43 protein-coding genes and 1 tRNA gene are annotated in these 49097 nt (G+C 52.6%); 38 read left to right on the top strand and 6 right to left on the bottom strand.

Annotated features, from left to right (window positions below; all coding sequences use genetic code 11):
* The first annotated feature begins 311 nt into the window (after positions 1-311).
* The 4 genes from D5269_RS09350 to D5269_RS09335 all read left to right on the top strand — a co-directional run bounded on the left by D5269_RS09350 (position 312) and on the right by D5269_RS09335 (position 8772).
* Positions 312-893 carry a LemA family protein gene (locus D5269_RS09350; protein ID WP_016315527.1) on the top strand — a complete coding sequence of 194 codons (582 nt, stop codon included), beginning with the start codon at positions 312-314 and terminating at the stop codon, positions 891-893.
* A gap of 214 nt (positions 894-1107) precedes the next feature.
* Positions 1108-1893, top strand: coding sequence for a TPM domain-containing protein (locus D5269_RS09345; RefSeq protein ID WP_120485115.1), 786 nt, complete (start codon positions 1108-1110; stop codon positions 1891-1893).
* Between the two features lie 324 nt (positions 1894-2217).
* A complete protein-coding gene (locus D5269_RS09340; RefSeq protein ID WP_120485114.1) occupies positions 2218-7356 on the top strand; it encodes a M60 family metallopeptidase in 5139 nt (1712 codons plus the stop codon).
* 6 nt (positions 7357-7362) lie between these two features.
* Positions 7363-8772 carry a hypothetical protein gene (locus D5269_RS09335; RefSeq protein ID WP_158604924.1) on the top strand — a complete coding sequence of 470 codons (1410 nt, stop codon included), beginning with the start codon at positions 7363-7365 and terminating at the stop codon, positions 8770-8772.
* Between the two features lie 160 nt (positions 8773-8932).
* Here D5269_RS09335 and D5269_RS09330 read toward each other — a convergent pair.
* Positions 8933-9021 (bottom strand) — tRNA-Ser (locus D5269_RS09330).
* Between the two features lie 168 nt (positions 9022-9189).
* Here D5269_RS09330 and D5269_RS09325 point away from each other — a divergent pair.
* From D5269_RS09325 to D5269_RS09310, 4 genes are all read left to right on the top strand, one after another.
* On the top strand, positions 9190-9333 hold the full coding sequence (locus D5269_RS09325) for a hypothetical protein (protein WP_166545164.1): 144 nt from the start codon (positions 9190-9192) through the stop codon (positions 9331-9333).
* A gap of 13 nt (positions 9334-9346) precedes the next feature.
* Positions 9347-10336, top strand: a complete 990-nt coding sequence (locus D5269_RS09320; protein WP_120485113.1) for a diaminopimelate dehydrogenase — start codon at positions 9347-9349, stop codon at positions 10334-10336.
* Positions 10337-10484: 148 nt separating this feature from the next.
* The gene (locus tag D5269_RS09315; RefSeq protein ID WP_120485112.1) at positions 10485-11486 is read left to right on the top strand and encodes a pyruvate kinase; all 1002 of its coding nucleotides are present in this window, start codon (positions 10485-10487) and stop codon (positions 11484-11486) included.
* Positions 11483-11968 (top strand): hypothetical protein, encoded by a 486-nt coding sequence (locus tag D5269_RS09310; RefSeq protein ID WP_120485111.1) that lies wholly within the window; start codon positions 11483-11485, stop codon positions 11966-11968. Before D5269_RS09315 ends, D5269_RS09310 begins: the two co-directional genes overlap by 4 nt.
* A gap of 57 nt (positions 11969-12025) precedes the next feature.
* On the opposite strand, the gene D5269_RS09305 is transcribed toward D5269_RS09310, so the two are convergent.
* From D5269_RS09305 to D5269_RS09295, 3 genes are all read right to left on the bottom strand, one after another.
* Positions 12026-13177 carry a ribose-phosphate pyrophosphokinase gene (locus tag D5269_RS09305; protein WP_243126750.1) on the bottom strand — a complete coding sequence of 384 codons (1152 nt, stop codon included), beginning with the start codon at positions 13175-13177 and terminating at the stop codon, positions 12026-12028.
* Positions 13178-13424: 247 nt separating this feature from the next.
* On the bottom strand, positions 13425-13658 hold the full coding sequence (locus D5269_RS09300) for a hypothetical protein (protein ID WP_120485110.1): 234 nt from the start codon (positions 13656-13658) through the stop codon (positions 13425-13427).
* A gap of 114 nt (positions 13659-13772) precedes the next feature.
* Positions 13773-14261, bottom strand: a complete 489-nt coding sequence (locus tag D5269_RS09295; protein ID WP_120485109.1) for an amidase domain-containing protein — start codon at positions 14259-14261, stop codon at positions 13773-13775.
* A 184-nt stretch (positions 14262-14445) separates the two neighbouring features.
* Here D5269_RS09295 and cbiD point away from each other — a divergent pair, with 184 nt between their 5' ends.
* From cbiD to D5269_RS09180, 23 genes are all read left to right on the top strand, one after another.
* Complete coding sequence (gene cbiD, locus D5269_RS09290) at positions 14446-15681, top strand: cobalt-precorrin-5B (C(1))-methyltransferase CbiD (RefSeq protein ID WP_120485116.1); 1236 nt, start codon at positions 14446-14448, stop codon at positions 15679-15681.
* Positions 15593-16294: a precorrin-2 C(20)-methyltransferase gene (gene cobI / locus D5269_RS09285; RefSeq protein ID WP_120485108.1), complete on the top strand. Its 702-nt coding sequence runs from the start codon at positions 15593-15595 to the stop codon at positions 16292-16294. The genes cbiD and cobI overlap by 89 nt, the downstream gene beginning before the upstream one ends.
* 16 nt (positions 16295-16310) lie before the next feature.
* Positions 16311-17087 carry a precorrin-4 C(11)-methyltransferase gene (cobM, locus tag D5269_RS09280; protein WP_120485107.1) on the top strand — a complete coding sequence of 259 codons (777 nt, stop codon included), beginning with the start codon at positions 16311-16313 and terminating at the stop codon, positions 17085-17087.
* On the top strand, positions 17084-18103 hold the full coding sequence (locus D5269_RS09275; protein WP_120485106.1) for a cobalamin biosynthesis protein: 1020 nt from the start codon (positions 17084-17086) through the stop codon (positions 18101-18103). Before cobM ends, D5269_RS09275 begins: the two co-directional genes overlap by 4 nt.
* Positions 18104-18117: 14 nt before the next feature.
* Positions 18118-18849, top strand: coding sequence for a precorrin-3B C(17)-methyltransferase (cobJ, locus tag D5269_RS09270; RefSeq protein WP_120485105.1), 732 nt, complete (start codon positions 18118-18120; stop codon positions 18847-18849).
* Entirely contained in the window at positions 18842-19624 is a 783-nt protein-coding gene (cobK, locus tag D5269_RS09265; protein WP_120485104.1) for a precorrin-6A reductase, read from the top strand. The genes cobJ and cobK overlap by 8 nt, the downstream gene beginning before the upstream one ends.
* Positions 19625-19646: 22 nt before the next feature.
* Positions 19647-20867 carry a bifunctional cobalt-precorrin-7 (C(5))-methyltransferase/cobalt-precorrin-6B (C(15))-methyltransferase gene (locus D5269_RS09260; protein ID WP_016317776.1) on the top strand — a complete coding sequence of 407 codons (1221 nt, stop codon included), beginning with the start codon at positions 19647-19649 and terminating at the stop codon, positions 20865-20867.
* The gene (locus D5269_RS09255) at positions 20855-22234 is read left to right on the top strand and encodes a cobyrinate a,c-diamide synthase (protein WP_016317777.1); all 1380 of its coding nucleotides are present in this window, start codon (positions 20855-20857) and stop codon (positions 22232-22234) included. Before D5269_RS09260 ends, D5269_RS09255 begins: the two co-directional genes overlap by 13 nt.
* A complete protein-coding gene (cobT, locus tag D5269_RS09250) occupies positions 22231-23292 on the top strand; it encodes a nicotinate-nucleotide--dimethylbenzimidazole phosphoribosyltransferase (protein WP_016317778.1) in 1062 nt (353 codons plus the stop codon). The genes D5269_RS09255 and cobT overlap by 4 nt, the downstream gene beginning before the upstream one ends.
* Positions 23252-23821, top strand: coding sequence for a bifunctional adenosylcobinamide kinase/adenosylcobinamide-phosphate guanylyltransferase (locus D5269_RS09245; protein ID WP_347707293.1), 570 nt, complete (start codon positions 23252-23254; stop codon positions 23819-23821). The genes cobT and D5269_RS09245 overlap by 41 nt, the downstream gene beginning before the upstream one ends.
* On the top strand, positions 23818-24594 hold the full coding sequence (locus tag D5269_RS09240; protein WP_120485103.1) for an adenosylcobinamide-GDP ribazoletransferase: 777 nt from the start codon (positions 23818-23820) through the stop codon (positions 24592-24594). The genes D5269_RS09245 and D5269_RS09240 overlap by 4 nt, the downstream gene beginning before the upstream one ends.
* Positions 24585-24971, top strand: coding sequence for a bifunctional adenosylcobinamide kinase/adenosylcobinamide-phosphate guanylyltransferase (locus D5269_RS09235; RefSeq protein WP_120485102.1), 387 nt, complete (start codon positions 24585-24587; stop codon positions 24969-24971). Before D5269_RS09240 ends, D5269_RS09235 begins: the two co-directional genes overlap by 10 nt.
* 3 nt (positions 24972-24974) lie before the next feature.
* Positions 24975-25568 carry a histidine phosphatase family protein gene (locus D5269_RS09230; protein WP_016317781.1) on the top strand — a complete coding sequence of 198 codons (594 nt, stop codon included), beginning with the start codon at positions 24975-24977 and terminating at the stop codon, positions 25566-25568.
* On the top strand, positions 25555-26562 hold the full coding sequence (cbiB, locus tag D5269_RS09225) for an adenosylcobinamide-phosphate synthase CbiB (protein ID WP_120485101.1): 1008 nt from the start codon (positions 25555-25557) through the stop codon (positions 26560-26562). The genes D5269_RS09230 and cbiB overlap by 14 nt, the downstream gene beginning before the upstream one ends.
* Positions 26559-27614, top strand: a complete 1056-nt coding sequence (locus D5269_RS09220; protein WP_120485100.1) for a threonine-phosphate decarboxylase — start codon at positions 26559-26561, stop codon at positions 27612-27614. The genes cbiB and D5269_RS09220 overlap by 4 nt, the downstream gene beginning before the upstream one ends.
* Positions 27611-29116, top strand: a complete 1506-nt coding sequence (locus tag D5269_RS09215; RefSeq protein ID WP_120485099.1) for a cobyric acid synthase — start codon at positions 27611-27613, stop codon at positions 29114-29116. Before D5269_RS09220 ends, D5269_RS09215 begins: the two co-directional genes overlap by 4 nt.
* Positions 29113-29643, top strand: a complete 531-nt coding sequence (locus D5269_RS09210) for a cob(I)yrinic acid a,c-diamide adenosyltransferase (protein WP_120485098.1) — start codon at positions 29113-29115, stop codon at positions 29641-29643. The genes D5269_RS09215 and D5269_RS09210 overlap by 4 nt, the downstream gene beginning before the upstream one ends.
* A 10-nt stretch (positions 29644-29653) precedes the next feature.
* Positions 29654-30301 (top strand): precorrin-8X methylmutase, encoded by a 648-nt coding sequence (locus D5269_RS09205; protein WP_120485097.1) that lies wholly within the window; start codon positions 29654-29656, stop codon positions 30299-30301.
* 275 nt (positions 30302-30576) lie between these two features.
* Entirely contained in the window at positions 30577-31257 is a 681-nt protein-coding gene (locus D5269_RS09200) for a ParA family protein (RefSeq protein WP_120485096.1), read from the top strand.
* Between the two features lie 40 nt (positions 31258-31297).
* Positions 31298-31504, top strand: coding sequence for a 4Fe-4S dicluster domain-containing protein (locus tag D5269_RS09195; RefSeq protein WP_016317788.1), 207 nt, complete (start codon positions 31298-31300; stop codon positions 31502-31504).
* A 19-nt stretch (positions 31505-31523) separates the two neighbouring features.
* The gene (locus D5269_RS09190) at positions 31524-32594 is read left to right on the top strand and encodes a 3-methyl-2-oxobutanoate dehydrogenase subunit VorB (protein ID WP_022788308.1); all 1071 of its coding nucleotides are present in this window, start codon (positions 31524-31526) and stop codon (positions 32592-32594) included.
* Entirely contained in the window at positions 32594-33349 is a 756-nt protein-coding gene (locus D5269_RS09185; RefSeq protein ID WP_016317790.1) for a thiamine pyrophosphate-dependent enzyme, read from the top strand. Before D5269_RS09190 ends, D5269_RS09185 begins: the two co-directional genes overlap by 1 nt.
* A complete protein-coding gene (locus D5269_RS09180; protein ID WP_120485095.1) occupies positions 33349-33876 on the top strand; it encodes a 2-oxoacid:acceptor oxidoreductase family protein in 528 nt (175 codons plus the stop codon). The genes D5269_RS09185 and D5269_RS09180 overlap by 1 nt, the downstream gene beginning before the upstream one ends.
* Positions 33877-33938: 62 nt before the next feature.
* Here the strand turns inward: D5269_RS09180 and D5269_RS09175 are convergent, their stop codons facing one another.
* Positions 33939-34343, bottom strand: a complete 405-nt coding sequence (locus D5269_RS09175; protein WP_016317792.1) for a bacteriohemerythrin — start codon at positions 34341-34343, stop codon at positions 33939-33941.
* 138 nt (positions 34344-34481) lie between these two features.
* On the opposite strand from D5269_RS09175, the gene D5269_RS09170 reads away from it, so the two are divergent.
* The 7 genes from D5269_RS09170 (at position 34482) to D5269_RS09140 (ending at position 48464) form a co-directional block, all read left to right on the top strand.
* Positions 34482-37820, top strand: coding sequence for a PD-(D/E)XK nuclease family protein (locus D5269_RS09170; RefSeq protein ID WP_158604923.1), 3339 nt, complete (start codon positions 34482-34484; stop codon positions 37818-37820).
* Positions 37813-41346, top strand: a complete 3534-nt coding sequence (gene addA, locus D5269_RS09165) for a helicase-exonuclease AddAB subunit AddA (RefSeq protein ID WP_120485093.1) — start codon at positions 37813-37815, stop codon at positions 41344-41346. Before D5269_RS09170 ends, addA begins: the two co-directional genes overlap by 8 nt.
* A gap of 213 nt (positions 41347-41559) precedes the next feature.
* Positions 41560-43569, top strand: a complete 2010-nt coding sequence (uvrB, locus tag D5269_RS09160; RefSeq protein WP_120485092.1) for an excinuclease ABC subunit UvrB — start codon at positions 41560-41562, stop codon at positions 43567-43569.
* A 15-nt stretch (positions 43570-43584) separates the two neighbouring features.
* Positions 43585-44112, top strand: a complete 528-nt coding sequence (locus D5269_RS09155) for a GNAT family N-acetyltransferase (RefSeq protein WP_016317796.1) — start codon at positions 43585-43587, stop codon at positions 44110-44112.
* Positions 44099-46921 (top strand): excinuclease ABC subunit UvrA, encoded by a 2823-nt coding sequence (uvrA, locus tag D5269_RS09150; RefSeq protein ID WP_016317797.1) that lies wholly within the window; start codon positions 44099-44101, stop codon positions 46919-46921. The genes D5269_RS09155 and uvrA overlap by 14 nt, the downstream gene beginning before the upstream one ends.
* 95 nt (positions 46922-47016) lie before the next feature.
* Complete coding sequence (rd, locus tag D5269_RS09145) at positions 47017-47175, top strand: rubredoxin (RefSeq protein WP_016317798.1); 159 nt, start codon at positions 47017-47019, stop codon at positions 47173-47175.
* A 77-nt stretch (positions 47176-47252) separates the two neighbouring features.
* Complete coding sequence (locus D5269_RS09140; protein WP_120485091.1) at positions 47253-48464, top strand: FprA family A-type flavoprotein; 1212 nt, start codon at positions 47253-47255, stop codon at positions 48462-48464.
* A 26-nt stretch (positions 48465-48490) separates the two neighbouring features.
* On the opposite strand, the gene D5269_RS09135 is transcribed toward D5269_RS09140, so the two are convergent.
* Complete coding sequence (locus D5269_RS09135; RefSeq protein ID WP_166545163.1) at positions 48491-48955, bottom strand: GNAT family N-acetyltransferase; 465 nt, start codon at positions 48953-48955, stop codon at positions 48491-48493.
* Between the last annotated feature and the right edge of the window lie 142 nt (positions 48956-49097).

The following is a 49097-nucleotide window of genomic DNA, read 5'->3' as shown; positions in this document are numbered from 1 at the left end:
TTTGCTGGTTTCCGCTGTTTCGGAAAGCACTCTGCGATTTGTTCGTATTGTTCTTTCTTCAGTTCCATTCCTTTATTATAGCATATCTTTATTTGTGTGAACAGACCCTAGGTAACACAAGATTTTAAGATACTTTCGTATAATCATATCATAAAAAGAAAAGTTTGTCGCACCATTTTCAAAAAAACTTCCATGAAATTTTTAAAAATAAACCGCAGATAATTTGTGAATTATAACGGGGAAGCTTGTATTGAAATTCGGAAACTGGTAGAATGAGAGCCGGACAGAATCTTAAAAAAGGAGGTTTCTCTATGAAGAAAATGTCAACCGGAAAAATGATCTTGATTGTGGTTGCAGTTTTGGCGGTTGTAGTTGGAATGTCGCTGTTTGGCGCCTATAATGGTTTGGCCACCCTTCGCGAAACAGTGGATACCCAACAGTCCACAATCCAGACCCAGCTCCAGAGGCGGTCGGACCTGATCCCAAATCTGACCAGTACGGTCAAGAGTCTGACAACGCATGAACAGTCTGTGATTGACAGCGTGACCGAAGCGCGTGCACAACTTGCTGGGGCCAGGGGGATGGAGGAGCTTGCTGCGGCGAATGACAACCTCACCAGTGCACTTTCCCGCCTGATGGTCGTGGTTGAGAACTATCCAGACATCCAATCTACACCGGCGTATACTTCACTGATGGATGAGTTGGCAGGAACTGAAAACCGGATTGCAGCAGCGCGGATAGACTATAATGAAGCTGTGCAGAGATATAACCAAAAAGTGATAACATTTCCTAATAAGCTAATTGCAGGGTTATTTGGATTTGAAAAGGCAGAATACTTTACAGCGCCTGAGTCTGCGCAGAATGTCCCGGATGTGGGATCATTGCTCGGATGATAGCCAATACACTTCATTTTGAAATGACAGGCAAAGTCCGCCAGGATACAAAGTGCGTCTGATGGCTATAGCAAATGAAAATAGGCTGCTGATAGCAGTATTCTGCGGCAAGGCGTTGTAGATTTAAGTAGACTTGAAAAGAGCTAGGAATAGCTCTTTTCAATGGCTTCCATGATTACCCGGTTTTTGGAAGTAGAGGGGGCAAAAGAGGATTGTGAAAAAAGCAAAGACAATAGTTGCAGGGCTGATAGCGGCAGCATTTTTTCTGTTCTGTGCCGCCGCTTACCCCGAGCCAACCGAGCAGTTCTATGCAAACGATTATGCAGAGGTGCTCTCCAATGAGACAGAATCCTATATCGTCAGCCAGTCCTCCTCTCTGGCGGAGCGGACTGGTGCACAAATTGTGGTGCTGACTGTCAAAACACTTGATGGTGAGCCGGCTGCACAGTATGCCCTCCACGCCGGACGTCAGTGGGGGATTGGAGATAAGGAGAAAAACAACGGGGTTTTGCTGCTGCTCTGCCCAGACGAAGGACAAATCTATACTGCGGTTGGCCGCGGTTTGGAAGGGGTGCTGAACGATGCGAAGGTCGGGCGGCTGATCGACCGATACGCGCTCGAAGATTACCGGAATAAAGCCTTTGATGCAGGAACATTGCGGCTCTATCAGGCGTTGCTTTCAGAGGTTATGAAGGAGTACGGATTGGAGGATCTTCCAGAAATGGAGCAAGGTTCTTCTGGTCTCAGCGCTGAGGATACATTCGACCTGGTTATGCTGATTGTTGTGCTTGTGCTTATCCTCGTCTTTTTGGTCAATGGCAATGGACCACACAACAGATACCGCAGATGGCCACCGTTTACAGGCGGGGGCGGTTTTGGGAGCGGTGGCTTTGGCGGGTTCGGTGGAGGCGGATTCCACAGCGGCGGAGGCTTCTCCGGCGGAGGATTTTCCGGCGGGGGAGGGAGCTTCGGCGGAGGCGGCGCGGGCAGAAGATTCTAAAAGGAAACCAGCTTCGCGTCCAAAACGATCTGTCGTCCCGGCCTTTCCACTTGGCGGCGGGCAGCAAAAAATGATTTGATGCAGACAAAAGGACAGACGGGATGTTCCCGTCTGTTTTTATATGTAATGGAAAATACCTTTACAGAATCCTTTTTTAAAAATGGAAAATTCAAGAATGGAAAGTTCTTTTGCTTTGCACTTTAGACAGAACAAAAGGTTGTTTTTTGTTAAAAGATTACAAAAAATGTCTGGAATAGGGTCGAACTTTGTGTTATACTGTTTCTTGGCTTAGATTGCCGATCCCACGATAGAGGAGTAGAAACCATGAAACGAATGCTTACAGGGTTTTTGTCAGCGGCATTGGTTCTGTCTGGTTTTCCGCTGCCGGCCTATGCACAGGAGCCGCTTGAAGTCATCAATGTGATGTCATCTCCAGCGCAGAATGCAGGGCGGTTGAGCGTTGTGCTGCAGATGGGTTACCGAGAAGCTGCCGAAACACTCGCAAAACGCAACCTTGCACTGACATTGACAGGGGATAACAATGAGTCCTGCCGGCTTGAACTGAGCAAAATTGGCAGCGAGCAGAAGTTTTCATTTGGCGGAAAAGAAGCCAAAGTAAAGCTGACCTTACATAATCCACAGAATGTTCCGCTTGCTGGAAATGACAAGGTCGGATTTTATCTTCTGGAGTTTTTCGATCTGCCCCGAAATCTCAAATATCGGGTGAGTTTTGAGGGGGACGGATACAGCAGCTTCACCTCTCAGGAACTTTCGATCAACGAATACGTGCCGAAACTTTGTGTCAGTGCAGAGAGCGGCGGATTTGCACTGGGGGATGTCACTGGTGACCAAAAGATTGACCAGACGGATTTCAGCAAGATATCTGCTGCACTTGGAAAGTCTTCTGGGGACGCTGATCTGAACTTTGACGGAAAGGTAGATATTACAGATATTGCATTGGTTCACCATAACATGGGGGCCAAGCGCCCCGCAGAGGTTTACGAGGGTGCGATGGTCACAGCCGGGATTTTGGATACAGATGCCATCGCACAGGAGCTTTCGAAGAGCGGTGTCCAGCTTGAGGGCAGTCTGGAGGACCTGTTTGAGGATAACGGGCAGGCAGTAAAGCTAGTTAATACCAAAGGCGGGCCGCTCCAGATTCCCATTACCTTTGAGACGCCAAAAGTGATGGGGCAGATTGAGATTGTGTCCCCGTCGATCAATGGAGCGCCCGAAAAGGGAAATGCGCAAATCGAATACGAGGACGGTACCACCGAGCAGATCACATTTGATAACACATCTCCTGCAGGGACTCACGCTATTGAACGCAGCCCTGGGGATAGTACGGTCGTTATCAAGCTGAACAAGCGGGTGCCGGTAAAGAAAATCACGATCACAATTGAGAAGGTGATTGGGGAGAACGGCAAGGTCAGTTATACGGTCATTGAGAAGATCGAATTTTTGAGGGATATCATACCGGATAATATTGATCTTGGTGCGTCGATTCCCAAAAATGTTTACGCAGAACCAGGCGCCAAACAGGCATCGCTCACCTGGCGCGCGGTGGACAATGTGGATGGTTATATTGTAAAATACGGGCTTTCCGCAAATGCACTGAACAAGCAGCTCCGTGTCGGCACGAATGAAGCGGTCATTACCGGGCTGGAAAACCTCAAAACCTATTACTTTACGGTGTCGGCGTATAGCGGAGAATGGACGGGCGACCCCTCTGCAACAGTAACCTGTGTTCCGCAGCCAAATAAGGCGCCGCTGCCCCCAGATAACCTTTCGCTGACGCCGGAAGACAGCGCAATCGTTGTGAACTGGAAAAATGCAGAGGATGCGGAGTTCTACAACGTTTACTACAAGGCATCCTCTGAAAGTGAGTTTAAACTGGCAAAAGAGAAGCAGGCCGGTACTTCGTTCCGGGTCAGCGGTCTGACGAATGACGTATCCTATGATTTCTATGTCACAGCAGGCAATAAAATCGGATTCAGCAAGCCTTCCTTGACTGCGACTGGAAAACCGGAAAAAGAAACGTTAAAAATTCCTGAGCTGCCTACCCTCAACCGGATCCCCAATTCGGCGATCATTCGTGCGGAGTTGGAAAACAAGAACAATGTTTCCAGCGAATACGATGGAAAATTTGACATCAAGTGGGTCTACGACGGAGACTTTGAAACCCATTGGACTGCACGTGCTTGGTGGGAGAGCAGCAGAATCACCTTTGAGTTTGACGAAGAGAAGAGCATGGACTACTTGATCTATGTTCCCCGTCTGAACAAAGGGTTCCCAGAGTCGCTCCAGCGGTATTCGATCGCAGCATGGGACAAGGATGGGAATATGACCTGGCTGACCGCTGATGAGGGCAAGCTGGGCAACCGTCCCGAAGGAAATGTGGGAAGCGCGCCGATTGTCAGGAACAATCCAAAAGAGACCGGATATGCAATCCTGCCGTTTAAGCGCAACGACCATATCAAGAAGATTTCAGTGCTGGTGCGTCAGGGCGACGGTACACCGCAGCCTTCCTCGCTTGCTGAGATCGCGTTCTATACCTATGATGATATTGATGACAGCATCCGCAGCCTGTTTACCGACAATACCTACACAGCGGTGGCATCTGGGGCAACACAGGCCAAAATTGATGAACTGCGTGCCCGGCTTGAGAGTGGGGACGGCTATTACGTCAATAAGGAGATCCTGTTGGATGAGCTTTCGCTGGCGGAATCGCTGCTGAAGGGCGACAAGTCCGGGATTGGCGCGGTGATGGATCAGGTACAGTCACGCGACAGCTCGAGAGACCCGAAAAAGATCAATACCTTCCAGCCGCTCGGTGTGACCGCAGAGGCCGGAAAACAGATTGTAGTCTATGCGCAGATTCCGGAAGGCGAGACGGTCAATTTGATCCCGACTCAGCATTTCGCAGAGGCCGCCAGATGGAGTGGAAGCGCAATCAAGCTGGAGAACGGGCGCAACATCATCACAATCCCGCGTCTGAACGATGTTTCTCCGCAGAAGGGTGGATCACTCTATCTGCAATACAGCGGGTCGAAGGCCAGCGAGATCAAAATGCAGGTGCGCGGCGGGAACAAAATCCCGGTTCTTGAACTTTCCGATTGGCATGAGATCGGGGAGAGCGAAGTAAAAGCGCGGATTTCCGCTTATGTGAGCGAGCTGGAAAGCTATTACACCTCGAAGTTGAGCGGAATGAACAATAATACTCTGCAAACCCATATCCTAAATGCGACCGAGATCGCTTTCCCACATGTGCTGCTTTCGTTGCCAGCCAGCCAGGTACGGGCCGGGCTTGGGTCGAACGGTGTCAATGCCCTCTATAATGATGGCCTGGCGTGGGAAGAGCTGATGAAGCTGATGTACAGGACCCACGGAATCGACGAAGCGGACCTTGAAAAATCTGCCTCGAGACACAATATCCGGTATATGCGGATGTTCGGCAACGCCTTCATGTATGCAAGCGGAAGTCATATCGGCATCGGATACGGTTCCTGCTCTGGGATGATCGGCGGCAGGCCGACCACAGTCACCGGGGCGAACAATGCCAACGGACTGTTTGGATGGGGTATCCAGCACGAGATTGGACATGTGATGGATACCCTCGGAAAAGCCGAGATCACCAACAATATCTATTCTCTCTTCGCCCAGACCTACGATGGCAGGAACAACGCGCTGAATTCCCGTCTGGAAAACTCGAACAAGTACGAGGCAATCTTCCAGAAGGTCACTTCCGGACAGAAGGGGATGGCGAACGACGTGTTTGTCAGCCTTGGTATGTACTGGCAGCTGCATCTGGCGTATGACGGTCCGGATGACAACTTCTACAACGAGCTGAACAAGATCGGCGGCGGGGACGCGAACTTTATGGCCGCAGCCAGCCAGGTCTCGGGCAAAGACCTCAGTGAATTCTTCCGGAGCTGGGGCCTGGAGCCGAGCGGTCAGGGCGGTGGCGCCGAGGAGCGCAAGATTCAGTATCTGACCGATGAATCCCGCAGAGAACGCATTGCCGGGACATCCAGGCAGTCCGGATCGGTTGGGATCAGCGCATCGTACAATGCTGCAACCAAAAAAGCGACCGTCAGCGTCACTCCTGCATCGGGGGCCAAGATGCTTGGCTATGAGATCAGCCGTACACTGAACGGCAAGACCGAACCGGTAGCGTTCCTCTCGGCAAAATCCGGAAAAACTACATGGGATGATTCACTCGGTTCGGTAAACAACAAGGCGGTTACCTATTCAGTCAAGGCGGTTGATATCCTCGGTTATGTTATTGCGGAGGATTCCGCACCAGAGCTCAAGGTTGAGCATAACAATCTGATTGAGAAAGGGAAGTATACCACAAGTTTGGCGGACGGTCTTTTGACTGTTGATTTCGGGAGTAGCCCACAGTCGACCGCTGGCATCGTATTCAATGAATTCCCAGCAGCAGGGCAGACGGCAGCCGTTTCGGGCGAAAGTTCCTCGTCTGACATAACAGAGACCTCAAGCAGCCCGTCAGAAAACACTTCTTCCGATCCCACACAGAGTACAGATGAATCCTCGAGCAGTGCATCGGAAAATGCTTCTTCCGCTTCTTCACAGAGTGAATCCGAAGTATCGGGAAGTTCGACGGAAAATACTTCTTCTGCCCCAGCATCGGGTATGGATGAACCGTCGAATAGTCAGCCCAATGCTCCGGTAAAGGACAGCGGCCCTGGATTCCCGGTAATTACAGAAGAAGAAACCCCGGTAAAAGCAGCGGAAAGTGGGACTGTCAAAGTTGTGGTGACCGATGCAGCCGGCAAGAAGACAACAGTGCTGGAAATCAGCTATGAGGAAATCCGCAAGGATCCTGCGAAACTGCGGTTCTTCACCCGGAAAGAAGCGGATGGAAGCATCTGCCCGTTTGATGCAAAGACAATTGAAGTCAGCGGCCTGCCAGCAGGCATCTCTGCTGAGAAGATTGACTTTGCAGCGTATCCCGGAGACAATATCGAATTTGGTATCAATGGGATCGGGATTCTAGGCAGGAGCTATGGTGAGATTGCATCAGGCAAACTCATCGTAACCGGCAGCTTCCGCGGCAACCCGGTGTTCAATACCATCCGGGTTTATGGCAAGAGCCAGAATGTTGATTATACAGGAGAGGAGCAGAAAGACACCGAGACCGACAAGATTCCGCTCGAAGGTGAGATTTATCTCTTTGCCGCAATGCCCAAAGAAGGGGATATGGCGGAGATCGACAACGGCCTCTGGATCTTTGTTCCCAAACAGCAGAGCGATACAACAGGCTCTGTTCAGGAAGATGGTTCTGCGGCATGTGCCGGCAGCATACTCCCAACTCAGATCATGGCGGAGCTCCATCGGAAGGATGTCCCAGAGGGGGGGGACGGCCGTATCACAAGCGATACCCGCTGGATTCCTTCTCCCACATACGAGTCGATGCCCACGATCATACTGGAGGATTAAACACAGATGAAACAGCTAGGAAAGTTTATGGGCGTACTGCTTGCGGCAGTGACAGCGATTTCCTGTTGTGCGATGGCGGCATTTGCCGCTGTCGCACAACAGCCCCGAATCGTTCTGAAGGAAAGCGGCGTACGCAACCAGTATATCCTGCGGCTGGAGGAGTTCAGCAGCAGGTTTGAATCGGTGCAGTTTGATATCTGCATCGACCGCCAGGTGAATGCGCCGGAGGTAACCTGGAGGGACAATTCCTCGGCGCATTTCCAGAGAATCGACACAAGCCAGAAAGACGGAAAAACAATCCTGACGGTTTATATTGACCGGCTCAGGCCGATTGCCAACAGCAACAGCATAGAGCTTGCGGAGCTGACATTTGACCAGTCAATCCCGAGCTCCCGGATTTCAGTCGGGAACGAGATGATCGCACTGGATGGGGATCAGGAAAAAACGGTCTTTCAGAATCCGACGTTGAAGGTCACTGGATCGACTGCGGGGAGCAGCAGTTCTAGCAGCAGCTCGGGTGGCAATCGAGGCGGCGGAGGCGGCTCCGATTCTGATTCGGATGATTCTTCTTCCGATAGCAGCAAAACCCTTGACTGGAATGACGTTTCCAGCCGTGTCACAGAAAGTGACGGACAGAAAGTGCTGACCATCCGCGTCCGGGAGGGACAGGTGATCGGGCATGAGATCTTCCGTCAGGCCGCACAGAAGGGAATTCAGCTAGTACTTGATTACGGAGATTACATCTGGACTTTCCATATCACCAAGGGAATTTCGATTCCCACCAACCGGATGTATTATGATTTTTCGATTGAGAAGATACGGTATAAGAACCTTTCCGCAGCGGTGGAAAACACCGATCTGGTGCAGTTTGAGATTGCTTATAGCGGACAGCTTCCTTGTGAAGCGACGCTCTCTTACCGAGTAGGCAGTCACTATGTTGGGGAGACAGCGCATCTTTCCTACTATAATGAAAATGAAGCGACCCTCGACTATCTGGAGAGTGCAAAAGTGGCGTCGAACGGCATGATAGATTACACGTTTACCCATGCGTCCAAATATGTGATTGCTTCCAAAGATGTTTGGGAACCGCCGGCACAGCAGCAACAGCAGGGCGGAACCACAGCTCCATCTGGATCGACCGGTTCTGCTGGAGGAAGCTCTAATGTCACAGTTCCGCCTGAGGATGAGGTTGAAGAACCGGATGAATCCGATGAGCCTGACGAGGAAGTCCCCTCCGAAAGTGAGCCGGACGATCTTGAGCCGGAACAGCCGGTGGATGCAGAGGTCGAGGAGCCCAGCAGAGGCGGTACAAACTGGATTCTGCCGGTGGTGATCCTGCTGCTGATCGCAGGAGCTGTCGGTGTGGCAGTGGTAATCATCCTCCGAGTGCGTGCCAACAGGGAAGATGATTATTAAAAAGGTTGTAAAAGCGCTGACCAATAGGCCAACTGCATGAGTCCTGATGATGTTATGAGCGGGGTATGTTTTATACCCCGCTCAACATATATTTTTGGGAGAATTGTTTCAGCCAGTGAATAAAATAAAAGCCTGCCTACAAAATCTGTAGACAGGCTCATGGCGGAGCGGGTGGGATTCGAACCCACGGTACCCGAAGGTACAACTGATTTCGAGTCAGTCCCGTTATGACCACTTCGATACCGCTCCATATAAAATTTGTCCTTTAGAAAATCATAAATAAAAATGATAACCTCATGACAGTAAAAAATTATAGCATATAAGCCGCAGGAAGTCAATGGGATTGTGTAATTTTTCACTATAAAATTTCCAGTGTGCATCTGCGGATTTTCAGGGTGTTGTGCAGGAAACAGATTTATGGTACAATGTTACTATACCAGAGTTATGGTCAGGACGATGCGCAGACAGGGCCTGCTCCTGTCCCAACGGATTAAGCTGATCTGGCGGTCATATCCGTATGACAAATGGTTGCAGGGCCTGTTGTTTCAATCATTTCAGTAAGGGGGAAATTCGGATGGATCAGAAGATAAGGGTAGGTATTGTAGGTTACGGAAATCTGGGGCGCGGAGTTGAACTTGCGCTTGGTCAGCAGCCAGATATGGAACTTGCTGCGGTTTTCACCAGACGCAATCCGGACAAACTGCAGATACAGTCGAAGGGTGTACCAGTGAAAAATGTAAGTGAAGCAGCCGCGATGAAGGGCGAGATTGATGTAATGATCCTATGTGGTGGATCGGCGACCGATCTGCCCGAGATGGGGCCGCAGTTTGCAAGGCTTTTCAATACGATCGACAGTTTTGACACCCATGCAAAAATCCCAGCATATTTTGCATCGGTCGATGAAGCTGCGAAAGCAGGGGGGACGCTCTCGATTATCTCGGTGGGCTGGGATCCGGGACTGTTTTCGATCAATCGCATTTTCGGTGAATCAGTTCTTCCGGAAGGAGGAACCTATACTTTCTGGGGACGCGGCGTAAGCCAGGGACATTCGGATGCAATCCGGCGGATTCCAGGGGTAAAAAACGCGATCCAATACACCGTCCCGATTCAGGAGGCAGTAGAGGCGGTACGCACAGGCTCCTGTCCTGAGTTGGCTACCCGGCAGAAGCATCAGCGGGAATGCTATGTTGTTGCGGAGGAAGGTGCGGATCAGGCTGTTATCGAGCAGTCAATCAAGACGATGCCCAATTATTTCTCCGACTATGATACAACTGTACATTTTGTCACCGAGGAGACATTGAAAGCGGAGCATAACAAGATGCCGCATGGTGGTTTTGTGATTCGCAGCGGAAAAACAGGGAAATCAGATAACCGGCATATCATTGAATATGCGCTGACTCTCGACTCGAACCCCGAGTTCACTTCAAGCGTGCTGGTCTGTTACGCACGTGCTGCCTATCGGCTGTCCAGCAGAGGCGAGACCGGTGCCAGATCGGTATTCGACATTGCACCTGCTCTGCTTTCCCCCAAGACAGGGGAACAGCTCCGGGCAGAACTGTTGTAATATCTCTGCCTGCAAAACTCCCGCAGCTTGTTAATAGTCCTGCGGGAGTTCCTGTATCTGTAAGCGGTTGGGGCGGTGTTTTTACTTGCAAACAGTAGGAAATACAGGTATCACAAAACAAGGAGTTTTTCGGAAAGGTGGTTGAGAATTGGAATATTATGGGACATTGGGTCCGTCCTGCCAAGATTCCAAACTTCTGTCCGCTCTTTTCCGGGAAGGGATGACAGGTGTACGTCTGAATCTTTCGCACATGGGTTTGGAAGGGTGTGCCGAATGGCTGGAGCATCTAAGACAGGCAGCGCGGGAAATCACCATCCAACCACAGCTTTTGATTGACCTCCAGGGCCCTGAGCTGCGGATTGGAGCGTTGGACATGCCAGTTATGCTGCAAGAGGGGGAATCACTTCTTCTTGGTGAAGGAGGGGTGCCGGTCCCAGAGCTGCTGTCCCATGCACTCATCCCCGGATCAGAGCTGCTTTTGGATGACGGAATCATACGGCTACGGACGGTATGCTGCACAGGAAATACAATCACCTGCACTGTATTGAGAGGAGGGGTTCTGCGTTCCCGCAAGAGTATTGCTGTGCCAGGAATGCAGCTGCATCCGCCTACTCTGACCAGCTCAGACTACCAGAATCTGAAATTGGCGAAGCAGTGCGGAGTAACCGGTGTTATGCTCCCATTTGTGCGCGGTCCGGAGGACCTGCGCACGTTGCGTCAGGCATTACGTGCAGTCGGTGCGCCGGAAATTCAGGTTTTTGCCAAGCTGGAAAACCGGGCTGGACTGGCACGTCTATCTGAGCTGCTGCCTTATGCGGACCAGATCGTGATTGCGCGTGGAGACTTGGGAAACGACATGCCGCTCTGGGAGCTGCCGGCGGCACAGAAGGAGGCCGCAGTAGCCTGCCGGAAGGAAAACAAGTCATTCATGGTCGTGACCCAGCTTCTGCATTCGATGCACCATGCCGCAGTTCCAACCCGGGCCGAGGTTTTGGATATCTTTAATGCCGTTTTGGACGGGGCTTCCTCGCTGATGTTGACTGGAGAGACTGCGGTGGGGCAATATCCTGTAGAAGCGATGCGGTATCTGGTGCAGACAGCAGAACAGGCACTGGTCTATCTGGAACGAGAGAAAGGGGAAAAAGCATGACCGAAACAGAACAGAAAACAGAGGTACAGCAGCAAGAAGAGGAACGCCCGTCAGAGTGGTCCGAGTTGACAGGACTGCTTCGCCAGATGCAGGAGGACGCAGCAGAACAGAAAAAATATGCCCGCAGGCAGTACAGGTTGATGCAGGTCTGTACCGGAATTTTTGGTTGTCTGCTGGCGGTTGTGTTGGTGGCGGGTCTGGTGCTTTATCCTAAAATAAACGCATTGATGGGACAGTCGGAGGCGGTACTGACAAACCTGCAAAGTGCAACCTCGGATATTGCACAGCTCGATTACGCTGGAACGCTCGGAAAAGTTGACAGTCTGCTTGAAAAAGGGGAGGATGGGGTCGCCGAGATGCTGGAAAGCGTAAAGCATGCGCTGGAAATTCTGGAAAGCATTGATATTCAAAAGCTGAATACCGCGATCAATGATCTGCAAACCGCAATTGCCCCTATTGCGAATCTTTTTGGAAGAAAATAAGCCCACATATGGCACAGAAAAAAAGACCTCCCGATAACACGGGAGGTCTTTTTTTGATCAGCGTCTTGCAAGCAGGTCTTTGATCTTTTCCAACGGATCGAGGATTTTACTGATGGACATTTCCTGATTGATCGCAGCGATAAAGTATGCAATATATTTGGAAACATCTACCTCATAGAACCACTCACGCTGCCGAAGCGCATCGGTGCGGTAGGTGAGATTGGTACCGAGCACACCCGAGATAATGCCATCACGATAGGCCTTATCGAATGCATCCACCCCATTCGTAAAGATCGCATAGGTAGAATAGGCGAAAATACGGCGGGCCTTGCGTTTTTTTAGCTCATATGCGATGTCGAGCATCGACTCACCCGAAGAGATGATGTCATCTGCAATAAAGATGTCTTTGCCCTCTACCGAGTCGCCAAGGTATTCATGCGCTACAATCGGATTGCGTCCATTGATGATGCGGGAATAATCGCGGCGTTTATAGAACATCCCAAGGTCCACGCCGAGGACAGAAGCATAGTACATATTACGCTGCATGGCACCTTCGTCCGGGCTTACCACCATGAAATGATCCCGGTCAATCTGAAGGTCGCTGGCTGAACGGAGCAGTGTCTTGAGCACCTGATAAGAAGGGATCACGTTGTCAAAGCCCATGAGCGGGACTGCGTTCTGAACGCGGGGGTCGTGCGCATCAAAGGTGATAACATTGGAAACACCCATATTTTGCAGCTCCTGCAACGCAAACGCACAGTCGAGGGACTCACGATAGCTGCGGCGGTGCTGGCGGCTGCCGTAAAGGATCGGCATAATCACCGTAATCCGATGTGCTTTACCACTCGCAGCCTGAATCAGGCGTTTGAGATCCTGGAAATGGTCGTCCGGGGACATATGGTTTTGCACCCCGAACATCTTATAGGTGCAGCTATAGTTCCCAGTATCTACAAGAAAGAAGAGGTCATCGCCGCGGACGGTCGACTTGATAATGCCTTTTCCATCCCCGGAAGAGAAACGGGGACATTCGCTCTCTACAATAAAGGAATCATAATCCATGCCGGCGTCTGTAGCCCAACGAATGAGATGCTTATTGATCTTTTTTCCAAGTTCCTGTGCGCTTTCAGTGACAATCAGCCCCAGCTTTGCAACGTAGCTTTCATCAAAAAAAATCTCTTTCTCATCAAAATTTGCCATAGGATGTGACATTGACGATACCTCTTTCTTTTTGGTTTCTCCGGCGCCTGCGTTTTGATCCGCCGTCCTCTGTTTGCCGAAGCAGAGGACGGGAGCCACCATCGGTTTTTAAAATCGAAGTCAGGACCAAAATCACACGGATAGCATTATACAAAAAACAACCGTTTTTGTATACGTCTTTTTGGAAAATAGGAGTTTTCCATAAATGCGTACAAATGTAGAGCTTAAAATTGTCGTATTCGCATATGGAACAGGGGGATCATTCGACAATCGCACTCAAAGAATGTGGAACGGCTAGCTCATAAGGATCAGGGATAATGGTATGGGCCAATCCTTTGTAAAGCGATTTTTTCCAATAGCGGTTTGCGAGCAGAGGAGAAGAGAATTTTTTAGCAAGTGCGGGGTCGTACAGCAGAACACGGGTGCTGAACAGATATTTTTCCTCTCCGTTTTCAATCACACGGATAATAAAACGGCTGATTTGAGACCACATCCTTTCTCCAGAGACTCGGTAACAGTCTTATTTTATCATTGTTTTTTGGGACAAGCAAGTAAATTGCAGAAAAGAGGAGCATTTTTTACCTATTGTACAAAAATTTGTAGATATTCACCAACTTCGGACCGCAATAATATGCAAATAGCGCACAAAGGAAAAGGTATAGCTGGAGAGCGGGCGAGCGAAAGCGTCAAATGTATGAGTGGTGACAAGCGGGTCGCTGCCCTCAAACCCGCTGACGAACAGCGAGTGATACCATCGCCCTGCCGCATCCCCGAGCTGGATCAGGTCTCCCGTTTCGATCCCATCTGCTTCGGCCTGTTCTGCAAATGGTCCCACCGAACGGTTGCGGGTCAGAAAATTGTAGAGGTAGGGTACGCCGCTCCACGCTGCGGCGCGGTCGGTTGGACTGTTATAATACCATCCGACATCCCGGGCATAGTTCATCACTGCACCGCCTGCAAACAGGCATTGGGAGACGAAACTGGTACAGTCGCCCCCTATGCCGTCGAATCTCATATAACGGGGATTGCGTTCAAATGCCCATTTCTTGGCATATACTGCGGCTTTTTCCCGGTTGTAGGGGTAGGTTTTCAGCACGAAAAACGCCTCCTTTTGTTTTGGGTACGGTTTGAAGTTTCTGGATATACCATATTCTATGTCTCCCGGCTTGACTTTTGTCAAAAATTCGATTAAAATGCTCGTTAGAACCGAATGATGATGGGGGACGATGCCGCAGTTCCTGCGGCGGCGTCCTGTTTTTTCGCAGGAAAGATGGGGTTGGATGGAAGTGTATCCGTACTGTTACAGCGGTGGAAAAAAGCTGCGGTGTGGCTATACCACTGGTTCCTGCGCGGCGGCCGCAGCTAAAGCTGCGGCGACACATCTGCTTACCGGAAAGGAGCAGGCGGCAGTTTCAATCCTGCTTCCAAAAGGCATCCAGCTCTGCCTTTCGTCCGAACTCTGCTCGGTGTCGCCCGGAAAGGCGGTTTACGGGGTGCGCAAGGATGCCGGCGACGATGCTGACGTGACCAATAGACTGTTGATCTGTGCCGAAGTCAGTTTCTTTCCAGGCAGGGAAATCCTGGTCGAAGGCGGGGAAGGCGTTGGACGGGTCACACGTCCGGGCTTGGAACAGCCGCCTGGTGCGGCAGCGATCAACCAGATACCCCGTCGGATGATTGAGCAGGAAGTTCGGGAGGTGCTGGACAGGTTCGGGGCGAATCTGGGCGCGCGGGTGACCGTTTCTGTTCCGGATGGGCAGCGGGTTGCTGCCAAGACCTACAACCCCCGCCTTGGAATTGTAGGAGGCATTTCGATTCTGGGTACAACCGGAATTGTCGAGCCAATGAGCGGAGCCGCCCTGATACAGACGATTCGTGCCGAACTGGATATGCTGCGCGCGGCAGGGGATACACCGATCCTACTGACACCGGGAAATTATGGGGAACGCTTTGCCTCCAAAGAGATCGGGCTTCCGCTCGACAGGGCGGCACTGTGCAGCAATTTTATCGGCGATGCGCTCGATTATGCGGATCATCTGGGATTTACCGGGCTGCTTCTGGTTGGGCACATTGGAAAGCTGGTCAAGCTGGCGGCAGGGGTGTTTCAAACCCATTCCCGGGTCGCTGATGCACGAATGGAGATTTTTGCTGCCCATGCCGCGCTGGCGGGTGCAGATCGGATGCTGGCATCTGCGCTGATGCAGGCGGATACAACCGACCGGGCGGTCGAGCTTTTGGAGCAGGCAGGGCTGCGCGATCCGGTGATGAAAACGATCATAGAAAAAATCGGGTTCCATCTTGGGCAGAGGTTGAAAAACACCCCGTTTGGCGCAGTGGTCTTTTCCAACCAGTATGGCATTTTGGGGCAGACTTTGGGTGCAGAACAGCTGATTTTTCAAATCAAACGAGCGTGTTGGAGGAAAGAAGATGCAGGGAAGATTGTACGGGGTGAGTGTCGGACCCGGGGACCCGGAACTGATGACCCTGAAAGCGGTGCGGGTGATCCGCTCCTGTGAAGTGGTGGCGGTACCGCAGTCGGGGGCGGAAACCCAGGTTGCCTGGAAGATCGCCTGTGAAGCGGTTCCGGAAATCCTTTCCAAACAGAAGATAGACCTCTTATTTCCCATGACGCGGGATCCGGGCCGGCTGGAAGCGTGCCACACTGCGGCAGCTGCGCAGATCGCGGAACAGCTTGAGAAAGGGAAGTCGGTCGCGTTCCTGACCCTTGGGGATGTTTCGATCTATTCCACCTACGCTTATATGCAGGAGAGAATCCGCGCGCTGGGATTCGAAGCCGAGATGGTAGCAGGGGTACCTTCGTTCTGCGCAGTCGCGTCACGGCTTGGCATCAGTTTGACCGAAGCCGCAAAGCCGCTCCATATCATCCCCGCCTCGTATGAGGGTGCGGATGAAGGTCTGGACTGGAACGGTGTCAAGGTACTGATGAAAACCGGCAAAAAGATTGGGCAGGTCAAAACAGCTCTGCGGGAACGGGGCCTTTATCAACAGGCGCGGATGGTTGAGCGGTGCGGGATGGAGGGGGAACGGATTCTGGATTCTCTTGATCAGGCCGATGAGGCTTCCAGCTATTTTTCAATCATCATAGCCGGGGAACGGCAGCCCGACTGAGAGGGGGAATACGCAGATGGTTCATTTTGTAGGGGCTGGATGCGGCGCCCCCGACCTGATTACCCTTCGGGGACACCGGCTCTTACAGCAGGCGGATCAGATCATCTATGCGGGATCGCTGGTCAATCCCGCACTTCTGGAAGCTGCGAAACCTGGTTGTGTTATCCGTAACAGCGCGCAGATGACCCTTGAGCAGGTACTGGAGTCGATCCGGGAGGCCGAAGCCATAGGTCAGACCACTGTGCGTCTGCATACTGGAGACCCTTCACTCTATGGTGCAGTCAGGGAGCAGATCGACGCATTACAATCAGAGGGGATTTCCTTCGATATCACCCCTGGGGTAAGTGCGTTCAGCGGGGCCGCTGCCGCGCTGGGGCATCTGGGGGGAGCGGAATACACCCTGCCGGGCGTCTCCCAGACACTGATTGTCACCCGGATGGCGGGACGCACCCCGGTTCCGGAATCCGAGTCGATTGAACGGCTGGCGGCGCATCGGGCCAGCATGGCGGTCTATCTGAGTGCTGGGATGGCCGGGGAGTTGAGCGACCGCCTGATCTGTGGCGGCTATCCAGCAGATACCCCTGCAGCGATCGTTTACAAGGCGAGCTGGCCGGACGAGAAAACGATTCTTTGTACGGTTGGACAGCTTCCTGTATGTGCACAGGAGCATGGCATCCAAAAAACTGCATTGATTTTGATTGGGGAATACCTGCGGGGAACATCGTCCCATTATGAGCGGTCCAAACTCTATGATCCGTCGTTTTCAACTGGATTCCGGGAGGCGAGCCAGTGAAGCTGTCAATCGTCGCGTTCACCAAAACGGGTGCAGCCCTTCTCAACCGCCTGGAAGATGGAATGAGAGCAGCAGGGTACGAGGTAATGGACGCATCAGTCCTGCGGCGGGGAGGGACGGAGCCGCGTCCCAGCCTGCATGATTGGGCGGAACAGGCCTTTTCAGGCGACGCAGTTCTCTTTGTCGGAGCTTGTGGGATCGCTGTACGGGCGATTGCACCGTTTGTCCGGGACAAATTCTGTGATCCGGCGGTCGTTTCGGTCGATGAGCTGGGACGGTTTGCGGTTCCGCTTTTGAGTGGGCATGTAGGCGGCGCCAACAAGCTCGCCAAAGAGGTGGCAAAATTGACCGGCGGGGTGGCGGTAATCTCAACCGCGACCGATCTGCATCAAAAATTTGCGGTTGATCTGTGGGCGGCCTCACAAGGGCTTTCCATCGGGGAACGGGAGCTGGCCAAGCGGGTCTCTGCCGCAGTTCTGGCGGGGGAGAAGGTCGGGTTTGAGAGTGACTTCCCGGTTGCCGGGAGGCTTCCCGACGGGCTTTTGTATGCACAGTCCGGATTACTTGGTATCCATCTGACGCTCGATGGGCATACCCGTCCGTTTGATAACACCCTGCACCTGTTCCCACGTCTGGTAACCGTCGGTGTTGGATGCCGGAAAGGGATTTCGGAGGAACAGTTCGAACAGGCGGTGTTGAGCGTGCTCGCGTCCCAGCAGATTTCTCTTTTTGCGGTGCGGCAGATCGCAACGATCGACCGAAAAGCACAGGAGCCATGCATTCGTGCATTTTGCGGGAAATACAGCCTGCCGCTGGAAGCCGCTTCCGCGCAGACATTGGTGCAGACAGAAGGTCAGTTCACCGGTTCGGCATTTGTGGAGCGGACGGTTGGAGTGGACAACGTCTGTGAACGGGCTGCGGTGGCCTGTGGAGGGGGAGAACTGCTCTTTCGAAAGGTTGCGATAGATGGCGTGACCGTCGCCGCTGCAATGCCGTTTCCGGAACTGACATTTTGAGGGGAGGGAACAGAATGGGCAAAATTTTTGTAGTCGGGATCGGCCCTGGAAATCGGCTGGACATGACTGCCAGGGCGGTCGCCGCGCTCGAACAGAGCGACATAATCGCTGGATATACCGTCTATGTTGATCTGGTGCGGAGCCAGTTCCCACAGAAAGCATGTTTGACCACCCCAATGCGTCAGGAAGCCGACCGCTGTCGCGCCGCGCTTGAACAGGCCGCAGGCGGGCAGACAGTCGCGTTGGTATGTAGTGGAGATGCGGGTGTTTATGGAATGGCTGGGCTGGTCTACGAACTTTCAGACCAATACCCGCCGGTGGAGATCGAGGTGGTTGCGGGTGTAACAGCCGCATGCAGCGGAGCTGCGCTGCTTGGTGCACCTCTGGTTCACGACTTTGCAGTGATCTCTCTGAGCGACCTTCTGACCCCTTGGGAGACGATCGAAAAACGGCTGGATGCGGCAGGCATGGCGGATTTCTGTATCTGTCTGTACAACCCTGCAAGCAAAAAACGTACAGACCATCTGCAACGGGCATGTGACATCCTGCTGAGATACCGTTCTCCCAGCGCTGCGGCAGGGATTGTGAAGAATATCGGGCGGAACGGAGAACAGGCCCGGGTGATGACCCTTCTCGAGCTGCGGGAGGAAACAGTGGATATGTTTACCACCGTTTTTATTGGGAATTCCTCCACCACGCTGAAAAACGGCAGAATGGTCACACCGAGGGGGTATCGGGATGTCTAATTTTCTGGTGTTTGCCGGTACAACTGAGGGTAGGCGACTGATCGAGCTGCTCTATCGGTGCGGCGTGTCGGTCTGTGCAAGCGTCGCAACCGGATATGGCAGGCAGCTTCTTCCGGATGCGGTCAAGGTGTTTGCCGACCGCCTCGATCAGGATGAGATGGCCACAATGCTGCAAAACCTGAAATTCGACTGTGTGATAGACGCCACCCACCCTTATGCAGATGAGGCGACCCGCAATATCTGTCAGGCATGCGAAAAGACAAGAACCCGCTATCTGCGGATTGACCGGCCGTCCGCGCAGTCGGACGGATGCGTCTATGTGGAGGATGCGCGGCAGGCTGTGGATGTCTTAAGCGCGACAACCGGCAATGTGCTCCTTACCACCGGGAGCAAGGACCTGGATATTTTTGCCCGTCTGCCCGATTTCCAAAAGCGGCTTTATCCGAGGGTTCTTCCAGCGTTGGAGTCGCTGGAAAGATGCCTGACGCTTGGATACCCACAAAAGCATATTATAGCGATGCAGGGTCCGTTTTCCCGGGAAATGAACCTCGCGACACTGCGGGAGATCGGGGCGGGCCTGCTGGTAACCAAGGACTCAGGCGAGACCGGAGGTTTCCCAGAAAAACTGGCGGCAGCGCAGGATGCCGGCGCGATGGTCATCGTAATCAGCAGGCCGTCAACAGGCCGGGGGATGCGCTACCGGGAGGTGGTATCCCTGTTGACCGATGAGTTTGGGCTGAGAATCCCTGATACAGTTCCGGAAGAGCTATTATAACGGGACAGAGGAGGAAAGCAGGATGCATATTACAATTATCGGGATTGGGATGGGGAATCCTGATCTGCTCACCATCCGGGCGATGCGGGCAATCCAGCAGAGCCGCTGCCTGATTGGTGCACAACGGCTGCTCAACTGCTTTCCGGATGTGGACGTGGAAAAGGTCCCGGCATCTGTTCCGGCACAGATCGCCGAAGAGGTTCTGCGCCGCCGGCAGTTGGGGAATGTGACCGTGATTGTCTCGGGAGACGTTGGTTTTTACAGTGCGGCCAAAGGTCTTATGCACTTATTGGGGGATGAGCAGGTCGAGCTGATTCCCGGGATCAGCAGTCTGCAATATTTCTGTACAAGGCTCGGCATTTCCTGGGAGGATATTTCGGTACTGAGTCTGCATGGGCGGGAGCAGGATCTGATTGGGACCATCTGTGCAAACGAGGAAACGTTTCTTCTGACCGGTGGAAAATTCGGTGCAGCTGAAATCTGTGCTCGTCTCTGCGAAAATGCGCTTGGTGATCTGGCGGTATCAGTGGGGGAGCGGCTTTCGTACCCTGATGAACGGATTTCACAGGGAACAGCAGAGCAGCTTTGCGGAGAAACATTCGATCCGCTTGCGGTGATGCTGGTGCGCAACTGCAACATGCGCCGCCGCTCCCGTCCAGCGACCCATGGCATCCCAGACGAAGCATTTCTGCGCGGGAATGTCCCCATGACCAAGGCCGAGGTGCGGGCGGTTTCGATCTCCAAGCTGTGCCTGGAGCCTGGATGGATGGTTTGGGATGTGGGGGCGGGCACTGGTTCGGTTTCGGTTGAGGTTGCGAGGGTACTCCCGGATGGGTTGGTCTTTGCAGTCGAACGGGAGCAGGAAGCCTGCAAACTGATCGAACAAAACCGGATACGATTTTCGCTTCCGAATCTGCAAATTATCCAAGGGACCGCTCCAGATGCATTGTCTGATCTGCCAGCTCCTGATGCCGTATTTATTGGGGGCAGTTCGGGCGGACTGTCCGCATCAGTCGAACTTGCGGTGCAGAAAAACCCCGCTGTGCGGGTGGTAGTCAACGCGATCACGCTTGAGACGGTCGGAGCCGCGCTCGAGGCGTTCAACCGGCTGGAACTCACCGGACAGGAGATCGTACAGGTATTCGCTGCGCGGTCAAAAACGGTGGGCAGCAGCCACATGATGACCGGACAAAACCCGGTCTATATTTTGAGTGCGGGAGGGAAAGACGCATGGAAACCGTAAATTTGCCCCGTCTGCTGCTTGCCGCCCCGGCAAGCGGTTCCGGAAAAACAACTGTGAGCTGCGCGATCCTGCGTGCATTGGTGAAGCGGGGGATGCGTGTCGCCAGCTTCAAGAGCGGGCCGGACTACATAGACCCGATGTTTCACCGGTCCGCAGTCGGCGCGGCCTATTCTTCCAATCTTGACCTCTATCTTGGAGATCGGGAAACCATCTGCCGCCTTCTTGCGGATGCGGGAAGAACCGATCTTGCACTGATTGAGGGGGCCATGGGGCTTTATGACGGTCTGGCGGGGAAGAGTATTGAAGCATCTGCTTACGATCTGGGCCGGGTGACAAAGACTCCAACGATTCTGGTGATCAATGGGCGTGGGATGGCGGTTTCGATCGCCGCGATGGTCAATGGATTTAAAAATTTCCGTTCGGATTCCGGGATTGTTGGGGTGATCCTGAACCAGCTCTCACCATCGGTTTACCCCGAAGTGCAGGAGCTGATCGAGCGGGAATGTGCTGTAGATGTATTCGGTTATCTGCCGCCGATGCCAGGCTGCGGTTTTGAAAGCCGGCACCTTGGGTTGGTCACCGCGCGGGAGATCTCCCGGTTGCGGGAGAAACTCGACCGCCTGGCAGAACAGGCGGAGCAGACGATTGATCTGGATGGTTTGGTCGCGGCCGCACAGAATGCCTCGACCCTGATCTACCAGCCGCTTGCACTCGAGCCGGTTAATGGTACGCCCCGGATTGCGGTCGCGCATGATGCGGCGTTCAGTTTTTATTATGCGGATAGCCTGGCACTGCTCCAGCTGCTCGGCGCGGAACTGGTTTGGTTCAGCCCTCTGGCGGATCGGTCGATTCCGTTCGACTGTGATGGTCTGCTGCTTGGAGGCGGCTATCCGGAACTGCATGCATGGCGTCTTGCACGAAACCGCTCGATGCAGGAATCGGTTCGGAAAGCGATCGAAAGCGGGATGCCGACGATCGCTGAGTGCGGCGGGTTCCTTTATCTGCACCGGACGTTGGAGGACAGGCGTCGGATTCCGCATCGGATGGTCGGCCTGATCCCGGCTGCAGGTTATAAAACCGACCAGCTTTCCCGGTTTGGATATGTGGAGCTGACCGCCAAACAGGATAATCTACTCTGTTCCCGTGGTGGGACCTTCCGCGCACATGAGTTCCACTATTGGGAGAGTGGAGACTGCGGGGACGGCTTTTCCGCCCAAAAGCCGATGCGGGATGTCCATTGGGACTGTGTGCACACTACTGAACGGCTGTATGCGGGGTTCCCACACCTCTATCTGGCGGGCGATCCACCCGCAGCAAGACGGTTTTTGAATGCCGCGCTTGAATATCGGAAGGAGCAGGGGAGATGAACCGAAGCCTGAGCGACCGCCTATGTGCGGTCCAGCCATTAGATCAGACCATCATGCAGCAGGCCAGAGACCGTTGGAATTCGATTGCCAAACCGCTTGGCGGATTGGGCCTGCTCGAGGATGCAGTGGTACAAATTGCAGGAATCACCAGGGATGCACAGGTTTCTCTGAAAAAGCGCGCCTGTGTCGTTTTCTGCGCGGACAACGGGGTGGTATCCGAAGGCGTTACCCAGACCGGCAGCGAAGTAACAGCGGTAGTGGCGGAAAACTTCACGCGGGGAGAGACCTGCGCCTGTATGATGGCGAGGGTTGCGGATTGTGACCTGCTCCCGGTGGACATCGGGGTCTCACAGGATGTACAGGGGGACCTGCTCCGACATAAAATCGCCTACGGAACCGGAAATATCGCGGTTGGCCCGGCGATGACGCGGGAACAGGCGCTGGATGCGCTCTGCTTTGGAATCGACCTGGTGGGGGACCTGAAACAGAAAGGCTACCGGATTCTGGCAACTGGAGAAATGGGGATCGGCAACACGACCACTGCAAGTGCGGTTGCGTCGGTTCTGCTTGGGAAGCCGCCAGCCTCGTTGACCGGGCGTGGCGCAGGGCTTTCGAGCGACGGACTCCAGCGCAAAATCTGCGCAATAGAGCGAGCGATCGCAGTCAACCAGCCCGACCCGGCCGATCCGATCGACGTCCTTTCCAAGGTCGGAGGACTGGACATTGCCGGATTGTGCGGGTTGTTTCTGGGGGGAGCAGTGCACCGGTTGCCGGTCGTGGTGGACGGCGTGATCTCCGCTGCTGCCGCGCTCGCCGCCGTGAGGCTCTGTCCAGCGGCGGCTGGATATCCGCTCGCTTCCCATCTGCCGGAAGAACCGGCAGGACGCCCTCTGCTTGATGCGCTGGGAATTTCTCCGGCAATCTCTGCCGGACTCCGTCTCGGAGAGGGGACTGGTGCAATCGCCATGCTGCCGCTTTTGGATATGGCAGCTGCGGTCTACTGCGGGATGCGCACCTTTGAGCAGATTCAGATTGATGGCTACCAGCCACTGGAATAATCCGATGTTGACATTGGTTTTAGGCGGCGCGGCAAGCGGAAAATCGGAATATGCCGAACGGCTGGCAGTGGAAGCGGGCGGGCGGAAGTTCTATCTGGCCACCATGAAGCCGTTTGATGCGGAGTGCGAAGCCCGCATCAAAAAGCACCGGGCTGCCCGCCAGAAAAAGGGGTTCGAGACGGTGGAACAGTATACCGGGATTGCAGAGCTTCGATTGCCAAAGGGCTGTACAGTTCTGCTGGAATGCCTCTCTAATCTGGCAGCAAATGAGCTGTTTTCCCCGGATGGTGCGGGGCAGGATACAGATACCGCAATCCTGCGAGGGCTCGACCAGCTCTGCGCACAGGCAGAGGCAGTTGTGATCGTTTCTAACGAGATTTTTTCGGATGGAGTCTCCTACGATCCCGATACCGAGCGTTATCTCGCACTGCTTGGCAGCCTAAACCGGGCGATCGCTGCCCGCGCCGATCGGGTGGTAGAGGTGGTCTGTGGGATTCCGGTGATCTGCAAGGGGAGGGATATAGAATGAATCTGCTTCGGACAGTTGCAGCTGCATTTTCGATGTATTCAGCGATTCCTATGCCCCAGTTCGCATGGGATGAAAAGACGACCCGCTATCTGCTCTGCGCCTTTCCGTTGGTGGGTGGAGTGGTTGGAGGAGCGGTCTGGGGATGGCTATGGTTCTGCGGACGGTTCCAGATCGGCAGGGTCCTTCTGGCTGCGGCAGCAACGACGATCCCCGTGTTGATCACTGGGGGCATCCACCTTGACGGTTTTTGTGACACGGTCGATGCGCTCGCATCCCATGCGCCCACCGAACAAAAACTACAGATTCTCAAGGACGCGCATCTCGGCGCGTTTGCGCTGATAGGATGCTGTCTTTATCTGCTTCTGACCTTCGGGCTTTGGAGTGAATTTCCGGTTTCTTCCCGGGCCTGTGGGATGATTGGGATCGGGTTTGTCGCATCTCGGGCATTGAGCGGGCTTTCGGTGGTAACTTTCCAGTGCGCCAAAACGAGCGGTCTCGCGGCTGGGTTTGCAGATGCAGCGCAGAAAGGACGGTGTGCCGGTTTCCTGCTTACCATCTTCTGGCTCTGCGCATACGGGATGCTTTGGATCCAGTTTCAAATCGGGATGGCCTGTCTGTTGGTGCTTGTCGCAATCTTTTTGTTCTACCAGCGGACATCCTACCGGCAGTTCGGAGGGATTACTGGGGATTTAGCTGGCTGGTTTCTACAGCTTGCCGAATTTGGGATGCTGTTTGCAGTTATTTTTGCAGGGAGGATGGTTGGATGGAGATGATTGTCGGCGGGAAAGGGCAGGGAAAGCTGGATCTGGTCCTTGCGCGTACTGGAATCTTCCGAGAACAGGTTTGCGACGGCTCAAATTGCCCGCTCGACCGGATCCCGGATCAACCAGTGGTAAACCGTCTGCATCTGCTGGTCCGTAGGCTCCTAGAGGATGGGCAGGACCCCTTGGTCTATATTCACAGGTTGATAGAAGAGCGGCCTGACCTGATTGTGGTTTCGGATGAGATTGGCTGCGGGGTGGTGCCAGTCAGCGGCTTCGAGCGGGAATGGCGGGAGGCTGCAGGGCGTGCCTGCTGCTTGGTCGCCTGTCATGCGTGCAGGGTAGAACGGATAATTGCGGGAATTCCGATTATGATAAAAGGGGGGTAACCATTGGAGATTTTTTTGATCCGGCACGCCCAGACACAGGGCAATATCGAACGAAGGTACATTGGGCGCATCGATCAGCCGCTCTCCCAGGCCGGTGTCGCCTGCTTTTGTAATCTCGCCTATCCGATGGCGGAGCGGGTTTATGTCAGCCCATTGCTTCGCTGCCGGCAGACTGCTCAAATTCTTTATCCAGGGGAACAGCCAGTGGTGCTCGACAGCCTGCGGGAATGTGATTTCGGAGATTTCGAGGGAAAGTGCCACCGAGAACTAGAAGCCCTGCCCGAATATCAGGAGTGGATCGCATCAGGCGGAGAAGCCGCTCCGCCCAATGGGGAATCTGGAAGGGGATTCCGGGAACGCTGCTGTAACGGCTTCGCACAGGCGATCGAAGACTGTTTTCGGGATCAAATCAGCCGAGTTGCATTTGTGATTCACGGCGGTACAATTATGGCAGTTATGGAGCGGTTCGCCAAAGGAAAACCATTCTATGACTGGCAGGTGCCCAACCTCGGTGGATGGTCTGCCTGCGTAACCGAAGAACAATGGGCAAAAGGCCGGATGTTGCGAGAGGTAACGCGGATAGATGAGCCGGTTTGACGTATTTTGGAATCCGGTCGCTCCGGTCGCTCCGGTTGCATTCGGATTTCTGCTTGATCTTCTGTTCGGAGACCCGCACTGGCTTCCGCATCCGGTGCGCTGGATCGGTCGCCTGATCTCTCTGCTTGAAGCGGGTATGCGCAGGCTATTTCCACAGGGAAAAAAAGGGGAGCAGGCTGGCGGTATCCTGACCACACTGCTGACTTTGGCTGTCTCCACGGGGATTGCTTATGCAGTTGTGGCGTTGGCAAGGTGGGTTCATCCAGCGATCGGACTTGCAGTGGAAACACTGATTTGTTATCAGATGCTTGCGGCGCGCGCGCTTCAAAAGGAGAGTATGCGGGTATTCGATGCTCTGAACGCGGGAAACCTTACCGATGCGCGATATGCGGTTTCCTGGATCGTTGGGCGGGATACCGGCACACTCGATTTCGATGGGGTGGCCAAAGCCGCAGTTGAGACAGTTGCCGAGAATGCCTCTGACGGGGTGGTTGCACCGCTTTTTTATCTGTTGCTGGGTGGTGTTCCGTTAGGTGTTTGCTATAAGGCGGTCAATACGCTCGATTCCATGATCGGATACAAAAACGACCGTTATCTCTGGTTCGGACAATCTGCCGCACATTTGGATGATCTGTTCAATCTGGTTCCGTCCCGGCTCTGCGCATTGATGATGATCGCAACCGCGCGGCTGTGCGGGCTTGATGGAAAAAGCGCATATTGCACCTGGCGGAGGGACCGCCGGAATCACGCAAGCCCCAACAGCGCGCAGACCGAAGCCGCCTGTGCAGGTGCGTTGGGTGTACAGCTCGCCGGAGATGCATGGTACGGTGGTCGGCTGGTGCGAAAACCAATGATCGGAGACAGCCTTCGCCCGGTAGAACCGGAGGACATCCAGCGTGCGAACCGATTGATGTATGCAGCTTCAGCCGCAGCTCTGTTCCTGTTCGGTGCGTCGCGTATGCTTTTCAGCCTTTTTTTGGGAGGGATGGTATGAAAGGACTTGTTCATGGCGGCGATTTGTATGGATATACAAGTCCGCCAATTGATTTCTCGGTCAACACCAATCCGCTTGGCCTGCCTGCTTCAGTCAGGCAGGCCCTTTTTCATGCCAGTGAGTGCTGGGAGCGGTATCCGGACCCGCTTTGTCGGACACTTTGTGAAAGGATTGCCGTCCGGGATCAGGTGCATACAGATTGGGTGCACTGCGGAAATGGGGCGGCGGACCTGCTGTATCGGATTGCATTGTCTCTGCGCCCAGCGCGTGCATTGATCGCAGCCCCGACTTTTTCTGAATATGAATCTGCGCTGGATGCGGTTGGGTGCATCGTAAAGCGACATCTGTTACAGGAATCGGAGGGGTTCCAGCTCACTGAACGGGTTCTCGAACAGATAGAGCCAGCTTTGAATCTGGTGGTGCTCTGTAACCCGAACAACCCGACCGGACTTCCAATCGATCATGGCTTGCTTATGCAGATTCTAAACCGATGTGCAAAATTCGGTATCCTGCTGCTGGTTGACGAATGCTTCCTTCCGTTCCTTCCGAAAGGGCAGGAGGGCTTGCAGGGCCGGTTAGCGGAGTTTCCAAATCTGCTCTTGCTGCGGGCGTTTACCAAGCTCTATGCGATGGCCGGCCTGCGGCTGGGATACCTGCTCTGTTCTGATCAGACGGTTCTGGAGCGTATCCAGATCTGTGAACCGCCCTGGAATGTTTCTGGTCCGGCGCAGATTGCGGGATTGGCTGCGCTGGAGTGTAATTCTGCCTATCTGGAGCAGACAAGGAAACTGGTACACCGGGAACGGAGCTATCTGGAAACCGAACTGCATTCTGTAGGGGCAGTCTGTTTTGGTTCACAGGCAAACTATCTGTTCTTTAAGTTGGAAGGATGCTGCGATTTACGGGAGAAACTGGTGAACAAGGGATACCTGATTCGGAGTTGTGGCAATTATCATGGGTTGGATGGACAGTTCTATCGGATTGCAGTCAAAATGCATGAAGAAAATGCCGGATTGATTCGGGCAATAAAGGAGGTGCTTGGCACAAAATGAAACGGGCAAAGGTAATTATGATACAGGGGACGGCTTCCAATGCAGGAAAAAGTCTGCTTGCGGCGGCACTTTGCCGGATATTCCGGCAGGATGGTTATCGTGTCGCCCCCTTTAAATCCCAAAATATGGCGCTTAACTCCTATATCACCCGGAAAGGGTTGGAGATGGGACGCGCACAGGCGGTACAGGCACAGGCGGCAGGAATCGAGCCATCGGTGCGGATGAATCCGATTCTGCTGAAACCATCGAGCGACACTGGGTCACAGGTGATTGTCAATGGTGAGGTGGTCGGGACGATGAGTGCACGAGATTATTTCGCAAAAAAGCGTTCGTTCCTCCCGCAGATTATGCAGGCTTACGAAAGTCTAGCAGCGGAAAATGACATTATTGTGGTGGAAGGGGCGGGAAGCCCTGCTGAAATCAATCTCAAGACGGATGATATCGTCAATATGGGGCTTGCCAAACTGATTGGTGCGCCTGTGCTGCTGGTCGGAGATATTGACCGCGGTGGGGTGTTTGCCTCGCTCGCCGGAACATTGCTCCTGCTCGATTCAGACGAGCGCAGGATGGTGAAAGGTTTGGTCATCAACAAGTTCCGGGGGGATATTGAGATTCTTCGGCCTGGGCTGGAACAGATCGCACAGATCACAGGGGTACCAGTGGTCGGCACAGTGCCCTGTCTGGATGTGGATATTGACGATGAGGACAGTCTGTCCGACCGGTTTTATAAGCGCGGTACCCCTGGTTTGCTCGACATTGCGGTCGTCCGTCTGCCGCGTATTTCCAATTTTACCGATTTCAACCCACTTTCAGCTGCGGATGGGATCAGCCTACGATATGTACACTCCACAGCTGAACTCGGCTCTCCAGACCTGCTGATCCTGCCAGGGACCAAAAACACCATGTCCGACCTGCTTTGGCTGCGGCAGTGCGGGTTGGAAGCAGCAATCCAAAAATTTGCTGCTGCGGGTGGTGCAGTACTGGGAATTTGTGGGGGGTATCAGATGCTTGGAAAACGGCTTCGCGACCCGTTTGAGGTAGAGCATGGGGGAGAGCTGGCCGGGATCGGCCTGCTTCCAGTGGATACTGTTTTTGCCCGTCAGAAGACCCGTACACAGGTAAGGGGCGCTTTTGGAACGCTTGATGGGTGGTTTGCAGGTCTGTCCGGCGTTCCGCTAGAGGGATACGAGATTCATATGGGAGAGACGTACTCCGAAGTCCCGCTTCTCTGGGTAGAGACCCAGGATGGAATCCGAAAGCCGGACGGAGCATATTCCGGGACGGTCTGTGGAAGCTATCTGCATGGGCTGTTTGATCGCGCGGAGACAGTCTCTGCGCTGGTGTCCTGTCTTTGTACCGCTAAGGGGGTGGACCCATCACTTATTTCGATCCCCGATCCAGTTGCTTATCGGGAAGCGCAGTTCGATCTGTTGGCCCAGGGGGTACGGGAACATATTGATTTACAGGAGATCTATCGAATTTTGAAGGAGGGAGTTATGTGAAGCAAGGGCTGATCCATCTCTACTATGGAGATGGAAAGGGCAAAACAACTGCGGCAGTCGGGCTGACGGTACGCGCTGCCGGACGGGAAATGAGAGTGTTGTTTGCGCAGTTTCTCAAGCATGGGAAATCGGGAGAGCTGCGTATTCTGGAGCAACTGAAACAGGTTTCCATCCTGCGGTGTGAGGGAGTGAGAAAGTTCACGTTCCAGATGGACGCATCCGAGCTGCATCAGACCCGGGATGTGCAAAACCGGATGTTGCAGGAGATTATCTATCGGGTAGGGCAGGGGAGAGGGTACGACCTGCTGATACTCGATGAAGCAATCAATGCGGTTTCGACCGGTACACTTGACGAAGCGCTTTTGCGTGCATTTGTCGAGCAGAAGCCGGAACCGCTCGAGCTGGTTTTGACCGGCCGAAATCCGCCCGGCTGGCTAATCGGCCGGGCGGATTATCTTTCTGAGATATGCAGCCGCAAACATCCATATGAACAGGGAATCCCCGCCCGAACGGGGATAGAATTGTGAGGGGATACTTATGAAAATCGAACTGAAATATACACAGCCCTCTGAGATTGAACGGCAGAGCATGGAGACGATCTCCAGAATTCTGCTCGAACAAGGCATTCACCTTGCACCGGAGAATGAGTCGGTAATCCGGCGGGTGATCCATACCACCGCGGATTTCGACTATGCGCAAACCCTGTCCTTTTCCCCAGATGCGGTGGAACAAGGACGCGCCGCGATCCGGAGAGGGGCGTGTATCGTCACAGACACCCGGATGGCATGGTCGGGTATCAACAAAAAACGGCTTGCGGAATATGGGGGAGAGGTGTTCTGTTTCATAGCTGATCAGGATGTTGTCAGGCTGGCATCAGACAACAGCACCACTCGTGCGGTTGCCAGTATGGAGAAAGCCTCCCGGATTGACCGGGAACTGATTTTTGCGATTGGGAATGCGCCGACAGCATTGGTGCGGCTGTATGAATTGATCGCCGAAGGGAAACTTTCTCCTGCACTTGTGATAGGAGTGCCGGTCGGATTTGTCAATGTGGTAGAGTCCAAAGAGCTGTTTGTTACAGGAGGACCAGGACAGATCCAAGCTCCACACATCATTGCGCGTGGGCGAAAAGGAGGGAGCAATGTTGCGGCTGCAATCGTAAATGCGCTGCTTTACGGAATGTGAATTCCAAGGTGATTGAATTGTGCATATCTGTCCACGGTGGAAATCCCTCGATGAAATTTCGGGGGATTTTTGTATATATGTCCTTGTGATGTGGAAAATATGGACAAATAAACCGCAGGATAAAACAAAGCTATTTTTGTAGAAATTGCACTTTGTCATGACACCAATTTAAAGTAAAATCAAACGATTCTACAAAATTCGCGGTCAGATGTTGTGCAACAAGAGCAGGAATGTTATAATAAGAAAATCTAAAGTATAAAGACGGGGGTGGATGTTTGCTCGAACAGCTCAAACGAATCCTGGTTATTGTCGGGCACTATGGCAGCGGGAAAACCAACCTTGCGGTCAATCTGGCAATGGATTTTCGCAAGGCGGGAAAAGAGGTGGCTCTCGCCGATCTCGATATTGTCAATCCCTATTTCCGCAGCGCGGATTTTACCGGGCTGCTGGAAGAGAACGGTATCGAGATGATCGCCCCTCCCTATGCACGCACCAATCTGGATATCCCTGCACTGACAGCCCGTCTGGACGCAGTGTTGGATACTGACAGGCAGATCGTAATTGATGTCGGTGGGGATGATGCAGGCGCGGCAGCGCTTGGTCGCTACAGTGCAGCGATTCAGGAGGCAGGTGGCTGTGACATGCTTTATGTTGTGAACGGTTACCGGTACCTGACCCGCACCGCAGCAGAAGCATCCAGCCTGCTTTCAGAGATCCAGAACGCATCCCGTCTTGAAGCGACTGCGGTAGTCAATAACTCCAATCTCGGGGAGATGACCACTCCGCAGGTGATTGCGGATAAACTGTTATTCGCACAGGAAACAGCAGCATGTTATGGTCTTCCACTGTTGTTTACCGCAGTTCCGGAGGAATTTTCCGGGGAAGTCAGAAGCATGATTCCTGACAGCGAGGTTTACCCTGTAAGAGTTTATGTAAAAAAGCCGTGGGAAGTGTAATGTGCGCTTACACATGCCCGGCAAGGAGGTGTCTGAAGATATGGCAAAGATGACGGTTGACCACAGTATCTGCAAAGGCTGCGGCCTTTGTGTTACGGTTTGTCCGAAAAAGATTATCCTGCTTGATAAGTCTGTCCTGAACATCAAGGGGTATCACCCCGCGGTTGTTTCCGACATGGAAAGCTGCATTGGTTGTGCGATGTGTGCGGTTATCTGCCCAGACTGCGCAATTACCGTGGAGAAATAGTGAAAGGTAGTGAAATCTATTGGCTTCCAGTGAGAAAGTACTGATGAAAGGGAATGAAGCGCTCGCAGAAGCGGCCTTGCAGGCGGGCTGCCATCATTTCTTTGGATATCCGATTACGCCGCAGACCGAAGTTGCGGCCTATATGTCCAAACGTATGCCGAAGGTCGGCGGTACATACCTGCAGGCGGAGTCCGAGGTTGCTGCAATCAACATGGTTTACGGTGCGGCTTCTGCCGGCGTACGCGCCATGACTTCCTCCTCCTCGCCGGGCATTTCGCTCAAGTCGGAGGGGATCTCCTATCTGGCGGGCTGCGACCTGCCTTGTCTGATTGTCAATGTTCAGCGCGGCGGTCCGGGCCTCGGTGGAATCCAGCCTTCACAGGCAGACTACTGGCAGGCCACCCGCGCCCCAGGCCACGGTGATCTCCACATCCTTGTATTTGCGCCCTCTTCGATCCAGGAGATGGTGGACATGGTCTTCGAGGCGTTCGAGCTTGCAGACACCTATCGGATGCCCGCAATGCTCTTTGCAGATGGTATGCTCGGCCAGATGATGGAACCAATCAGTTTCCCGGAAAAGCAGGTCAAACCGTTCGATAAATTTTCTTGGGCAGCCTGCGGCCATCAGGGCAAGCGCAAACATAATGTCATCAACTCGCTTTATCTGAAACCCGATGAGCTTGAGCAGACGGTTCTTGAACGGTTCAAGCGCTATGAGATCGTCAAGGAGAAACATACGCAGTGGGAAGAATACCTGCTTGAGGATGCGGAGTATGTGGTTGTGGCCTATGGTGCGACCTCACGGATTGTACGCAGCGCGATCAACACCGCGCGGGAACAGGGTATCAAGGTCGGCCTGATCCGGCCCAAAACGATCTGGCCGTATCCGACCGAAGCGATCAGCAAAGCTGCGGATACCGCCAAAGCGTTCCTCTGTGTTGAGATGAGTATGGGGCAGATGTTGGACGACGTACGCCTTGCTGTTAACGGGAAAGCTCCGGTTGCATTCTTTGGGCATACCGGCGGTATCGTACCCACCCCGAACGAGGTGCTGGATGAGATCAGGAAATTAGCGGGAGGTGACCGGTAATGGCTATCGTTTATCAGAGACCCCACGCACTTGTGGAGACGCCTACCCATTATTGCCCCGGATGCACACATGGGGTGATTCATAAGCTGGTCGCGGAAGTAATCGATGAACTGGATGTAGAAGGAAGAACGGTCGGGATCGCGCCGGTTGGATGCGCGGTCATGGCTTATGATTATTTTGCCTGTGACATGGTCGAGGCTGCGCATGGGCGTGCCCCGGCGATCGCGACCGGTATCAAGCGTTCGCTGCCTGACAGCGTGGTTTTTACCTATCAGGGGGATGGGGATCTTGCGGCGATCGGTACTGCGGAAACAGTCCACGCAGCGACCCGCGGCGAGGACATCACAATTATTTTTGTTAACAACGGCATTTACGGCATGACCGGCGGACAGATGGCACCGACCACCCTGCCGGGTATGGTCACCCAGACCACCCCGTATGGCCGCGATGTTGCAACCGCCGGATTCCCGGTGCGGGTCTGCGAGATGCTTTCCACCCTGAGCGGTGTTGCATATGCGGAGCGGGTAGCGGTTGATTCGGTGCCGAATATCCGTAAGGCAAAAGCGGCAATCAAAAAAGCGTTTACCTGTCAGATCGAAAAAAAAGGGTTCTCGATCGTTGAGATTCTTTCCACCTGCCCGACAAACTGGGGGCTGACCCCTGTGGAAGCTCTGCAATGGCTGCGCGATAATATGATGCCCTACTATCCGTTGGGCGTTTATGCAGATAAGACCGAAAAGGGGGTTAGACCGTAATGACAAATATGCTTCTGGCTGGATTCGGTGGACAGGGAGTCCTGTTCGCCGGAAAGATCATTGCATATGCCGGCCTCATGGAGGATAAACAGGTGTCATGGCTGCCCTCTTATGGTCCAGAGATGCGGGGAGGCACTGCAAACTGTTCGGTCTGTCTTTCCGATCAACCGATCGGTTCTCCATTGGTGCTCAATCCGGAGCTGCTGATTGTGATGAATCTGCCATCTTATGACAAGTTTATTGGTACAGTTACCCCGGGGGGGATTGCGGTTATCGACAGTGCTTTAATCGACAAAACCTGCGATCGTACCGATATTAGCTGTTTCTATGTCCCTGCGACAACGCTGGCCAGCGAGCAGAATCTGGAAGGACTATCTAATATCATCCTTCTGGGAAAGGCGCTGGCGGAAAGCCAGTTCGCATCGGTAGATTCGGTGGAGCAGGCGATTCGGAAATGTATTCCGCCGAAAAAACAGCATTTGGCGGAGCCGAACATTCAGGCGATGAAACTGGGCATGAGCCTGTAAAGAGAAAAGCCTCGGATGCAGAATGCACCCGAGGCTTTTGGTTATGAACAGGAAGGGATAGATTACGACTTGGAACGGATATGTGCGGCAACCTTGACGTCCTGGACTTTGATATGGTTAATCAGCCAGCCGGCAATGCTGTTGTTGACCTTTCCGACAAGGGCAACCGTTGGACCTTCCTTGTTGAGGTGGTCGGTAAGATCCCGCACCGTCCGCTTGAATTCTTCATGATATCTTTTGTGGTTTACCATATCAGGGTAGCCATACTGCATCTGGAGGCGTTCCTCATCTCCAAAGTGTTTGTTGGTGTAGTCAAAGAGAAATTTGGTTGTTTTTTCGATCTCCGCGCGGCCCTTGCCTGCGGAACACGCCTGAAGCAGATCATTGATCGCTCTAATCAGCTCTTTGTGCTGCGTATCAATCATCGAGTTTCCAGTCTCTAGATCTTTGGTCCACATATAAGCCATGACAAAGCAACTTCCTTTCTGGTTCCTAAAATTGGTTGAATGTTTTGCTGGATTGTCCCTATTATATACTTTTTTTGTATATGCTTCAACCCCTTTTTTAGTTTTTATTTAATTAAGATTTTGTTAGGAGGACAAGCGATGCTGCATCTGTTTCTTGGAACTTCCGGGACAGGAAAAACGACGCTGCTTTATCACCATATTCAGCAATGGGTGGAGCGGGGCGGGCGGGCGATCCTGCTTGTTCCAGAACAGGCTTCCTTTGAAAGTGAAAAGGTGCTCTGCCGGAAATTGGGGGCCAAAAATGCACTTTCGGTTGAAGTGCTCAGTTTCACACGTCTCTGTGACCGAATTTTTCGGGAATTGGGTGGCCTGGCGGGCATCCATATGAATGAAACCGCAAAATATTTGGTGATGAGTGCGGCTCTGGATGAACTGGGTGGTGAGCTGCGAGCCTACGGGAAAAACAGTGGAAGCGCGGCATTCATCGGGGCGATGTGCGAAACGGTCAGCGAACTGAAAACGGCCGGGGCAGCGCCCGACTCTCTTCGCAGAGCTGCACTGGAAAGCAGAGACCGGGACTTTTCCGACAAGCTCGAGGATATCGCTCTCATTTTTGAGGTTTATCAGGCAATGATCGACCGAGGATACAGCGATCCGGACGACAGCCTGATGCGAGCAGTCAAACGGTTGGGAGACACGGATTTTTTTGCCGGGTACGGGGTATTCATCGACGGGTTTATGGCATTCATGGGTGCAGAATGGCAGTTGATCGGAAAAATTCTGGAAAAAAGCCCGGAAGTGTTTGCTGCACTGACCTGTTCGGGATTGGCTGATCGGTCAGATACCGGGGTTTTTACCGCACCTGCGCGCACTGCCAACCGCCTGATCGAAACTGCCAGACAGCGTGGATGCCGAGTTTCGGCACCGGTGATATTGGAAACTCCGCACCGGTTTCGAAGTCCAGCTCTGGCCCGTCTCGCGGAAGAATTTCCGAAGCTGCGACCTACCAGTGTTTCTAGTACACAGGATATTCAGATCATCCGCTGTGAAGACATCTATGACGAGCTGGAATATATCGCGTCACAGATATATTTGCTTTTGCGGGATGGCTACCGATATCGGGAAATCGCTTTGATTGGACGAAGTATGGATCGGTATCTGGTTCCGCTTCAGACTGTATTTGAACGATACGATATCCCGTTTTTTGCGGATATCCGCCAAGACGTGCAGGTTCACCCGATCATCAGCGGTCTGCTCTGTGCACTGGAAGCTGCCCGTACCCGGTTTTCTTCGGAGCCGATGCTTTCTCTTGCCAAGAACTGTATTACCGGTATCGACCCGATCGAAGCAGGAGCGCTCGAAAATTACTGCTTCACATGGGGAATTACCGGTTCAAGCTGGAATCAACCGTTTGTCAACCATCCGGATGGGATGGAGGAAGATTTTACTCCAGAGCAGTCCGCGCGGCTCGACCGGCTGAATCAAACCCGGGAGCGTCTTGTAAAACCGGTTGACCTGCTGATGCGGTCGCTTGAGGGCTGTGACGGGAAGGGGTTTGCTTCTGCTGTGTTTCACTATTTGGAATCATCTGGTGCAGCGGAACATCTGCAATCCTACGTACAGGGAATGTCCTCACTTGAAGAAAAGCAATTTCTGGATACAGCAGCGCAGGTTTGGGATGCGGTTGTCGAACTGCTTGATGTGTTTGGTGGTGTGCTCTCCGGGCTGCATCAGCCGCTTGTCCGCATGATCGACCTGTTCCGTATGGGGACAGTACAGATTGATATTGGGATATTGCCACAGACGATTGATCAGGTGATCGTGGGATCGGCAGACCGTATCCGCCCTCACCAACCTCGCGCAGTCTTTGTGATCGGCTTGAATGAGGGGGAGTTTCCGCTCTGGGCATCGGCGGGCGGTATTTTTTCGGTATCTGAACGTGGACTTCTCAAGGAGCAGGGGATTGATCTGCTGCGTATCCCGGAGCAACAGGCTCTTTTTGAAAAATACTATGTCTATTTTGCTCTGACACAAGCATCTGAACAGCTTTGGCTGACCTATCCCCAAAAAAATACCGCAGGAGCGGGCCTTGCACCATCATCGGCGGTTGCGCAGGTAGAAAAAATTTTGGAGAGGCCCCCGGTTTCTTCCTGCCAGCAGGACCCGCTTGAACGTGCCTGCAATGTAACGACCGCGTTTGACCTGATGGCCCAGAGCTGGCAGGAGCTTTCCCAGCGACAGGCAGTGCTGCGGAACTGGTTCTCTAAGCACTCCTGCGAGAAATTGGACAGCCTGATAGCTGCCAGCCAGGGAAGGACTTTCCGGATTCAGGAACCACGTCTTGCGCGCCGCCTGTTTGGCGAAGAGCTCCGTCTCTCTCCGTCGCGGGTTGAACGGTATTATAACTGCCCGTTTTCTTATTTCTGCGAATCAGGGCTTAAATTGCGTGCGCGCCGCCGGGTCGAGTTCGATCCGATTGCCTCCGGTTCGCTCATTCATCTGGTGCTTGAACAGATGGTGCGTAAATATGGAGGACGCGGCCTCGCTTTCCGCAAAGACAGCGAGCTGCGCGAAGAGGTCGCTGCAATGGTTCAGGAGCATCTGTCTGCAAAAATTCAGGATTTTGATGGGATGCCAGAACGGTTTAAATATCTTTTTCGCCGGCTTGTGAATACACTGGTACGCCTGCTCAAGCGCCTTGCATCGGAATTTGTGCAGAGCCTGTTTGAGCCGGAAGCGTTTGAGATGCCGATCCGCATGGATGCACAGGTCAAACCGCTTGATCTGCGTACACCAGATGGCACCCGGGTGATTGTCGAAGGGGTGGTAGACCGTGTGGATGTTTACCAGCGCGGAGAAAAAAGATACGTGCGGGTGGTCGACTACAAGTCCGGTCGAAAGGGCTTCAACCTGTCGGATGTCTGTTTTGGCCTGAATATGCAGATGCTGATTTACCTGTTTTCGATCTGTTCCGATCAGGAGAAGGGCAATGCCCAGTCCATTCCTGCAGGTGTACTTTATCTGCCTGCGCGGGACCAGATCGTCTCGGTCGAGCGGAACACTCCTGCAGAGGCAGTCATAACGGAACAGGCAAAGCTGCTCCGTATGAATGGGCTTCTGCTTGAGGACAGGGAGTCGCTCTCGGCTATGGAGCCAAATCTAGCTGGTGTTTTTATCCCAGTACGCTCTAAAAAGGATGGAGGGTATACCTCGTCCAGTCCGTTGGCGACACTGGCCCAGATGGGGACAATCCAGAGAAAGATTGAGCAAAATCTGCGCGATCTGGCAAACTTCCTGCACGAAGGCCGGGTAGAAGCCACCCCTGTGGATGGATTGAAGGATTATACGCCCTGTCAATGGTGCGATTATCACAATATCTGTGCTCATGAGGATGGTGACCCAGTGCGTCGCCTAGGGTCGTTCGATCTGGAAGCTGCTTTGGAGCTGCTGAAAAAGGAGGAAGAAACAGATGTCTGAAAAAAAATGGACACCACAGCAAATGGATGCAATCCAGGCTCGCGGTGGTACTGTGCTCGTTTCAGCAGCGGCAGGAAGCGGAAAAACTGCAGTGTTGGTCGAGCGTGTGATTGGTCGTATTTTGGACGCAGACAATCCGATCGATGCCGACCGAATGCTGGTGGTAACCTTTTCCAATGCAGCTGCACTCGAAATGAAGCAGCGGATTATGGAAAAGATTAGTGGAATGATTGCTGAAAATCCTACTGATGAACGTTTGCAGCGACAGCAGCTTCTTCTGGAGCGAGCGCAGATCAGCACGATCCATGCGTTTTGTCTGGAACTGATCCGAACCAACTTCCAAAAGTTAGGAATTTCTTCCAATGTGCGCACAGGAGACGAAAAAGAGCTGGAAATTTTGCGCCGTGACATTGCACGTGAAACGGTAGAAAGATTCCACGCAGATGGTATGGATGGGACCTTTGCCCGTCTGGTTGAGCTGCTTAGCTCCGGAAGGGATGACAGCCGGGTATTTTCTACCTTGTTTCGCCTCTATGATTTTGTGCGGTCTCATCCGTTTTACAACGATTGGCTAGACCACAAGCTCGGCTTTTACGACAGTACACTCCCGGTGGAAGGAACCATCTGGGGGCAAAGTATCCTTGGATATGCGCGGGAAGCCGTCGAATATGCGATTGGCCTGACCCGGCGATCGCTCGCGGTCATCGAGCTGGACGAAGCGATGTCTAAAGCCTATTTAGATGGCTTCCTGCATGATCTGTCCCAGCTGGAGCAGCTTTTCGAGCGGGTTTGTGATGGTCGGTGGGATGGTATCTGCGAAAAGCTGGATGCCTTTTCGTTCGACAAGCTCTCTCCGCTGCGGAATGGAGGCAGCCGGAAAGAAGCGGTTCAGGGGATGCGCAGTCAGGTGAAAAAACTGATTGAAGACCTGCGGGACAAACAGTTCTGCGCAACGGCTGCAGAATTCTCGGAGGATATCGCTTTCCTGCGTCCGATGGTAGAGGTTCTGTTCGAGCTGGTCAAGGCGTTCGACCGGGCTTACACAGATGCCAAGCAGCAGCGCAACCTGATGGACTTTTCGGATATGGAACAGTATGCGATCGAGCTTCTGGTCAAACCAGCAGGGGCGGGATACAGCAGGACACCTCTTGCAGAGTCGGTGTCAGAGCTTTACGACGAGATTCTGGTGGACGAGTTTCAGGACACCAATGCAGCACAGGAGATTCTGTTCCGGGCAGTCTCCAAAGGAGAGGAGAACCTGTTCATGGTCGGAGATGTCAAGCAGAGCATCTATCGATTCCGACAAGCGATGCCCGAGCTGTTTCTGGAGAAGAAGAAAAAATATCAACCCTATGATGGCATCCGGTTCCCAGCCAAAATTGTGCTTGGGAAAAATTTCCGGAGCGCACCCGAAATCACTGGAAGCATTAACTTTTTCTTCCGCTCACTAATGAGTGAAAAGCTAGGGGAGATCGCTTACAACGAGGAGGAAGAGCTTGTAGCGGGTGCACAGTTCCCTGACTATCCGCGCGAAGGATGTACAATTGACCTGATCGACCTTTCGGAATATGCCGGGGAGCAGGCGCGTGATGCTCTGGAAGCTGATTTTGTCGCGGAACGGATTGCGGGACTGCTTACATCCGGCATACTGGTCGCGGACGGGGAGGAGATGCGCCGGATCACGCCGAAGGACATCTGCATCCTGATGCGCTCCCCTTCACGAAAAGCTCAACTCTATCAGGAAGCACTTTCCGCACGAGGGGTTCCCGTATGGGCAGAACCGAAAAGCAGCTTCCTCACAACGCGCGAGATCGCGCCAGTCCTCTCCCTGTTGCGGGTGATCGAAAATCCGCTGCTGGACATTGATCTTGCGGCAGTGATGTTTTCTCCTTTTTTAGGGTTTACCGCCGATGAGATGTCACGGATCAGATTGGAGCGGCGCAGGGCACCGCTTTGGACCGCAGTGAATGGATGTGCTGAAAATGGGGATGTTCATTGTCAGGAACTAGTTGAGGCGATTTTCACACTGCGGCAGTTTGCGTCCAGTTCTACAGCCGATCAGGTGATACGGAAGATCTACGACCGGTTTGACTATCCTGCAAAGGTTCGCGTTATGCGGATGGGACAAGCTCGATATGCTAATCTGCTGCTGCTCGTACAGTACGCTTGCGACTACCACGCAAGCGGTTACAAAGGACTGTCCGGATTTGTGGGGTTTTTGGACCGCCTGCTGGAACGTGGCGGCGATTTGTCTCCTTCGGTAAGCCTTTCCGAACAGGCAGACGTCGTGCGAATTATGAGTATCCACCGTTCAAAAGGACTTGAATTTCCGGTAGTATTCCTCTGTGACACTGCAAAACAGTTTAATAAGGAGGACCTGTGGCAGAATACCCTGCTTCATTCCGAGCTGGGGTTTGCCTGTGTGCGAAGGGATTTTGAACTGATGAAACAGTTCAGCACAGTGCCAATGCAGGCGCTTCGCCTCGAGATCGAGCGTTCCTCTCTTTCGGAGGAGCTTCGGGTTCTCTATGTTGCCCTGACCCGCGCAAAGGAACGGCTGATTATCACCGGGATTTCGAAAAAGAAGGTGCCGGAAAAACTGGCTGGGCTTGTGGTGCAAACCGACCAGCAGGGCAGGCTTCCGCCTCATCCGGTACGGGGTGCGTCCTGCTATCTGGATTGGCTCCTGATGGCAGCAGTTCACCACCCTGGCCTCGCCAAACAGCTTTCTGCATGGGGGATCGAGACCAACACAGTCCTGGATTCATCCCCGGTTGTATTGCGGGTTACTCCACTTAGGGACAGCCAGACGCCAGAAGAAGCGATTCAAGAGTTTGGATTGCCGGAACCCGATCCCAGCCTTGCCTCCATTCTGGAGGATCAGCTCTCCTACGCCTATCCATTTCGAATGCAGACCCTCATTCCAACCAAGATGGCAGTTTCTCAGATCGCCAAGAGAGAGGCTGCAAAGAGTTACCGGTTTACCCGGCGGCCGGCCTTTTTGTCAAAAGATGGGTTAACTGGTGCCCAGCGTGGGAATGCGCTGCACAAGTTTATGCAGTTTGCAGATTACCGGGCTGCGGCGGAAGACCCTGTTGCTGAGATCGCCCGTATGGCTGCGCAGGGGTTCCTCTCCCGCGAAGAAGCGGATGCAGTTGATCCGGACAAGCTGTATACTTTCTTTTCCAGTGAACTTGCAGAGAGGATTTTCTCCTCTGAACAGGTCTACCGGGAGCTGCGCTTTCTCGTAGAAGCGGGACAGGAACTTCTGGGCACGTATGTTGATCTGTTTGATGCAGAGGGAAAAACTGCAATCCAAGGGGTTGCCGATTGTGTCTTTCTGGAAGAGGGGGAGGCGGTTATCGTTGACTATAAGAGTGACCGAGTCAAGGATGTGCAGGAGCTTTCCGAACATTACCGAATCCAGCTCGAACTTTACCGTCAGGTGCTCGGAGAAAGCCTTGGTGTGCGGGTTAAGGAATGCGTCATCTATTCGTTTGCACTCGGAAAATCTATTTCATTTTAAATTTTTGTCCCGGACCTGAAAACTGGTCCGGGATTTCGACGCTTTTTGCAGAAAACCACTTGCAGAAGAAGTCTTTTTATGGTATAGTTGGGTAATTGGAACTTATGTTCCTTGTATGCAGACATCCAGCATGGTCCATACTGGAAGAGTGCTTGCACATTCTGGTGTTTTTAAGATATGACTAAAACTCAAATGGAAAAGGAGGCGTGGACGATGCCAGAACGATTTGAACTTGTAGCGCCCTATCAGGCGACAGGGGATCAGCCACAGGCAATCGAAAAGCTGACCAAAGGGGTTTTGAGCGGGATGAAAGAACAGTCCCTGCTTGGAGTTACCGGCTCGGGAAAAACATTTACGATGGCAAATATCATCGCCAACGTCAACCGTCCAACCCTTGTCCTCGCCCATAATAAAACACTGGCAGCTCAACTCTGTTCCGAGTTTAAGGAGTTTTTTCCGCACAACGCGGTAGAATATTTTGTGTCCTACTACGATTACTATCAGCCTGAAGCGTATATTGCCCACACCGATACTTATATTGAAAAGGATTCCGCGATCAATGACGAGATCGAAAAGCTGCGCCATTCGGCAACTGCCGCACTTGGGGAGCGTCGGGACGTGATTATTGTGGCAAGCGTTTCCTGCATCTATACGCTGGGAGACCCGATCGATTACCATAACATGGTAATCTCGCTTCGCACCGGTATGACCAAAGACCGGGACGAACTGATAAAGAAACTGGTGGAAATCCAGTATGAGCGCAACGATATCAATTTTGTACGCAACAAATTTCGGGTGCGCGGGGATGTAGTGGAGGTGTTCCCGGTCTACTCGGGGGATACTGCAATCCGGGTGGAGTTTTTCGGGGATGAGATTGACCGGATTACCGAAATCAACACCCTGACCGGGGAGGTTAAAAATGTCATCAACCATGTTGCGATTTATCCAGCCTCTCATTATATCGTGCCTCCGGAAAAAATGGCAGTCGCGATCGAAGATATTCGCCAGGAATGTGATGAACGGGTCGCCTATTTCAAAAGCAAGGACAAGCTGATCGAGGCCCAGCGAATATCAGAGCGCACAAACTATGACATTGAAATGCTTCAGGAGATTGGATTCTGTAAAGGGATTGAGAACTATTCGCGGGTGATCTCGAGACGCGAGCCGGGCAGCGTCCCGTGCACTCTGCTCGATTATTTTCCAAAAGATTTCCTGTTCTTTGTGGATGAATCACATGTCACCTTGCCACAGGTGCGGGGAATGTACGGTGGAGACCGCGCCCGCAAGACCAGCCTGATCGATTACGGATTCCGTCTGCCCTCTGCGCTCGATAACCGTCCGCTCAGCTTTGACGAGTTTTACAGCAAGCTGAACCAGATCATATTTGTCAGCGCGACCCCCGGCGAATTAGAACGCAGCAAAAGTGCACAGATTGTTGAACAGGTGATTCGGCCAACCGGCTTGGTGGACCCGGAGATCGAGGTTCGTCCGGTTGAAGGGCAGATCGACGACCTGCTTTCTGAGATCAACCAGCGTACAGCGGTCGGGGAGCGGGTGCTGGTTACCACGCTGACCAAAAAGATGGCAGAAGATTTGACCGCTTATATGGAAAATATGGGTGTTAAAATCCGCTACATGCACCACGACATCGACACGATCGAGCGAATGGAGATCATCCGCGATCTGCGACTCGGAGAATTCGATGTGCTGGTCGGCATCAACCTGCTGCGGGAAGGATTGGATATACCGGAGGTTTCGCTTGTCGCGATTCTGGATGCGGATAAGGAAGGATTCCTGCGCAGCGAGACTTCTCTCGTACAGACGATCGGACGTGCGGCGCGTAATGCACAGGGCAAGGTCATCATGTATGCAGACAGCGTGACCAATTCGATGGAAAGTGCGCTCCGTGAAACCTACCGTCGTCGGGAAATCCAGCTTGCCTATAATCGGGAACATGGGATCACTCCAAAGACGATCACCAAAGAGATTCGTGATGTTCTGGAGATTTCTGCCAAGGATGAAACAGCCGGCGGAAAGAAAAAATCCAGCAAAAAAATGAGCTACAAGGAACGGGAAGCGTTGATCGCAAAGTTAACCGCTGAGATGAGAAATGCGGCAAAGATTCTGGAATTTGAGCACGCCGCTTACCTGCGCGACAAGATCACCAAACTCAAACAGGAGCAGGACAAAAACCATCCTGGCAGAGCGCGAGTACCGAAATAAAGAGGGGGAGTTGTGATGAAATTTTTACTTCGAGAGTGGCGCATGGAGGATATGGATTCACTCTGTCGATATGCAAACAATCCTGCGGTAGCCCGCAACCTGCGGGACAGCTTTCCGAATCCATACCGTTTAGAGGATGCGCAGGCATTTATTGTATCCTGTCTGGATCCCACTGATACCCAGCCAAAATATATCCGGGCGATTGTAGTGGGCGGGGAAGCGGTGGGATGCGTGAGCATTCTGCCGGAAAGCGACATCTATTGCAAAACGGCGGAACTCGGCTATTTCCTCGGGGAGCCGTTCTGGGGGAAAGGGATCATGTCCGCAGTGGTGAAACGGGCCTGTGCGGAGGCATTTCCTATGTTTGGGTTGGTTCGTATCTTTGCGGAACCGTTTGCAAGCAATGCCGGTTCCCGCAGGGTACTGGAGAAAGCGGGGTTCCAGCTCGAAGGGGTTCTGAAAAAGAACGTATGCAAGAATGGGCAGATTCTTGACTCCTGTGTTTATGCATGGTTTGGAGGGAAATCGGTTGGCTTTAGATAAAATAGTAGTAAAAGGCGCGCGGGAACATAACTTGAAAAGCGTCGATCTGGAAATCCCACGTGACAAGCTAATTGTCTTTACAGGGCTTTCTGGGTCGGGAAAGAGTTCTCTGGCATTCGATACCATCTATGCAGATGGTCAACGGAGATATGTTGAGAGCTTATCAAGTTATGCCAGACAGTTTCTGGGCCAAATGGAAAAACCTGATGTAGATAGCATCGAGGGACTGTCTCCGGCGATCTCAATCGACCAGAAAACCACCTCAAAAAACCCTCGTTCTACCGTTGGGACGGTCACCGAGATTTACGATTATCTTCGTTTGCTTTATGCACGAATCGGAATTCCGCATTGTCCGATCTGCGGCAGGCCAATCCAACAGCAAACTGTTGACCAGATGGTTGACAAGGTAATGAGCTTGTCAGAGGGAACTCGGCTCCAAATTCTGGCCCCGACCGTTCGTGGGCGAAAAGGGGAGCATATAAAGGAGTTCGACGCGGCCCGCCGGTCGGGATATGTGCGGGTTCGGGTGGATGGCAGTATTTATGATCTTTCAGAAGAGATCAAGCTGGAAAAAAACAGGAAGCATACGATTGAAGTTGTGGTTGACCGTCTGGTGCTCAAGGAAGAAATAAAGTCCCGGCTTGCAGATTCGCTCGAAACTGCGGTTGGCCTGTCGGGTGGTCTGGTCGTCGTGCTGGCTGGGGAGGAGGAGCTGCTCTTTTCCCAGAACTACTCCTGTCCTGAACATGACGAGGTGAGCATTGAAGAACTGACTCCGCGCATGTTTTCATTTAACGCGCCCTATGGTGCCTGTGACAAGTGCACCGGACTTGGTACCTTTTTGAAAGTTGACCCTGATCTGGTTATCCCCAACAAAAAGCTGACCATCCGGGAAGGCGCGATCCGCGCATCAGGCTGGTATTACTCTGAAGGCGGTATCGCACAGATGTACTTCGAAGGGCTTGCCAACCACTACGGTTTCTCGCTTGATACACCAGTAAAGAATCTGCCAAAAAAAGCGATTGATCTGCTGCTTTACGGCACCAACGGGGAAAAGATCGAGATGCATCGGGAAACCGGGTCAACCAAAGGCACCTACTATACCGATTTTGAGGGAATTGTAAACAACTTGGAGCGCCGTTTCCGTGAAACCAGCTCGAGCTGGATGCGGGAGGAGATCACCACGTGGATGAACAGTGTGGAGTGTCCTTCCTGTCATGGAGACAGGCTGAACAAAACCGTTCTGGCTGTGACAGTCGGCGGGCTGAATATCAGCCAGTTCTGTCGGATGTCGGTGGTGCAGGCACTCACATTTCTTGACAAACTGGAGCTGACTGATCGGGAGCAGATGATCTCTGAGCTGATTGTGAAAGAGATTAAAGAGCGGCTTGGATTTCTGCGAAGTGTCGGTTTGGAATATTTGACCCTTTCCCGTTCTTCCGGAACCCTCTCGGGTGGGGAAAGCCAGAGAATTCGGCTTGCAACCCAGATCGGTTCCTCTCTGATGGGAGTGCTTTACATTCTGGATGAGCCGTCGATTGGGCTGCACCAACGGGACAATGACAAGCTGATCGCGACCTTGAAACGTTTGCGCGATCTGGGAAATACTTTGATTGTCGTGGAACACGACGAAGACACGATGTGTGCAGCGGACTATATTGTGGATGTTGGACCGGGTGCAGGCGTACATGGCGGAGAAATTGTCTGTGCAGGTTCCCTCGAACAGATCAAGGACTGCCCTGAATCAATCACTGGGCAGTATCTGTCCGGCAAAAAGCAGATACCGGTTCCGCTGGCTCGGCGGAAAGGAAATGGCAGCTTTCTGAAAATCCGCGGTGCGGAGGAAAACAATCTTAAAGGAATTGATGTTGATATTCCGCTTGGGGCCTTTACTGCGGTGACTGGTGTCTCAGGATCTGGGAAAAGCTCGCTGATTAACGAAGTGCTGTTCAAACGCCTGACCCATGAACTGACCAATCCTCGGGTGAAACCAGGAAAACACGCCGATATTGAAGGGATCGAACTAATCGACAAGGTGATTGACATCAATCAGTCGCCGATTGGACGTACACCACGCTCCAATCCTGCGACCTATACCGGTGTATTTACCGATATCCGGGAAGTCTTTGCACAGACCAATGATGCAAAGATGCGCGGCTATAAATCGGGAAGGTTCTCGTTCAATGTCAAAGGCGGGCGGTGTGAAGCCTGCGAAGGGGACGGGATCGTCTGTATTGAGATGCATTTCCTGCCTGATATCTATGTGCCCTGCGAGGTCTGTAAGGGCAAACGGTATAATCGTGAAACCCTTGAGGTAAAATATAAGGGAAAATCCATCTATGATGTATTGGATATGACTGTAGAGGAAGGGCTGGAGTTTTTCAAAAATCTGCCCAAGATTGCACGCAAGATACAGACGCTTTATGATGTGGGACTCGGATATGTCAAACTTGGACAGCCCGCAACCACCCTTTCAGGCGGGGAAGCGCAGCGGGTCAAACTAGCGACCGAGCTTTCCAAGCGTCCGACCGGGAAAACAGTTTATATTCTGGATGAACCTACCACCGGGTTGCACACAGCCGATGTACATCGGCTGATCGACGTTTTGCAGAAGATTGTGGATTCCGGAAATACAGTTATCACAATCGAGCACAACCTCGAAGTCATTAAGACCGCTGACTATATCATCGACCTCGGCCCCGAGGGAGGGGATCAGGGCGGGACGGTTGTTGCGTCAGGTACGCCTGAGGAGGTCTGCGTGGTTCCTGCTTCCTATACTGGGCAGTATCTCAAAAAATTGTTAAGATAAAGCATCAGGGTATTTACAAATATAGACCTTTGTGGTATACTTGCCACATTGCACTGTAACCCTAAAGATATTTTTTAGCAAAGGAGTTTTGTAATATGGAAAAGTATGTTTGCAGTGTCTGCGGTTATGCTTATGACCCGGCAAAAGGGGAGCCGGATGCAGGGATAGCCCCTGGAACCAAGTGGGAAGATATCCCGGAAGATTTTGTCTGTCCGCTCTGCGGGGTTGGCAAGGATCAGTTTGAGAAAGCCTGAGCTTGTGATTTTTGCGGCCATTTGAGCAATCAGATGGCCGTATACTTTATCCTAAATATCCGGAGGAATGTGAAATTATGCCATCTGCAAAAATTACGGAAAGCATCTATTCGGTCGGCATCCTGAATCCGAATATGCGGGTGTTTGATATCGTTATGACAACTGATTTCGGCACTTCGTATAATTCCTATCTGGTAAAAGGCAGTGAAAAGAATGTTCTGGTTGAGTCCTGCCATAAAACCTATTTTGAGCAGTACCTCAAGAACATCCGTGAGGTGATCGACCCTGAGCAGATCGACTATATTGTGCTTAACCACAACGAGCCGGACCATTCAGGCTGTCTTGCGCAGCTTCTTGAATTGATCCCCAATGCAACTATCATTGTTTCACAAGGTGGATCCATCTATCTGAAGAACATTACCAACCGCACCGATCTCAAGCTGCAGATTGCCAAGAACGGGGATACCTTGGACATTGGCGGAAAGACGTTGAAGTTTATCTCCGCGCCATTCCTGCACTGGCCCGATTCGATGTTTACTTGGATTGAAGAGGAAAAAACACTCTTTAGCTGTGATTTCCTCGGCGCCCATTACTGTGAGCCTTATCTATTTGATTACAATATGGCGTACCCCCAAAAGTATGAACAGGCGTTCAAAGGTTATTATGACGCAATTTTTGGTCCATTCAAGCCCTATGTGCTGGCTGGACTTGAGAAGATCAAAGACCTTCCGATTGAATTTGCCTGCACCAGCCATGGTCCGGTACTCACCAAAGATGGGCGCCTTGGTTATACAATCGAGAAATACGCAGAATGGAGCCAGCCGCATAAAAACGAGAAGCTGACCGTTCCGGTTTTTTATACCTCGGCGTATGGCAATACCCGTATTCTGGCGCAGGAAATCCGGCGGGGTATTCTGGAGGCTAAACCGGATGCAGTTGTTGATCTCTATGACATCATCGACTACGATATGGGGATGCTTTCCGACCTACTCAACCGATCTGATGCGTTCGCCCTCGGCAGCCCGACGATCAACGGCGAAGCGGTTCCGCCTGTCTGGTCGCTGCTTGCGCATGTAGATGTGATCAATAATAAGAAGAAGCCTGTTCTGGTGTTCGGTTCCTATGGATGGAGCGGTGAAGCTGTCCCTAATCTGATTGCTCGTGTCACTGGTCTGAAAATGTCGGTGTTTGGCGAAGGTATGAAGGTCTGCTTTGTTCCTTCCCAAGAGGACCTGCAAAAGGCTGCTGAACTCGGGAAGGCATTCGGGGAAACGCTCTCAATCCGCTGATATGTAAAAAAGCCTGTGCTGTTTTTTCAGCGCAGGCTTTTGTGTAGATATATCCTGGATAACGCTTGCTCACCGTCTCCCTGAGCCATACACAGAAATTCCCATCCATACCGTTCATAGAAGGAAGTGAGGTTTGTGATGAGATAAAGCGTATCGACGCCTCTGGCTTGTAAATCGTCACATACAAATTGCAGCATTCTGCCCGCAATGCCCCGATTGCGATATGCTTCTTCGACGTAGACAGCGCATACATTTGGCGCCAGATCTTTACGGTTGTGAAAGTCGTTCTCAATGACACCGATCCCAGCAATGATCTCCTTTCTATTTATAACGAGATACCATTGTGGAACTGCTGTATTCTTTTGCAGGCATTCGCTGATGCTTTGTGCATAAGCTTCCTGAGGAACACCCCACTTCTGGTGAAACCATTTGGCTGCGGCATCCGCAAGTTCTGGATGATCTCGTAGGCACACCACTCTCTCAGATTGCAATGTAAAGACCTCCTCGCATTTTTAAATAAGGATAGCACAATAGGGTCTGCATGTCAAAAAACACTGGATGGCAGGGCAACAGCATTTGAAATTTTGCCAAAAAGAGATATAATCAGGAATATGGAATTAAAAAGATTAAAAT

Source organism: Anaerotruncus sp. 1XD42-93 (genome assembly GCF_009917605.1).
In the GTDB taxonomy this organism is placed as follows: domain Bacteria; phylum Bacillota; class Clostridia; order Oscillospirales; family Ruminococcaceae; genus Anaerotruncus.
Note: the sequence above shows the minus strand (reverse complement) of the source record. Positions and strands in the feature narration are given on the sequence as shown.

Bases quoted from the DNA above. Each gene is read 5' to 3' on its own strand.
- D5269_RS09350 (WP_016315527.1), top strand. From the start codon at position 312: ATGAAGAAAATGTCAACCGGAAAAATGATCTTGATTGTGGTTGCAGTT.
- D5269_RS09340 (WP_120485114.1), top strand. From the start codon at position 2,218: ATGAAACGAATGCTTACAGGGTTTTTGTCAGCGGCATTGGTTCTGTCT.
- D5269_RS09335 (WP_158604924.1), top strand. From the start codon at position 7,363: ATGAAACAGCTAGGAAAGTTTATGGGCGTACTGCTTGCGGCAGTGACA.
- D5269_RS09325 (WP_166545164.1), top strand. From the start codon at position 9,190: ATGGTACAATGTTACTATACCAGAGTTATGGTCAGGACGATGCGCAGA.
- D5269_RS09320 (WP_120485113.1), top strand. From the start codon at position 9,347: ATGGATCAGAAGATAAGGGTAGGTATTGTAGGTTACGGAAATCTGGGG.
- D5269_RS09310 (WP_120485111.1), top strand. From the start codon at position 11,483: ATGACCGAAACAGAACAGAAAACAGAGGTACAGCAGCAAGAAGAGGAA.
- D5269_RS09305 (WP_243126750.1), bottom strand. From the start codon at position 13,177: ATGTCACATCCTATGGCAAATTTTGATGAGAAAGAGATTTTTTTTGAT.
- D5269_RS09300 (WP_120485110.1), bottom strand. From the start codon at position 13,658: ATGTGGTCTCAAATCAGCCGTTTTATTATCCGTGTGATTGAAAACGGA.
- cbiD (WP_120485116.1), top strand. From the start codon at position 14,446: ATGGAAGTGTATCCGTACTGTTACAGCGGTGGAAAAAAGCTGCGGTGT.
- cobI (WP_120485108.1), top strand. From the start codon at position 15,593: ATGCAGGGAAGATTGTACGGGGTGAGTGTCGGACCCGGGGACCCGGAA.
- cobM (WP_120485107.1), top strand. From the start codon at position 16,311: ATGGTTCATTTTGTAGGGGCTGGATGCGGCGCCCCCGACCTGATTACC.
- cobJ (WP_120485105.1), top strand. From the start codon at position 18,118: ATGGGCAAAATTTTTGTAGTCGGGATCGGCCCTGGAAATCGGCTGGAC.
- cobK (WP_120485104.1), top strand. From the start codon at position 18,842: ATGTCTAATTTTCTGGTGTTTGCCGGTACAACTGAGGGTAGGCGACTG.
- D5269_RS09260 (WP_016317776.1), top strand. From the start codon at position 19,647: ATGCATATTACAATTATCGGGATTGGGATGGGGAATCCTGATCTGCTC.
- D5269_RS09255 (WP_016317777.1), top strand. From the start codon at position 20,855: ATGGAAACCGTAAATTTGCCCCGTCTGCTGCTTGCCGCCCCGGCAAGC.
- cobT (WP_016317778.1), top strand. From the start codon at position 22,231: ATGAACCGAAGCCTGAGCGACCGCCTATGTGCGGTCCAGCCATTAGAT.
- D5269_RS09240 (WP_120485103.1), top strand. From the start codon at position 23,818: ATGAATCTGCTTCGGACAGTTGCAGCTGCATTTTCGATGTATTCAGCG.
- D5269_RS09235 (WP_120485102.1), top strand. From the start codon at position 24,585: ATGGAGATGATTGTCGGCGGGAAAGGGCAGGGAAAGCTGGATCTGGTC.
- cbiB (WP_120485101.1), top strand. From the start codon at position 25,555: ATGAGCCGGTTTGACGTATTTTGGAATCCGGTCGCTCCGGTCGCTCCG.
- D5269_RS09220 (WP_120485100.1), top strand. From the start codon at position 26,559: ATGAAAGGACTTGTTCATGGCGGCGATTTGTATGGATATACAAGTCCG.
- D5269_RS09215 (WP_120485099.1), top strand. From the start codon at position 27,611: ATGAAACGGGCAAAGGTAATTATGATACAGGGGACGGCTTCCAATGCA.
- D5269_RS09205 (WP_120485097.1), top strand. From the start codon at position 29,654: ATGAAAATCGAACTGAAATATACACAGCCCTCTGAGATTGAACGGCAG.
- D5269_RS09195 (WP_016317788.1), top strand. From the start codon at position 31,298: ATGGCAAAGATGACGGTTGACCACAGTATCTGCAAAGGCTGCGGCCTT.
- D5269_RS09185 (WP_016317790.1), top strand. From the start codon at position 32,594: ATGGCTATCGTTTATCAGAGACCCCACGCACTTGTGGAGACGCCTACC.
- D5269_RS09180 (WP_120485095.1), top strand. From the start codon at position 33,349: ATGACAAATATGCTTCTGGCTGGATTCGGTGGACAGGGAGTCCTGTTC.
- D5269_RS09175 (WP_016317792.1), bottom strand. From the start codon at position 34,343: ATGGCTTATATGTGGACCAAAGATCTAGAGACTGGAAACTCGATGATT.
- D5269_RS09170 (WP_158604923.1), top strand. From the start codon at position 34,482: ATGCTGCATCTGTTTCTTGGAACTTCCGGGACAGGAAAAACGACGCTG.
- addA (WP_120485093.1), top strand. From the start codon at position 37,813: ATGTCTGAAAAAAAATGGACACCACAGCAAATGGATGCAATCCAGGCT.
- uvrB (WP_120485092.1), top strand. From the start codon at position 41,560: ATGCCAGAACGATTTGAACTTGTAGCGCCCTATCAGGCGACAGGGGAT.
- D5269_RS09155 (WP_016317796.1), top strand. From the start codon at position 43,585: ATGAAATTTTTACTTCGAGAGTGGCGCATGGAGGATATGGATTCACTC.
- rd (WP_016317798.1), top strand. From the start codon at position 47,017: ATGGAAAAGTATGTTTGCAGTGTCTGCGGTTATGCTTATGACCCGGCA.
- D5269_RS09140 (WP_120485091.1), top strand. From the start codon at position 47,253: ATGCCATCTGCAAAAATTACGGAAAGCATCTATTCGGTCGGCATCCTG.